General features: G+C 41.1%; 61 protein-coding genes and 8 pseudogenes (2 of these 69 cut by a window edge). 42 read left to right on the top strand and 27 right to left on the bottom strand.

Annotated elements, in window-relative coordinates; all coding sequences use genetic code 11:
- From IPL35_07910 to IPL35_07885, 6 genes are all read left to right on the top strand, one after another.
- Window positions 1-4,979, top strand: partial view of a gliding motility-associated C-terminal domain-containing protein gene (locus IPL35_07910; protein ID MBK8443326.1) — the 3' portion only. It extends 616 nt beyond the left edge of the window; the window shows 4,979 of its 5,595 coding nt (coding positions 617-5,595); the start codon falls outside the window, past its left edge; its stop codon occupies window positions 4,977-4,979.
- A gap of 169 nt (window positions 4,980-5,148) precedes the next feature.
- Window positions 5,149-6,093, top strand: a complete 945-nt coding sequence (locus IPL35_07905) for a type IX secretion system membrane protein PorP/SprF (GenBank protein ID MBK8443325.1) — start codon at window positions 5,149-5,151, stop codon at window positions 6,091-6,093.
- 215 nt (window positions 6,094-6,308) lie between these two features.
- Window positions 6,309-7,652: a vanadium-dependent haloperoxidase gene (locus IPL35_07900; protein MBK8443324.1), complete on the top strand. Its 1,344-nt coding sequence runs from the start codon at window positions 6,309-6,311 to the stop codon at window positions 7,650-7,652.
- Window positions 7,653-7,827: 175 nt separating this feature from the next.
- Window positions 7,828-8,310 (top strand): 30S ribosomal protein S6, encoded by a 483-nt coding sequence (rpsF, locus tag IPL35_07895; protein MBK8443323.1) that lies wholly within the window; start codon window positions 7,828-7,830, stop codon window positions 8,308-8,310.
- Between the two features lie 63 nt (window positions 8,311-8,373).
- Window positions 8,374-8,643, top strand: a complete 270-nt coding sequence (locus tag IPL35_07890) for a 30S ribosomal protein S18 (protein MBK8443322.1) — start codon at window positions 8,374-8,376, stop codon at window positions 8,641-8,643.
- A gap of 66 nt (window positions 8,644-8,709) precedes the next feature.
- Window positions 8,710-9,156, top strand: coding sequence for a 50S ribosomal protein L9 (locus IPL35_07885; GenBank protein MBK8443321.1), 447 nt, complete (start codon window positions 8,710-8,712; stop codon window positions 9,154-9,156).
- A gap of 117 nt (window positions 9,157-9,273) precedes the next feature.
- On the opposite strand, the gene IPL35_07880 is transcribed toward IPL35_07885, so the two are convergent.
- The 4 genes from IPL35_07880 to IPL35_07865 form a co-directional block, all read right to left on the bottom strand.
- Window positions 9,274-10,815 (bottom strand): PD-(D/E)XK nuclease family protein, encoded by a 1,542-nt coding sequence (locus IPL35_07880; GenBank protein ID MBK8443320.1) that lies wholly within the window; start codon window positions 10,813-10,815, stop codon window positions 9,274-9,276.
- An 87-nt stretch (window positions 10,816-10,902) separates the two neighbouring features.
- A complete protein-coding gene (locus IPL35_07875) occupies window positions 10,903-12,297 on the bottom strand; it encodes a hypothetical protein (protein ID MBK8443319.1) in 1,395 nt (464 codons plus the stop codon).
- A 141-nt stretch (window positions 12,298-12,438) separates the two neighbouring features.
- Entirely contained in the window at window positions 12,439-13,128 is a 690-nt protein-coding gene (locus IPL35_07870) for a zinc metallopeptidase (GenBank protein MBK8443318.1), read from the bottom strand.
- Between the two features lie 187 nt (window positions 13,129-13,315).
- A complete protein-coding gene (locus IPL35_07865) occupies window positions 13,316-14,392 on the bottom strand; it encodes an AAA family ATPase (GenBank protein MBK8443317.1) in 1,077 nt (358 codons plus the stop codon).
- 114 nt (window positions 14,393-14,506) lie between these two features.
- Here IPL35_07865 and IPL35_07860 point away from each other — a divergent pair, with 114 nt between their 5' ends.
- Together IPL35_07860 and IPL35_07855 are read left to right on the top strand one after the other, a co-directional pair.
- The gene (locus IPL35_07860; GenBank protein MBK8443316.1) at window positions 14,507-15,412 is read left to right on the top strand and encodes a glycosyltransferase family 2 protein; all 906 of its coding nucleotides are present in this window, start codon (window positions 14,507-14,509) and stop codon (window positions 15,410-15,412) included.
- 307 nt (window positions 15,413-15,719) lie between these two features.
- Entirely contained in the window at window positions 15,720-17,207 is a 1,488-nt protein-coding gene (locus tag IPL35_07855) for a trypsin-like peptidase domain-containing protein (protein ID MBK8443315.1), read from the top strand.
- A gap of 19 nt (window positions 17,208-17,226) precedes the next feature.
- Here IPL35_07855 and dprA read toward each other — a convergent pair whose 3' ends face one another.
- Window positions 17,227-18,357 carry a DNA-protecting protein DprA gene (gene dprA / locus IPL35_07850; GenBank protein MBK8443314.1) on the bottom strand — a complete coding sequence of 377 codons (1,131 nt, stop codon included), beginning with the start codon at window positions 18,355-18,357 and terminating at the stop codon, window positions 17,227-17,229.
- A gap of 123 nt (window positions 18,358-18,480) precedes the next feature.
- Window positions 18,481-18,861 carry a hypothetical protein gene (locus tag IPL35_07845; GenBank protein MBK8443313.1) on the bottom strand — a complete coding sequence of 127 codons (381 nt, stop codon included), beginning with the start codon at window positions 18,859-18,861 and terminating at the stop codon, window positions 18,481-18,483.
- 255 nt (window positions 18,862-19,116) lie between these two features.
- On the opposite strand from IPL35_07845, the gene IPL35_07840 reads away from it, so the two are divergent.
- The 7 genes and pseudogenes from IPL35_07840 (at window position 19,117) to IPL35_07810 (ending at window position 25,798) form a co-directional block, all read left to right on the top strand.
- Window positions 19,117-19,341 (top strand): hypothetical protein, encoded by a 225-nt coding sequence (locus IPL35_07840; GenBank protein MBK8443312.1) that lies wholly within the window; start codon window positions 19,117-19,119, stop codon window positions 19,339-19,341.
- The gene (locus IPL35_07835) at window positions 19,332-20,660 is read left to right on the top strand and encodes a hypothetical protein (GenBank protein ID MBK8443311.1); all 1,329 of its coding nucleotides are present in this window, start codon (window positions 19,332-19,334) and stop codon (window positions 20,658-20,660) included. The genes IPL35_07840 and IPL35_07835 overlap by 10 nt, the downstream gene beginning before the upstream one ends.
- Window positions 20,651-22,912: a PKD domain-containing protein gene (locus IPL35_07830; GenBank protein ID MBK8443310.1), complete on the top strand. Its 2,262-nt coding sequence runs from the start codon at window positions 20,651-20,653 to the stop codon at window positions 22,910-22,912. The genes IPL35_07835 and IPL35_07830 overlap by 10 nt, the downstream gene beginning before the upstream one ends.
- Entirely contained in the window at window positions 22,878-23,549 is a 672-nt protein-coding gene (locus IPL35_07825) for a T9SS type A sorting domain-containing protein (protein ID MBK8443309.1), read from the top strand. The genes IPL35_07830 and IPL35_07825 overlap by 35 nt, the downstream gene beginning before the upstream one ends.
- Before the next feature lie 572 nt (window positions 23,550-24,121).
- Window positions 24,122-24,451, top strand: coding sequence for a winged helix-turn-helix transcriptional regulator (locus tag IPL35_07820; GenBank protein ID MBK8443308.1), 330 nt, complete (start codon window positions 24,122-24,124; stop codon window positions 24,449-24,451).
- A 30-nt stretch (window positions 24,452-24,481) separates the two neighbouring features.
- The gene (locus IPL35_07815; GenBank protein ID MBK8443307.1) at window positions 24,482-25,315 is read left to right on the top strand and encodes an arsenite methyltransferase; all 834 of its coding nucleotides are present in this window, start codon (window positions 24,482-24,484) and stop codon (window positions 25,313-25,315) included.
- Window positions 25,316-25,378: 63 nt separating this feature from the next.
- Window positions 25,379-25,798 (top strand): annotated as a pseudogene (locus tag IPL35_07810) (arsenate reductase ArsC).
- A gap of 353 nt (window positions 25,799-26,151) precedes the next feature.
- Here IPL35_07810 and IPL35_07805 read toward each other — a convergent pair.
- The 4 genes and pseudogenes from IPL35_07805 to IPL35_07790 all read right to left on the bottom strand — a co-directional run bounded on the left by IPL35_07805 (window position 26,152) and on the right by IPL35_07790 (window position 28,406).
- Window positions 26,152-26,908, bottom strand: a pseudogene (locus IPL35_07805) (ABC transporter substrate-binding protein).
- Between the two features lie 37 nt (window positions 26,909-26,945).
- On the bottom strand, window positions 26,946-27,749 hold the full coding sequence (gene radC, locus IPL35_07800) for a DNA repair protein RadC (GenBank protein ID MBK8443306.1): 804 nt from the start codon (window positions 27,747-27,749) through the stop codon (window positions 26,946-26,948).
- 102 nt (window positions 27,750-27,851) lie between these two features.
- Window positions 27,852-28,149, bottom strand: a pseudogene (locus IPL35_07795) (FKBP-type peptidyl-prolyl cis-trans isomerase).
- The gene (locus tag IPL35_07790; GenBank protein MBK8443305.1) at window positions 28,149-28,406 is read right to left on the bottom strand and encodes a hypothetical protein; all 258 of its coding nucleotides are present in this window, start codon (window positions 28,404-28,406) and stop codon (window positions 28,149-28,151) included. Before IPL35_07790 ends, IPL35_07795 begins: the two are co-directional and overlap by 1 nt.
- Window positions 28,407-28,569: 163 nt before the next feature.
- On the opposite strand from IPL35_07790, the gene IPL35_07785 reads away from it, so the two are divergent.
- The 7 genes from IPL35_07785 (at window position 28,570) to IPL35_07755 (ending at window position 32,529) form a co-directional block, all read left to right on the top strand.
- A complete protein-coding gene (locus tag IPL35_07785) occupies window positions 28,570-28,758 on the top strand; it encodes an AAA family ATPase (protein MBK8443304.1) in 189 nt (62 codons plus the stop codon).
- The gene (locus IPL35_07780) at window positions 28,755-28,949 is read left to right on the top strand and encodes a hypothetical protein (protein ID MBK8443303.1); all 195 of its coding nucleotides are present in this window, start codon (window positions 28,755-28,757) and stop codon (window positions 28,947-28,949) included. Before IPL35_07785 ends, IPL35_07780 begins: the two co-directional genes overlap by 4 nt.
- Complete coding sequence (locus tag IPL35_07775) at window positions 28,901-29,347, top strand: hypothetical protein (protein ID MBK8443302.1); 447 nt, start codon at window positions 28,901-28,903, stop codon at window positions 29,345-29,347. Before IPL35_07780 ends, IPL35_07775 begins: the two co-directional genes overlap by 49 nt.
- Before the next feature lie 231 nt (window positions 29,348-29,578).
- A complete protein-coding gene (locus IPL35_07770; GenBank protein ID MBK8443301.1) occupies window positions 29,579-30,994 on the top strand; it encodes a hypothetical protein in 1,416 nt (471 codons plus the stop codon).
- Window positions 30,995-31,208: 214 nt separating this feature from the next.
- Entirely contained in the window at window positions 31,209-31,565 is a 357-nt protein-coding gene (locus tag IPL35_07765) for a hypothetical protein (GenBank protein MBK8443300.1), read from the top strand.
- 4 nt (window positions 31,566-31,569) lie between these two features.
- Entirely contained in the window at window positions 31,570-31,833 is a 264-nt protein-coding gene (locus IPL35_07760) for a hypothetical protein (protein ID MBK8443299.1), read from the top strand.
- 360 nt (window positions 31,834-32,193) lie between these two features.
- On the top strand, window positions 32,194-32,529 hold the full coding sequence (locus tag IPL35_07755) for a thioredoxin family protein (protein MBK8443298.1): 336 nt from the start codon (window positions 32,194-32,196) through the stop codon (window positions 32,527-32,529).
- 25 nt (window positions 32,530-32,554) lie between these two features.
- On the opposite strand, the gene IPL35_07750 is transcribed toward IPL35_07755, so the two are convergent.
- Complete coding sequence (locus tag IPL35_07750) at window positions 32,555-32,731, bottom strand: hypothetical protein (protein ID MBK8443297.1); 177 nt, start codon at window positions 32,729-32,731, stop codon at window positions 32,555-32,557.
- Between the two features lie 185 nt (window positions 32,732-32,916).
- Here IPL35_07750 and IPL35_07745 point away from each other — a divergent pair, with 185 nt between their 5' ends.
- Window positions 32,917-33,141, top strand: coding sequence for a hypothetical protein (locus tag IPL35_07745; GenBank protein MBK8443296.1), 225 nt, complete (start codon window positions 32,917-32,919; stop codon window positions 33,139-33,141).
- Window positions 33,138-33,407 (top strand): Txe/YoeB family addiction module toxin, encoded by a 270-nt coding sequence (locus IPL35_07740; GenBank protein MBK8443295.1) that lies wholly within the window; start codon window positions 33,138-33,140, stop codon window positions 33,405-33,407. The genes IPL35_07745 and IPL35_07740 overlap by 4 nt, the downstream gene beginning before the upstream one ends.
- Before the next feature lie 69 nt (window positions 33,408-33,476).
- Here IPL35_07740 and IPL35_07735 read toward each other — a convergent pair whose 3' ends face one another.
- Window positions 33,477-33,860: a helix-turn-helix transcriptional regulator gene (locus IPL35_07735; GenBank protein MBK8443294.1), complete on the bottom strand. Its 384-nt coding sequence runs from the start codon at window positions 33,858-33,860 to the stop codon at window positions 33,477-33,479.
- A 140-nt stretch (window positions 33,861-34,000) separates the two neighbouring features.
- Between IPL35_07735 and IPL35_07730 the strand changes: the two genes are divergently transcribed.
- Together IPL35_07730 and IPL35_07725 are read left to right on the top strand one after the other, a co-directional pair.
- The gene (locus IPL35_07730; GenBank protein MBK8443293.1) at window positions 34,001-34,324 is read left to right on the top strand and encodes a hypothetical protein; all 324 of its coding nucleotides are present in this window, start codon (window positions 34,001-34,003) and stop codon (window positions 34,322-34,324) included.
- A 53-nt stretch (window positions 34,325-34,377) separates the two neighbouring features.
- Window positions 34,378-34,647, top strand: coding sequence for a hypothetical protein (locus IPL35_07725; protein MBK8443292.1), 270 nt, complete (start codon window positions 34,378-34,380; stop codon window positions 34,645-34,647).
- A gap of 266 nt (window positions 34,648-34,913) precedes the next feature.
- Here the strand turns inward: IPL35_07725 and IPL35_07720 are convergent, their stop codons facing one another.
- The 3 genes and pseudogenes from IPL35_07720 to IPL35_07710 all read right to left on the bottom strand — a co-directional run bounded on the left by IPL35_07720 (window position 34,914) and on the right by IPL35_07710 (window position 37,918).
- A complete protein-coding gene (locus IPL35_07720; protein ID MBK8443291.1) occupies window positions 34,914-36,266 on the bottom strand; it encodes a T9SS type A sorting domain-containing protein in 1,353 nt (450 codons plus the stop codon).
- A gap of 212 nt (window positions 36,267-36,478) precedes the next feature.
- The gene (locus tag IPL35_07715; protein ID MBK8443290.1) at window positions 36,479-36,736 is read right to left on the bottom strand and encodes a hypothetical protein; all 258 of its coding nucleotides are present in this window, start codon (window positions 36,734-36,736) and stop codon (window positions 36,479-36,481) included.
- Between the two features lie 130 nt (window positions 36,737-36,866).
- Window positions 36,867-37,918: pseudogene (locus tag IPL35_07710) on the bottom strand (ABC transporter permease).
- A gap of 326 nt (window positions 37,919-38,244) precedes the next feature.
- Here IPL35_07710 and mnmE point away from each other — a divergent pair.
- The 10 genes and pseudogenes from mnmE (at window position 38,245) to IPL35_07660 (ending at window position 45,145) form a co-directional block, all read left to right on the top strand.
- Window positions 38,245-39,647: pseudogene (gene mnmE / locus IPL35_07705) on the top strand (tRNA uridine-5-carboxymethylaminomethyl(34) synthesis GTPase MnmE).
- 179 nt (window positions 39,648-39,826) lie between these two features.
- Window positions 39,827-40,951: a site-specific integrase gene (locus tag IPL35_07700; GenBank protein MBK8443289.1), complete on the top strand. Its 1,125-nt coding sequence runs from the start codon at window positions 39,827-39,829 to the stop codon at window positions 40,949-40,951.
- 3 nt (window positions 40,952-40,954) lie between these two features.
- Entirely contained in the window at window positions 40,955-41,851 is an 897-nt protein-coding gene (locus tag IPL35_07695) for a hypothetical protein (GenBank protein ID MBK8443288.1), read from the top strand.
- Between the two features lie 163 nt (window positions 41,852-42,014).
- A pseudogene (locus IPL35_07690) lies at window positions 42,015-42,236 on the top strand (helix-turn-helix domain-containing protein).
- A gap of 23 nt (window positions 42,237-42,259) precedes the next feature.
- The gene (locus IPL35_07685) at window positions 42,260-42,787 is read left to right on the top strand and encodes a hypothetical protein (GenBank protein MBK8443287.1); all 528 of its coding nucleotides are present in this window, start codon (window positions 42,260-42,262) and stop codon (window positions 42,785-42,787) included.
- A gap of 22 nt (window positions 42,788-42,809) precedes the next feature.
- Window positions 42,810-43,208, top strand: coding sequence for a hypothetical protein (locus IPL35_07680; protein ID MBK8443286.1), 399 nt, complete (start codon window positions 42,810-42,812; stop codon window positions 43,206-43,208).
- Window positions 43,178-43,450 (top strand): hypothetical protein, encoded by a 273-nt coding sequence (locus IPL35_07675; protein MBK8443285.1) that lies wholly within the window; start codon window positions 43,178-43,180, stop codon window positions 43,448-43,450. The genes IPL35_07680 and IPL35_07675 overlap by 31 nt, the downstream gene beginning before the upstream one ends.
- The gene (locus IPL35_07670) at window positions 43,428-43,751 is read left to right on the top strand and encodes a hypothetical protein (GenBank protein MBK8443284.1); all 324 of its coding nucleotides are present in this window, start codon (window positions 43,428-43,430) and stop codon (window positions 43,749-43,751) included. Before IPL35_07675 ends, IPL35_07670 begins: the two co-directional genes overlap by 23 nt.
- Window positions 43,752-44,069: 318 nt before the next feature.
- Window positions 44,070-44,249: a hypothetical protein gene (locus IPL35_07665; GenBank protein ID MBK8443283.1), complete on the top strand. Its 180-nt coding sequence runs from the start codon at window positions 44,070-44,072 to the stop codon at window positions 44,247-44,249.
- A gap of 344 nt (window positions 44,250-44,593) precedes the next feature.
- Window positions 44,594-45,145, top strand: a complete 552-nt coding sequence (locus IPL35_07660) for a hypothetical protein (GenBank protein ID MBK8443282.1) — start codon at window positions 44,594-44,596, stop codon at window positions 45,143-45,145.
- Between the two features lie 403 nt (window positions 45,146-45,548).
- Here the strand turns inward: IPL35_07660 and IPL35_07655 are convergent, their stop codons facing one another.
- From IPL35_07655 to IPL35_07640, 4 genes are all read right to left on the bottom strand, one after another.
- Window positions 45,549-45,818, bottom strand: coding sequence for a hypothetical protein (locus tag IPL35_07655; GenBank protein MBK8443281.1), 270 nt, complete (start codon window positions 45,816-45,818; stop codon window positions 45,549-45,551).
- A gap of 110 nt (window positions 45,819-45,928) precedes the next feature.
- Window positions 45,929-46,129, bottom strand: coding sequence for a hypothetical protein (locus IPL35_07650; GenBank protein MBK8443280.1), 201 nt, complete (start codon window positions 46,127-46,129; stop codon window positions 45,929-45,931).
- Between the two features lie 193 nt (window positions 46,130-46,322).
- On the bottom strand, window positions 46,323-46,835 hold the full coding sequence (locus IPL35_07645; GenBank protein MBK8443279.1) for a phytanoyl-CoA dioxygenase family protein: 513 nt from the start codon (window positions 46,833-46,835) through the stop codon (window positions 46,323-46,325).
- A complete protein-coding gene (locus IPL35_07640) occupies window positions 46,745-46,996 on the bottom strand; it encodes a hypothetical protein (protein ID MBK8443278.1) in 252 nt (83 codons plus the stop codon). Before IPL35_07640 ends, IPL35_07645 begins: the two co-directional genes overlap by 91 nt.
- A gap of 187 nt (window positions 46,997-47,183) precedes the next feature.
- Between IPL35_07640 and IPL35_07635 the strand changes: the two genes are divergently transcribed.
- The gene (locus IPL35_07635) at window positions 47,184-47,663 is read left to right on the top strand and encodes a 2-C-methyl-D-erythritol 2,4-cyclodiphosphate synthase (GenBank protein ID MBK8443277.1); all 480 of its coding nucleotides are present in this window, start codon (window positions 47,184-47,186) and stop codon (window positions 47,661-47,663) included.
- 235 nt (window positions 47,664-47,898) lie between these two features.
- Here the strand turns inward: IPL35_07635 and IPL35_07630 are convergent, their stop codons facing one another.
- The 5 genes and pseudogenes from IPL35_07630 to msrB form a co-directional block, all read right to left on the bottom strand.
- Window positions 47,899-48,072, bottom strand: a complete 174-nt coding sequence (locus IPL35_07630; GenBank protein ID MBK8443276.1) for a hypothetical protein — start codon at window positions 48,070-48,072, stop codon at window positions 47,899-47,901.
- A gap of 43 nt (window positions 48,073-48,115) precedes the next feature.
- Window positions 48,116-48,544, bottom strand: coding sequence for an outer membrane lipoprotein carrier protein LolA (locus tag IPL35_07625; GenBank protein MBK8443275.1), 429 nt, complete (start codon window positions 48,542-48,544; stop codon window positions 48,116-48,118).
- Window positions 48,545-48,658: 114 nt separating this feature from the next.
- Window positions 48,659-48,949 carry a peptide-methionine (S)-S-oxide reductase gene (locus IPL35_07620; protein MBK8443274.1) on the bottom strand — a complete coding sequence of 97 codons (291 nt, stop codon included), beginning with the start codon at window positions 48,947-48,949 and terminating at the stop codon, window positions 48,659-48,661.
- A gap of 89 nt (window positions 48,950-49,038) precedes the next feature.
- Window positions 49,039-49,173 carry a peptide-methionine (S)-S-oxide reductase gene (locus tag IPL35_07615; protein MBK8443273.1) on the bottom strand — a complete coding sequence of 45 codons (135 nt, stop codon included), beginning with the start codon at window positions 49,171-49,173 and terminating at the stop codon, window positions 49,039-49,041.
- Window positions 49,131-49,768: pseudogene (gene msrB, locus IPL35_07610) on the bottom strand (peptide-methionine (R)-S-oxide reductase MsrB). Before msrB ends, IPL35_07615 begins: the two are co-directional and overlap by 43 nt.
- Window positions 49,769-50,019: 251 nt before the next feature.
- Between msrB and IPL35_07605 the strand changes: the two are divergent.
- Both IPL35_07605 and IPL35_07600 read left to right on the top strand, forming a co-directional pair.
- Window positions 50,020-50,883 (top strand): Omp28-related outer membrane protein, encoded by an 864-nt coding sequence (locus IPL35_07605; GenBank protein ID MBK8443272.1) that lies wholly within the window; start codon window positions 50,020-50,022, stop codon window positions 50,881-50,883.
- Window positions 50,884-51,024: 141 nt separating this feature from the next.
- Window positions 51,025-51,869, top strand: a pseudogene (locus tag IPL35_07600) (transposase).
- Here the strand turns inward: IPL35_07600 and IPL35_07595 are convergent.
- Window positions 51,816-52,538: a thioredoxin family protein gene (locus IPL35_07595; GenBank protein MBK8443271.1), complete on the bottom strand. Its 723-nt coding sequence runs from the start codon at window positions 52,536-52,538 to the stop codon at window positions 51,816-51,818. The pseudogene IPL35_07600 and the gene IPL35_07595 sit on opposite strands and share 54 nt — an antisense overlap.
- 145 nt (window positions 52,539-52,683) lie before the next feature.
- Here IPL35_07595 and IPL35_07590 point away from each other — a divergent pair, with 145 nt between their 5' ends.
- Window positions 52,684-52,914, top strand: coding sequence for a PspC family transcriptional regulator (locus IPL35_07590; GenBank protein ID MBK8443270.1), 231 nt, complete (start codon window positions 52,684-52,686; stop codon window positions 52,912-52,914).
- Window positions 52,915-52,932: 18 nt separating this feature from the next.
- Here the strand turns inward: IPL35_07590 and IPL35_07585 are convergent, their stop codons facing one another.
- Entirely contained in the window at window positions 52,933-55,479 is a 2,547-nt protein-coding gene (locus IPL35_07585) for a T9SS type A sorting domain-containing protein (protein MBK8443269.1), read from the bottom strand.
- A complete protein-coding gene (locus IPL35_07580) occupies window positions 55,436-55,720 on the bottom strand; it encodes a hypothetical protein (GenBank protein ID MBK8443268.1) in 285 nt (94 codons plus the stop codon). Before IPL35_07580 ends, IPL35_07585 begins: the two co-directional genes overlap by 44 nt.
- Window positions 55,721-56,036: 316 nt before the next feature.
- Here IPL35_07580 and IPL35_07575 point away from each other — a divergent pair, with 316 nt between their 5' ends.
- Both IPL35_07575 and IPL35_07570 read left to right on the top strand, forming a co-directional pair.
- Entirely contained in the window at window positions 56,037-56,657 is a 621-nt protein-coding gene (locus IPL35_07575) for a TetR/AcrR family transcriptional regulator (GenBank protein ID MBK8443267.1), read from the top strand.
- Window positions 56,658-56,791: 134 nt separating this feature from the next.
- A protein-coding gene (locus IPL35_07570) for a TolC family protein (GenBank protein MBK8443266.1) crosses the window boundary here: on the top strand, window positions 56,792-57,671 show its 5' portion. 386 nt of this gene lie beyond the right edge of the window; the window shows 880 of its 1,266 coding nt (coding positions 1-880); the start codon lies at window positions 56,792-56,794; the stop codon falls past the right edge of the window.

Here is a 57,671-nt window from a genome sequence, read left to right as displayed (position 1 = left end):
CGGTAACGATTACCAATGCGCAAGGTTGCAGCGATACTGAACAAGTAACCGTGACAGTAAATGATCCGGTATATGGCAGTGCAGGTGTAAACGGTGGCAACAATACAATTTGTGCAGGTGGTTCAGTGCAATTGTGGGCAAGTGGCGGCACAACTTACAGTTGGTCACCGTCGAATGGTTTGAGCAATGCAAATATCGCCAACCCGACTGCTTCACCAAGTGCAACAACAACTTACACGGTAACTATCACTAACGCCAACGGTTGCAGCGATACTGAACAAGTAACAGTAACAGTGAACGAACCAGTATATGGCAGTGCAGGTGTAAACGGTGGCAACAATACAATTTGTGCAGGTGGTTCAGTGCAATTGTGGGCAAGTGGCGGCACAACATACAGTTGGTCACCGTCGAATGGTTTGAGCAATGCGAATATCGCCAACCCGACTGCTTCACCAAGTGCAACAACAACTTACACGGTAACGATTAGTAATGCACAAGGTTGCAGTGATACTGAACAAGTAACTGTAACAGTGAACGAACCAGTATATGGAAATGCAGGTGGTGATGGAACTATTTGTGCAGGTGGTTCAGTACAATTGTGGGCAAGTGGCGGCACAACATACAGTTGGTCACCGTCGAATGGTTTGAGCAATGCAAATATCGCCAACCCGACCGCCTCACCAAGTGCTACCACTACTTACACGGTAACGATTAGTAATGCGCAAGGTTGCAGCGATACTGAACAAGTAACAGTGACTGTGAACGAACCCGTCTATGGAAATGCAGGTGGTGATGGAACTATTTGTGCAGGCGGCTCAGTGCAATTATGGGCAAGTGGAGGCACAACATACAGTTGGTCACCGTCGAATGGTTTGAGCAATGCAAATATCGCCAACCCGACCTCTTCACCAAGTGCAACGACTATTTACACGGTAACTATCACTAATGCCAACGGTTGTAGTGATACCGAAGAAGTAACTGTAATAGTAGCTCCGGCTTCTAATGCTTCAGCAGGTGCTGATGTAACTATTTGCGAAGGCGAAGATACGCAATTGAACGCAAGCGGCGGTACAACTTATAGTTGGTCACCTGCCACAGGATTGAGTAATCCGAATATTGCCAATCCGATTGCCTCACCAAGCACAACAACTACTTATACTGTAACCGTAACCAATGCACAAGGTTGCAGTGATACCGACCAAGTGACAGTTACAGTATTACCTCCGGTTGTATTGAATGCCGGAAATGATATGGCTGTATGCGGTCATACTGCTGTATTACAAGCAAGCGGTAATGGTTATTGGACAGTGGAACCTTCAAATGGCGTTTCTATCTCTAACATTAATGACCCACACGCAACGGTAACTGTTCCTGCTGATGGTTTCTATGCTTTTAATTGGAACACTTCAGGTGCAGTCTGCGGTAATTCGTTTGACCAAGTGATTGTACAATTTGGCAGCAACCCAACTCCTGCAAATGCGGGACCTGATGCAACAACCTGCGGTTTAAGTTATACAATGAATGCTAATGCTCCGTATGTAGGTATGGGTACTTGGATTGGAAATGGTATTTTCTCTAATTCAACTGACCCACACGCAACAGTAACAGTTGCAGTACCGGGTACTTATGCTTTTACATGGATTACCACGAATTGTACTTGTGCTCCGAGCAGTGATTTGGTTTTCATTACTTTCGGACAAGGAAGTGGTGTGAATGCAGGTGCTGACCAAACTATTTGTGCGGGTGAGAGCGTACAGTTAAATGCGAGTGGTGGTGCTAATTACTCTTGGTCGCCGACAGTAGGTTTAAGTAATCCTAATATTGCAAATCCGGTTGCAAATCCGGCAGCTACAACTACTTACGCCGTAACTTCTACGGATGCGGGCGGTTGTGTAAGTGTAGATTATGTAACCGTAACTGTAAATAACGGAAGCCCTGTGAATGCGGGTACAGATGATAGCACTTGCGGCTTGAACTATATGCTCAATGCAACAGGTAGCGGTACTTGGTCAGCAGTAGGAGGCGGTATATCATTTAGCAATAATAATGACCCACACACAATGGTAACTGTATCTTCACCGGGCTACTATGTATTTACATGGACAGCAAACGGCGGCGGTGCTTGTGGTGGTGGCAACGATCAGGTAGCCATTACATTTACACAATATGATGCTACTGCTTATGCAGGTGCTTCTGCCACAGTAGAATCATTAACCTATACATTGAACGCCAATACTCCACAATTTGCTACAGGAACTTGGAGCGGAGTTGATGGTGCAGTATTTGCAAATGTAAACAACCCGAATACTACTGTGACGGTTCCTGCCTACAGTACTTATATATTTACATGGACTATCAATAATAATGGGGACTGTGATGATGCAGTTGCTACTGTAAGTATTACTTTCAATGCACCGACTCCAACTTGCGAAATAAGTGCGGGCGGGCTTATCAGCAGCTCTACCAATACTTGGTGTGCAGGTGCTGATAATGCAACTGTTACTGTTTTGAGCAGTGGCAGCACCGGAGATAATCTTAAATATTTAGTCACAAAATCAAATGGTGAAATTATATTAATATCAAACAGCAGCACATTCACCATCAGCAGTGCTACGGCAACTACTTTAAGAGTATATTCTGTTGTATATACAGGAAGTATAAATGGTTTGAATGTAGGAGATAATCTTTCTGCTGTCAGTGGTGCTTGTTTTGATATATCTGATACTTATGTATCATTTATTGAAGATTGTACTCCTGTTTGTACTGCAAACGGCGGCACATTATCGGCTGCTCCTATAAATATTTGTGCCAATGATGCTATCGCTAATACTATTAATGTGAGTACCACCGGCGCATCGGGAGCTAATCATGCTTATGTTGTTACAAATACCCAAGGTACAATTCTTTCTGTAAGCAATACTGCAACAGTAACATTGAGTAATACAATAGGTACTTATTTAATTTGGAGTATATCTTATGAAAATGGTTTGCAGGGATTGACAACAGGAGCCAGCGCAGCTAATTTAGAAGGTTGCTTTGATTTATCCAATTCAGTATCTGTTAATGTAATTGATTGCGAAACTCCTTGCCAAGATGTATTAGAATATTGCACTACACCGCAAACCTTAATTAATATTTGTCTTGAATTATGCGATATGCCTGATGCCAATATTACTGAACTGACAAGTCTGTATGATTGCAGTGTAAATATTGAATCTGCTCATTGCTTCAGCTATATCCCGCTTCCGGCTTTTGTAAATTTAACCGACCATGTAACCGTCACTTATTGTGATGCTGTGGGTAATTGTAATGAAATAATCATTAATATTTATGTAGGAAATTGTGATGGCACACCTGAACCTTGCACAATCCAAGCCAATGCAGGTGTTGATCAAGGCATTTGTCCGGGTGGCTCTGTAACATTGAGTGGTAGTGGCGGCACTTCTTATGCGTGGTCGCCTGCTACGGGCTTGAGCAATGCCGGCATCGCTAATCCGGTTGCAAGCCCTACAGCTACCACAACTTATACATTAACAGTAACCGATGCCAATGGCTGTAGCGATACCGATGAAGTAACTGTAACAGTTGGTAATACATTTACGGGAGCTAATGCCGGTGCTGACCAAACGCTATGCGCAGGTTTAGGAGTGTTGAGTACACAACTTAATGCCAGTGGCGGCACTTCTTATGCGTGGTCGCCGACTACGGGTTTGAGTAATCCTAATATTGCTAACCCAATCGTAAGCAATATCACACAAAGCATTACTTATACTGTTACTGTTACCAGCGCACAAGGCTGCACTGATACCGACCAAGTAACGATTACTGTAGGCAATGCACCTGAATTTACAGTAGGTACACCTGTTTGCAATAGCAATAATGCTTCATATAGTGTAGCAGTAAATGCTACAGGCGGCACAGGTGCTTATATCGCGGTTGTAGAAGGTGCCAATAACTACACACAACAATATAACTTTACAGGCAATGGGGTAAATATATCCTTACCACTTAACAGTAGCGGTTATATTATTTTGGTAAAAGATGCTCAAACAGATTGTAGTGGATATGGAGTTTCTATAAATGCTCCGCAAGGCTGCGGCACTCCTGAACCTTCGGATTGTGTTACCTTCCAAAGTATATGTGCTGAACCCGTAGAGCCACAAGCTGTTTGCTTGGATTTATGTGGTATGGAAGAAAGCAATGTTGAAATTATTGAAGCTGAAACTACCTACAATTGCAGTATTACCATACTCGGTGGTGCTTGTCTGCAATATACTGCTTTGCCTGCTTTCCAAGGTGTAGATACCATTCGTATTACGATGTGTACGCTTGATGGCACTATGTGCGAGCATTATGATGTAGAAGTAATGGTAGGTATTTGCGAAGGTTTGGCAGCAGCCGATGATGATATTGACTTTGATGGCAACAATGGTAGCCAAAGCACTTTCAATATCTTGGAAAACGACATCAACGCCAACAACGCTGTGGTATCTGCTTTCACGCAGCCGCAAAACGGAACGATAATCGTAGCAGAAGACGGAACAGTTGTATATAGTCCGGTGTCAGGTTTTGACGGCAACGACAGTTTTACTTATACCGTAACTGATGCACAAGGAAATGTTTCAACCGCTATCGTATATCTGAATATTCTACAACCCTACATTGCCGAAGAAGCCCTCAAAGCTAACTGCCGTGTAGAAGTGCCTAATGCTTTCTCTCCTAATAATGATGGTGTAAATGACGTATTCTTTGTAGATAAAACCAATTGTTATCCGCAATACAAATTTACCGTAGTGAATCGTTGGGGAGATATTGTATGCCAAAAACAAGGCACTAACCGAGACGACTTGTTGTGGGACGGTTGTGGCAATGCCGATGGCAAAGCAGTGGTAGAAGGTGTTTATTTCTACTTCTTGGAACTCCAAAGCGAAAGCGGCGAAACAGAAACACTCAATGGCTTTATTGAGGTGAAACGTTAGTAACATATATGAACGTAAAAAGGGCGGAAACTTTCCAGAGGCGGTGGTTTCCGTTCCTTTTTTTACTTTATATATTTTTTATAAAAAAAACACAGATATAATATATAATACAGAGCAGCTTTTCTTTTTTTTTGAGCAATTACTTTTAAAAAAATAATATACAATCAATATGCAGTTACTGAAAAAAATATTCCTCATTTGCCTTTTATGGGCATTTCATATTGCACCTGCTTGGGCGCAACAAGATTCGCGATACAGCTTGTATATGTTCAATGGTTTGGTGCTGAATCCTGCTTATGCGGGCACTAAAGATGTATTGAGCAGTGCCTTTTTCTATCGTCAGCAATGGGCGGGTGTAGAAGGCGCACCGGTTACTTTTTCACTCAGCACCCATAGTCCGGTGGGCAATGCACGCCGTGTGGGTTTGGGACTTTATTTAGAAAACGACAAAATTGGTATTCACAACCGCGTCAGTATATTTGGCAGCTACTCCTACAAATTCAAAGTAGGAGATGGAACGCTGTCGGCGGGTTTGCAAACGGGTTTGGTTTATTTCTCTTCGCGTATGACCGATATTGTTTCGCCCGAGGGCGTACCCGATATTGTGTTCAGCGAAGACCAATATTATCTGAAACCTAATTTTGGGGCGGGGTTATATTATTATAACAAACGCTTTTATGCAGGTGTGTCGATACCTACTTTGCTGGATTACAACAGCAGCGATGAAATTAAAAAAGTAACCAAACAATATCGCCAGTATTTGGCTACGGCGGGTGTGGTATATCCCATAGGAGATATGCTCAAGCTCAAACCCTCTATTTTATTAAAATCTATACCCGTTTTATCTCCCTTGCAAACCGATGCCAACGTGAGCATTTTATTTAAAGACGCATTTTGGGCAGGTGTTACCTATCGTACCAACGAGATAAATTTTAAACCCGAATCAATGGGCTTTCTTTTGGGCTACCGCTTTGAGCAGGGATTTACTTTTGGATACAGCTACGATATGAGTTTAACGGATATTCGTCAATACGGCAGTGGCAGCACACACGAAATTATGCTCTCTTATGATTTAATCAAGAATATTGCCACGGTATCACCTCGCTATTTTTAAAATATCAATGGCAAAAAATAATAATTAATGAAAGACTGTTAATCAATAAAGTAGTAAAAAAATCATATTTACAAGCAAATTATTTAGAGTTTTTTTTGACAAAAAAGTTCAAAATATGTAATAAAATAAGGAAAAAAAATAAAAATAAAACATTTTTATTGAAGGATGTCGTAACTTTGCCCCTGCATTTAGAACAAATTAATTTGTATTGTAAAATGAGAAAAATAAACTATGTATTGTTGAGTATTTTGGCTGTTGTTTTTACTTTTTCGTCTTGTACGCGAGATGAAGATAATAATACAATAGCAGTATCAACGCCTGCCGCTTCCATAGATGGTACTTATGCCAAAGCGTGGATGGACAAAACGGCAGAATTGGTAAAAACATATTCATTGTCGCCGCCCGCCGCATCGCGTTTGTTTGGTTGTATGGGCGTAGCTATGCACGAAGCTGTGGTAGGTGGTATAAAAGACGGTGTTTCATTGGAAGGGCAGCTGAACGATTTGACATCTGTTCCCGATCCTTCTGCAACCCGACAGTACGACTGGGCAGTAGTATTGGCATATACAATGGAAAATATGCTCGTAGAAACACTGCCAAATATCAGCGAAGCATCTGTGAGCGAGTTGGCGACTTTGCGCGAAACACAAATTGCAAAGCGCAAAACAGAAACTGCCCTGAGCAGCGAAATATTGTCGGCTTCGGAATTTTACGGCAAGCAAGTGGCACAGGTGGTAGAAGATTGGGTGGATACCGATAACTACTCCATTACACGCAATTTGACCTACGCATCGCCTTCCCGCGAAGGACACCCTGAATATTGGGACCCCGCTACACTCAATCAAACTGCTTTAGAGCCAATTTGGGGTACGTTGCGCCCTATATTTTTGTATAATGTAAATGCTTGTGAAGTGCCTTTGAGTATTCCTTTCGGCACAGACGAAACCTCTTCAATGTATGCCGAAGCAAAAGTAGTCTATGATGTATCTGTTAATCTTACCCAAGAACAAAAAGATATTGCGTACTATTGGGCAGATAATCCCGGACAATCTGCAACACCTCCCGGACACTGGATTATGATTATGGGACAAATGACCGAAAATTTGCACCTGAACTTGGAGCGCACCTCCGAAATGTATGCTTTGGGTAGCATTGCCTTGGCTGATGCTTTCATCACTTGTTGGTACACCAAATACAAATATAATTTGCTGCGTCCTGTTACCTATATCCGCGAATTTATGGGACACCCCGAATGGTCTTCGTTTATTGGTACGCCGCCGTTTCCCGAATATACCTCAGGACACTCCACCGGTTCGGGAGCAGCCTCCGCCATACTCACGCATTTATTTGGCGAAATGTCGTTTACTGACCGCACCCACCTCAATAATCCCAGTATCGGCACAATGCGCTTTTTCAATAACTTTGAAGAGGCAGCACAAGAAGCCGCCGACTCGCGCTTGTATGGCGGTATTCATTACCCCAACAGCAACGCAAAAGGATTGGAACAAGGCAGATGTATTGGCGAACAAATTTTGTCTTCCATCAAACTCAGAAACTAATACAATACTATTATTACGCACAAAAAAGCCCTCTTGTCATCTGCGACAAGAGGGCTTTTTACTTTAATGTCCTTTTTGTGATAAAAATATATATAAAACATTGTATAATCAAAAATATAGGCTTACCTTTGCGCACTTAATTTTTTAACCCAAAGCGTAAGTGCGATAAATTTTTATGTTTAAAATTAAAAATTTTGAAACGGTTATCATCTTCACACCTGTTTTGTCTGAAGCTGATGCCAAGAAAAAAATCTCTGATTATTTAAAGTATCTTCAAGACAAAGGTTGTACTATGTTGGAAGAGAACTTTTGGGGTATCCGCCAGTTAGCGTACCCTATCAACCGCAAAACCACCGGCATTTATTTTGTGTGCGAGTATCAAGGACCTTCAAATGTGGTGGAAGAGTTGGAAGTATTGTTTAAACGCGATGTAGAAATTCTGCGTTTTCTGACTGTTCGTTTGGATAAATACGCCGTTAAGTACAACGAAGATCGTCGTAACGGCTTGATTGGCAAGAAACGTAAATCTTCTTCTTCCGGCGATGCTGCCGAAACTGCTGTAATCGCTGCCCCTGTTGCTGTTGTAATAGAGGAAGAAGTGAAACCCATTGCTGATGGAGGTGATAACACACCTATTTTGACAGACGATAAAGAATAGTAGCAGATTTTTTATTTTATTTCCTCTCCAACACACAAAAAAAACAGACACACAACAATTACCATGAGTGCAACAAGAAAAGATATAAAATTTTTGGCAGCCCCTAAACTCGGCTTGCGCAAGAAAAAATATTGTCGCTTCAAAAAAAGCGGTATTGAATATGTAGATTATAAAGACGAGGTGTTTTTGACCAAATTCTTGAATGAGCAAGGTAAAATTTTGCCGCGCCGTATTACGGGTAACTCCTTGAAATTTCAACGCCGCGTGGCTCAAGCTATAAAACGCGCCCGCCACATTGCTTTATTGCCGTTTGTAACTGACTTATTAAAATAAGCATCGTTGCATAGGTATTTTTAATTTTTTATTGTTTCATTAATCTTCTTAAAGAACAAATTTCCCATGGAACTTATATTATTGCAAGATGTGGAAAACTTGGGCGAAAAATTTCAAACCATAAAAGTAAAGCCCGGCTATGGTCGCAATTATTTATTGCCTCGCAAAATGGCAGTAGTTGCCAACCAAAGCAACAAAAACGCCATGTCATCATTGATAAAACAATTGGATAAAAAACGATCCAAAGAAATGGAAGAGTGGAAAGCCACCGCCGCACGCTTACAAAACACACCTTTGTCGGTGGGCGCAAAAGTGGGTGCTTCCAACAAAATTTTTGGTAGTGTTACTAATGTGCAGTTGGCTGAAGCCATCAAACGCCTCACCGGTGTAGAAGTGGATAGAAGAAAAATCCACATCAGCGAAGAGGTGAAAACTTTGGGTACTTATTCAGCTCATGTTGAATTGCACAAAGAAGTGAAAATAGATGTAAATTTTGATGTAGTATCAGAATAAACTGGACTACTTTTGTTTGATTTTTTCATTGAATTAGATTTTGAATAAAAACAAAAGCCCTTGCCGTTTGGCAGGGGCTTTTTGTATTGGGGCAATATGTGGGATATTTTTTATTAGTCAGCTGCGTGCTTCTTCGGGAATACGGCAAATTTCGCGGTAATCGCAATAGCGGCAGCGTTTCCAGTCTTCGGTTTGGCGAAATGGCTCGGCGGTATCAAAAAGTTGTTCCAGCACTTTTTTTAAATGCACCTCAAAAACGGGCAGCATCTGTATTTCCAAATCTTTGCCTTCGAGGAGTATCGTCATTCCATTTTCTAACTTTTTTTTCAGAGGATACACCGCCGCTAATACCGGTTCGGCGTAGTTTTTGGAGTATATCCACGCATACAGAAGCACCTGTAAATTGGCTTTAAAATCGGGATTTTCAAAGAGTATATCCACCATTTGTTCGGCGGTGAGCGTGTTTTTTTGTGTATCGCTGAAATCTTTCACCATACCCGTTTTGTAGTCCACAATACGATAGGTGTCCTTGTCGGGTGTTCCTGCCGTTATTTTATCCACCCGATCCATTGTGCCGCTGATCCACACTTTCCGGCTGCTCTCGTTTATCCATACAAAGGCTTTTAAATGTTTATCCTCCAATTTATGCACCCCAAAAGGAATATGAAATTCGCGGTCGCTGTCGAGCACACTATGCACCAACTCCTCTATCACGCGCCGCAGCAATAAGTTTCTGCCTTTCAGTTCTGCTTCGTCCTGCACAAATTTGGCTTCTTTCAAGGCTTCTTTTACTTTTTTTGCAACCAACCCTTTCAGTTTTTCAATATCGGCGGCGGTAAGGATTTTTCCTTCATACATACCGTATAAATTTTCCAAAGCACTATGCACCACCGACCCCAAAGTAGCCGCATTGAGTTCGTTTTCGTATTCTTCCAAAGGATACAGACGTGCTATATATTTAAAATAAAATTGCAAAGTACAATTCAGATAGCTGCTGAGTGCGGTAGGCGAAAGGAAAGATTTTTTGTCTTCGCTGTTGCCGCTGCATAAGGCTTCCAAGCGAGCAATAATATTCGGTTTTTTTTCGATGATGATGGGCGTGGGCGCGAGTGTATTGTTTTTGAAAGGTGAATATGCCGCTTTTTCTGATATCTGCACAGCACTGTTTTTTGTTTGCTGCTCGTTGTATTCTACAATTAATTGTTGTAAAAAACGACTTTTTTCGCTGTTGCTGCCGTCTTTAGAGGCTTCGGTATTGTAGAGTAGTGTGACCTGATGCGGATATTTCAGTAAACGGAAAAAATGATATGCAAAAATCACATCTTGCTCTTCGTAGGTGGGCATTTTGAAAAACTTGCGCAAATAAAAAGGAATGAAACTGTTTTGCTGGCGCGGCATCGGCAAATTACCTTCGTTGGCAGATAGTAGTATCACTTGTTCAAAATCAAGGGTGCGCGTTTCTAAAAAACCCATAATTTGCAGACAATTTGAATCGTTGCCCTCAAAAGGCGTAGCGGCAGCATACAATACTTCGCGCAGCAAACGGCGCAGCAGTTTCAACTCCATCTCTGCTAATTTGTCGTAAAAACTCTCGCGAATGAGGCGCACCGACCGCCACGCCTGATACAGCGAAGCCGCGAGTACATTGTATTCACTCACACGATTGTCGTCATCTGCACCGACACTTGTGTTTTCATCGTCATCATCAGTTTCTACTGCTTCGGCATCTTTGCGTGCTTTGTATTGTTATTTAAATAATAAAATAAACAGATACAATAAATCTTCCACTATATTTTGAGCGTTGGACTCGCCGCTAAAAATAAAATGCAAAGCGGGATTTATTTTCTCTAACAGCGTTTCGCGGTAAAAATAATCGGAGCGCGTTTGTGTGCGCCACGTGTGCAAAGTAGCGATACTATCTTCAAGATGGAGGTCTTGCAATAAAGGATTTTCTAGCAAATTAATGCAGACATCGCTCAAAAAGTAGGTTTTTTCGGTGGTATCGCGGCGCGTAAGGTGGAGGCTGCACACTTGCTCCGCCAACACACCGATAGGAGTGAGCCGCAGTGAATATCCCATAGTGATGTTGAGTTTGCCGATAGTGGCGGGCAAATGCTGCAATAGCGGCATCAGCAGACTTTCATCGCCCAGCACCAACACACTTTTTTGGAGTTGCTCAGTTGACATTTGCTGCAAAAACAGGGCGGCACTTTGAGCTTGTGCTACCTGCTGCGGTGCTCCTATGATTTCTATATTTTTGGGCTGTTTCCAAAAATCGCTCATTATCCACTTGCTGTGGAGGGGCAGGTGTTTCCATTTTTCAAAGTAGCGGCGCAAAAAAGCACCGGCTTCGTGCCGTTTGTTGTGTTCCATATACCACAGGTCAGCGTCCCAATAGGCGGTGGCTTGGCGGCGTTGGAGGAGGAGGTCAAAAATCGTTTCTTCGGCTTTGGAGAGCGCGTTGAAACCACAAAAAGTAAAATGTCGGTAGGGTAGGGGTGCGGTTTCATCTTTGATACACTCTAATACGGTGCTGTACAACATACCTTCATATACACGTCCGCTTTCGGCAAGACGTTGGCGAAAGGTGGTATATAAATCGCCCAAAATCTGCCACATTTCCAAAAAGCGGTGCATCAGTTCGGTTTTTTCTTCGGCGGTGAGCGTAGTACGAAAACGCTTCATTGCTTCAATCGCTTCTTCATTTGCCCCAAATTCGCTTTCAATGCCTTTTTCGTCATAAATACGCCCATACAAAGCGGCAGCATTCACCAAATATTTATCAATTTCATCAAAATCTTTCAAAAGCGTTTGCCCCCACGAAAAAAACAACTCCATTGTCAAAGGTTGCTTTTTGGGATAACGTTGTTGATAAATTTGTGTATAAGTATCGTACAGCGTGATGATGAGGTACAAATCGGGGGCTGTTTTTTGTCGGCTGATTTGCTGCATCAATTCCTCTATACTCAACAAGGCAGGACTGAAAAAAGTATGTTCTTTAAAATGCTGCAACAATAAATCTTTAAAATAGCGTGCGCCGCGCTTGGTCGGAAATACAAAAACTTCGTCTTTGAGCAGTGGCAAACGCGCTGCATCAATATCCTGCAAAATGGATTGTAAAAAAGTAGTCGTTGTGTTCAAGGTAATTCGGGTTGGGCGGAAGATGATATGATCAATTTTTGCAAGCATAAAAATAGCGAATAAAAATGCTTTATAAAAATAAAAACGGGGCTGTATGAATACAGCCCCGTTTTGAGATATTAAATCAGGAAGAAATATTAGTTATTCTCTGTTGTTGCCTCTCAACAAGAAAGAAGCATAATACAGCAACTGAGCCAATGAAGCCAAAGCCGCCACTACATAAGTAGATGCCGCCCATTTCAAAGCAGTAAAGGCTTGTTGTTGTTCTTCGCCATCGGCAATACCTGCACTCTTAATCCATACTAAGGCGCGACGGCTGGCATCAAATTCTACAGGCAAAGTGATAAAAGCAAACAAAGTGGTAACGGCAAATAAAGCCACACCCAACATCAATACCCAAGGAATTTTTGCACCTGCATATAATGCAATACCTGCCATTATCGCAAATTGTGATAATCTGGAACTGACATTTACCATCGGTACAATTTTGGAGCGCAAGCCCAACATAGAATAGGCTGTGGCGTGTTGTACGGCGTGTCCGCATTCGTGTGCTGCTACCGCCGCCGCCGCAATGGTGCGTTGTGCATATACCCAGTCGCTCAGATTTACGGTTTTGTCCATCGGATTGTAGTGGTCGGTCAGTTGTCCGGGTACTGAAATTACGCGTACATCATTTACACCATAATCGCGCAGCATTTTCTCTGCTACTTCAGCACCGGTCATTCCCGAACTCAGAGGCATTTGCGAATATTCCTGAAATCTTTTTTTCAGCATATAACTCACAAAAGCACTCGCCGCCATAGATACGCCGATAATCAGCCAATACATCATACTCATATTATTAATAAAAGATTGTTTTTTTAGAAAGTTTAATAAACGTAAAAAATTAGACGATAACCTGATAAAAAAGTTGCGGTGAAAGTAGTATTTTTTCGCAAGGGTATCATTTTTTAATAAACTTTTTATGTAACAACAAGGTATTATAATTAGTTCCAAAAAAACGGAATGTGATTTCTTTTTATACCATCAATAAAAAACGGTGCAATTCGGGTTTTGCCAGTAATTGTTGCAAGCCGCTATGCGGAATACCCGCTAATTGCCGCATCAGCACATAGCGCAAATCGGCGGGCAAAGCGGAGTGTGTGAGCAGTGCATACAAATTATTCAGGGCTTGTGGCGTTAAAATATGCTGCGGCTGTTCGTGTATATACAAATAAAGGTGTTGTATTAGGGCTGCCCATTTATCAATGCGTTGCCCTTGCTCCGACAAAAGCGGTGCTATTTCCTGCTCAAAATTGATACAACTCAATAATTGCTGAGGCGATACGAGGCGTTGGAGGTCTTCTTCCAGAAATCCCATAAAAGCTGCTGCCGTATTGTCGTCTAAGCAGGCTTGCGCTATTAGGGCTACCAAAAATTTTTGTTGTTCCCAATCAGGGATATGGCTCAAATGTGAAAAAAATTGTGTGAGTGTGCGTGGTGTAGTGCGCTCGCCCGCCTGCATCAAATTGGGCTGCAACTGTACAAAAGCAATGCAACGAGTATCGATGCCGTTTCGTAGTGCCCAGCGCACCCACGAGGCGGTGTCCCAGCGCAAGGAAATATGGAGCAGCCGTGTGAGGAGGGCATCATCTAAGCGGCTCACGGCGTAGTCGCCGTTGTCGGGGTTGGCGGTGCAGATGACAGTCCACCGCGGCGGTAGTTTCCAACTCATCAGTTGCTGTTGCAGGAGCAGTTGCATCAATCCGCGAATGATGCGCTCTTCGGCGCGGTTAAAATCGTCGAGGAGCAGAATGCCACCTGCTGTTTGCGGCACCCACTGCGGCGGCGCAAAGTGCGTGCGTTTTCTGTCGTCAATAAAGGGCATACCGAGCCAGTCGCCCATTTCTTCCAATTGCGCCGCCGCCACATAGCAACATTGCAAACCGTTTTTTTGAGCGATATACTGCACTAATTCCGTTTTTCCGGTTCCATGCTTGCCCCAAATGCACACACACGATTTCAATAGACCATTTTGTTCGGCTTGTTCGTTGTAGCGCAGCACCTGCTCTACCAAAAGCAGCACTTCATCGGCATTAGCGAGGCTTCCGTACATATTTGCAGTGTTCATAAATTTTAATGACACAAAATCTACAATTATTTAATTATTTTAATAACAAAAAAACGGCTTAAAAAATCGCTATTTTTGTGCAATAATACAACTTTAAACGTGAAAGTAAGCGGTTTTACCTTTGTGCGCAATGCGCTTCTATATGATTATCCGGTGGTAGAATCTATCCGGTCTATGCTGCCGCTCTGCGATGAGGTCATTGTAAATGTAGGTAAGTCGGAAGATGATACTTTGCGCTTGATAGAAAATATTGCTTCGCCAAAAATAAAAATTATACATTCGGTGTGGGACGACAGTTTGCGGCAGGGCGGACAAGTATTGGCACAGGAAACCGACAAAGCATTGGCGGCAATAGTTCCCGACAGTCGGTGGGCAATTTATTTGCAAGCAGATGAAGTATTGCACGAGTCCGATTATCCCGTTATACGTCAGGCAATGCAGCATTATTCGGAACACACCGATATAGAAGCTCTGTTGTTGAATTATCACCATTTTTACGGCAGCTATGATTATGTGGGCACGGCACGGCGTTGGTATCGCCGCGAAATTCGAGTGCTGCGTTATAATGGAGAAGTGCGCTCTTTCGGTGATGCGCAGGGGTTTCGTAAAAATGGACAAAAAGTAAAAGCTGCATTAATTCCGGCGGCGGTGTATCATTATGGGTGGGTAAAAAATCCTCAGAAACAACAAGCCAAAATCAAAAATTTCAATCGCCTTTGGCACAGCGATACTTGGATACAGCGCAATGTCGCCGCCCAATTTACCTACTCCGAAGTAGATGATTTATTGAAATTCACAGGTACAGCTCCCGCCGTGATGCAAGCGCGTATAGCCGCACAGGACTGGCATTTTGATTATCAACCTGCACAGTATAAGCACGGAAACTCATGGAAAGACCGCCTGCTGTATCGATTGGAGCAACTGACGGGCTACCGCTTTTTTGAATATAAAAATTATATATTGGCAGAAAAATTTTATCCTTCGGATACTTCAACAAAATTTTAAATAAATTTGCATTAAATATTTAAAAATGAATGTATTGTGTTGTTTTATTGTTAGGTGTACTTTATGTATGAGATGATATATTTGGTAGTTTGTAAACAGATGTAGCAGATGTTGTCTTTAAAATTCAACATATCTTGCTACTATGACGGATATGCACGGTGACAATATTTTTTGATAAAAATATAGTTTATAATTTTTTTTCAATAAAAAGCAGCTTTTTTTAAAAATACAAATAAAAAAAAACAACATATATGAAAATTAGCCCGATTTTTGATAGATATAAAAAAGCCAATGCTTGATGTGAGATATGACTACCGCCGAATTGAGAAAAACCATATTCTTATTGCTGTTGTGCTTTGTAAGCGCAATAGGTGGGGTATTGGTGTATCGCTTTTTGGAGTATAAAGCACAAGTAGTCGTACTACGCAACGAGGTGCCGCTGGATTACAGCTTTGCCGCTTTGGTTCCCGATGCACAATTACCCTATACCTTAGCTGATTTTACCAAAGCCGCCGAGCGTGCCACGGCATTTGTGGTACACATCAGCGTAGGCAGACGCAATCCTTACAATTTCGGCAATACCGACTTTGAGCCACTGCCCGCTACCGCACCTTACAACAACAATAATACAAATACCGACAAAATCGCCACCGGCTCCGGTGTCATCATCAAGTCCAACGGCTTAATTTTGACCAATAACCACGTTATAGAGCAGGGTGATGTAATTCAGGTGACATTACAAAACAAACAAACCTATACGGCATCTTTGATTGGCACTGACCCCGATACCGATTTGGCACTTATACAAATAAATGCCGCCAACCTGCCGTATGCCAATTTTGGCAATTCCGACCTTTTGCGGGTGGGCGAGTGGGTATTGGCGGTGGGCAATCCGTTTAATCTCAACTCTACCGTCACTGCCGGTATTGTTTGTGCCAAGGGACGAAGTTTGGGATTGATTGAAGGCGAAACCGCAATAGAATCCTTTATCCAAACCGATGCCGCTGTCAATCAGGGCAGCAGTGGCGGTGCATTGGTAAATTTGCGCGGCGAATTGGTGGGCGTAAATACCGCAATTGCCACTTCGCACGGGCAATATTCGGGTTTCTCTTTTGCTATTCCTGCCAACCTTACCCAAAAAATCATCAACGACCTGCGCTACTACGGCAATGTGCAAAGGGCGGTATTAGGCGCAAGCGTACAAAATATAGACGAAAATATGCGCCAGCAATTACTGTTGAAAAATACACGCGGCGTATATGTAGCGGGTGTATCGCGGGGGAGTGCTGCCGAAAGTGCAAAATTACAACAAGGCGATGTTATTATAGAAATCAACGGTTTTGTAGTCAATTCTACGGCAGATTATCAGGAAAAAATAGCCAATTTCCGACCGGGAGAAATTGTATCTTTGACGGTATGGCGGAAAGGAAAAGAATATTTTACCGATATTATGCTGCGCAATACCAATCAGGGCGAAGGCTTGCTTACTGATAATCGTATTGAAATGGAGAATTTATTGGGTGCAAAATTGGAGGAAATGCCGACCAATGAACTCAATCGTTTGGGATTGCGACATGGTATTCGTTTAATTCGTCTGAATGCAGGGCTTTTGCAAAATAATACCACGATGCGCTCCAATTTTATCATTAACCGCATCAATAATGAATCGGTGAAATCAGTAGAAGACTTTTTCAATCAGTTGGCACAGTTGCATTCGGGCGATGCGGTTATTTTGGAAGGTGTGTATCCGGGTACGCCCAAATTAGTGCGCTACGGCTTCACTTGGAAACGTTAAAAATGAAACCAAAGCAATATCATCGTACCCAACGAACCAAATTTCCGGGCATTCTTTTTATTAATCCCAACAATTCCATTCCCAATAATTTTGCTGCCAATGTGCTACTGCTCCATTGAAGTCGGGCAGCGAGTACATCGATATGCAGGGAGGTGTCGTTTTCTTGTTGGAGAGCCTCGGCAATGGCTTTTTCTTCATCTCCTAAATCCACAAAAAGCGGTCGCTGAATAGTATGCTTTGATGCGGAAGAAAGGTCATCTTTTTCCCACATCATCAGGTTAGCAATATCTTCGGCATTTTCTACCAATGCTGCTATGTTCTTTTTTATCAGCAAATTGCAGCCTTGCGAAGCAATATCCGTGCTTCTGCCGCAGAGTGCCGCCACATCACGGTTGTATTCTTGTGCGTAATATGCCGTAATCATAGAGCCGCCTTTGAGAGCGGTTTCTACCACGATAGTGAGGTCGCACATACCGGCAATAATACGATTGCGCTGCGGAAAATTTTCGCGATCGGGTTGGGTTTGGCTGGGAAAATCGCTCAATAAACCGCCATTTTCGAGCATTTTTTGAGCGAGATTTTTATGCGCCGCCGGATAGAGGCGGTCTAAGCCGTGTGCCAGTACACCGATAGTGGGAATTTGGTTTTTTACGGCGGCACTATGCGCTGTCTGGTCAATGCCATACGCCAAACCACTTACAATGCAGGTATGATAAGGCACTAAATCTTGTAGCAACTGCACACACCACTCGCGCCCGTAATCGCTGGGACGGCGCGTACCCACAATAGCTACCATACGCTGCGCTTGCAGGTCGGCAGTGCCTTTATAATAGAGCAACAAAGGGCTGTCGGGGCAATTTTTGAGGCGGTAGGGATAGCTCTTATCGTTGAAAGGCAATACTTGAATGGCGTTTTTTTCGGCAAAGGTCAGTTCTTGTTCGGCGCGGTGCAGGGCATTGTTTTTGTGGAGGAGCAAACTGTCGGCGGTGCTTTCGCCAATGCCATTGATGCGGAGCAGGTCGCGTTTGGAGGCACGGAATACTTCGGCAGCACCGCCGCAATAGCTGATGAGGAGTTTGGCGGTGGTATCGCCGATGCCGGGTATGAAAGTAAGAGCCGCAGTAGCCTGCAACAAGTCGGAAAAAGCCATAATTTGAGATGTGGTGATATAAGGCTTTGAAAAATAAGTAATAAAAAAAGAACCGCAAATAAAGCAATACTTTTGCTGAGTATTGCCATATTTGCGGTAGAAAAAAACAAAAAAAGCACTTGCTTATTTTTTATCCCAAGTGGCAGCAAAACGATAAAAATCCTCTTTCAATTCGCCGTATATTTTTTTGAAGATACTCACTTTTTCTTTCAAACTATGGTGATGCTGGCTTTCGGCATCGCCGCTGTTCAATTCACTCAGCGCTTCCAGATGGTTTTCGTGGGCTTTGAGTTCGTGGCGCAATTCGTCATTTACTTCTTTTTGACGAATGAACTGATTTTGAAAATGCTCCAATTGGGCAAACATTTCGTTGGAAGTATTTTTATTAGCTAATCCGCCCAAATAATTTTCATACAAGCCAATTTCTTGTTTGAAAAACAGTAATTCGTTAATCCAAAGTTTAAGCTCAAAATGAGCGTCTTGAAGTTGATTGTGTGTACTCATAATTAATAATGAATGTTTAAAATTGGACGTGAAAATACGAAGATATCACGACAATACTTTTAAAAATCAAAAATTATTCACCTAAAAATTATTCATTCGCAGCTGAGGTCGGATAATAACGATAAAATTGACTTTAATACAGACACTTTTAACAAAAGTTTATAAAAAAAATAGCTTTACTGTAAAAAAATTTGTTCCTTTACGCTATTAATAATTATTTGTATTAGATTATAATATATGTTAAAATAAATTAATATGAAAAATCAATTATTTTACATTTTTCTGTTGTTACATTTGCCTTTTGTATATTTAAGTGCCGAAGAAGGTGGCTCGCCTGATGGCTCTCAATTACAACTTACTGCCAATAAGGGGCAATGGGACAGCCGTATTTGGTATCGCGCAGAGTTGAATCACGGCAAAATGCTCGTAGAAAAGAACAAGCTCCATTTTATGCTCATTGCGCCGAGCACTTGGAATTGATAGAAGAAGTAAAACACGGGCACGTTGCCAAAGAGGATGTGAGTGCTTTGGATTATCATTTTTTTAATATAGAATTTGTAGGTGCTGCCGCCGCCGAAAGCGAAGGGGCAGCAGCTTACGATTCTTATCGCAATTATTATTTAGGCAATAAACCGAGCCGTTGGGCTACTCATGTACCAGTGTATCGCCAAACACGACTTTTGAACTTATACGAGGGTGTAGATATGGATGTGTACAGCAAAAATGGTCATATTAAATATGATTTTATCGTAGCTCCCAACGCCGATGCCAACCAGATTTTGCTGCGTTTTAATGGTTTGGACGGCTTGATGCTCAAAAACGGTGAGCTTCATTTGCAAACTTCCATTGAAACACTGATACAAAAATCGCCTTACAGCTATCAAATTGTGAATGGTGTGCAACAAAAAGTTGCCTGTGAATATATATTCAGCAACGGAGCTATCGGTTTTTCGTTTCCCGATGGTTACAATAGCAGCCTCCCTTTGATTATTGACCCCGAAATCGTATTTGCTACGCTCACCGGAGCTGCTGCCGACAACTGGGGTAGCACCGCTACCTATGATGTAGATGGTAATTTTTACGGCGGCGGTATCGGCTTTGACCCTTTTTCGTATGGCGTAAATGACGGTTATCCTACGACTATCGGTGCGTTTTCGCAGGAATACGGCGGCGGCGACCCGTTTTTTAATATTTCAGGAACAGATATTACCATTACCAAATACACACCGGACGGCACTGATTTGGTGTATTCAACCTACTTGGGCGGGGCGGGCAGCGAGTTTCCGCACAGCCTCATTGTTAATAGCAACAATGAATTGATTGTATTGGGCACTACGGCTTCTGAAAATTTTCCTCTTCCTTCCAATGCTTATGATGCCACGTTCAACGGCGGTATTTCGAGCGATTTGAATAATGTAGGCTACGATCTGGGCAGCGATATTGTCGTTGCGAAATTTTCGGCAGATGGCGGCGCGCTCACCGGTGGTACTTATTTGGGTGGCAGCCACAATGACGGCTTCAACGAAGCCTTGCAACTGAACTATAACTATGGCGATATTGCGCGTGGCGAAGTGGTATTAGATGCGAATGATAATATTGTCATCGTTTCCAGCACTTTATCCGATGATTTTCCGGCGAGCAATAATGCTTATCAAAGTACGCTTCAGGGTGGTCAGGACGGAATTGTTGCCAAATTTTCGGCGGATTTGAGCACGCTGCAATGGGCTACCTATTTGGGTGGCAGCGATGCAGATGGAGCATATTCCGCTAAAATAGACGAAGCCGAAATGTGTATGTAGGCGGCGGTACAAGCAGTAGCGATTTTCCCGTAATTGATGGTTTTGATGAAGTACAAAACGGTAATGTAGATGGTTTTGTAGCGCACATATCCAATGATGGCGGTGCGGTATTAAACAGCACTTTTTTGGGTACTACTCAATTTGACCAAGTTTATTTTGTAGAATTGGATAATGCGGGATTTGTATATGTATATGGCATTTCTCGCGGCAACTATCCGGTATCGGAAGGCGTATATTCCAATGCCAATGGCAGACAGTTTATTCAAAAACTCGGTTCGCAATTAAATAATTCAGTGTTCTCTACGGTATTCGGAGCCGGTACTAACACCAACTCCAATATTTCGCCTTCGGCGTTTTTAGTGGATAAATGCGGAAAAATTTATATATCCGGCTGGGGCGGTGCCGTAAACTCTACGGGCGGCAATACGCAAGGCTTGCCTATTACGCCTGATGCTTATCAAAGTAATACCGATGGCAGCGATTTTTGTTTTATGGTCTTAGAACCCAACGCCGCCTCTTTGAATTATGCTACTTTCTTTGGTTCGCCTATGGCAGCAGAACACGTAGATGGCGGAACGAGCCGTTTTGACAAAGAAGGTGTAATATATCAGGCGGTGTGCGCTGCTTGCGGTGGCAATAATTTCCCGACAACTCCGGGCGTGTGGTCTCCCGAAAACGGCAGCCCTAACTGTAATATGGGTGCTATCAAATTTGCCTTTGAACCTAATTTGGTAACAGCAGATTTTATTGTTCCCGAAACAGGCTGCGCCCCCGAAACGCTGACCTTTGAAAATACCAGCACCGAAGCGGTGGGCTATTTTTGGGATTTTGGCAACGGCATCACTTCTACTGATACCAACCCTACTGTTACTTACGAAGCCGAAGGCACTTATTTAGTAACGCTTATCGCCTCTAACCCTGATGCCTGCAACCTCAACGATACCATCACCAAAACCGTTACGCTGATAGGCGGCAATGCCGATGCTTATTTTTCTGACGGTAATTTCTGCTACGGCGATGATGTATATACTGCATTTACACCCAATACGCCCGGTGGTACTTGGTCTTCTGAGGGTATTAATATTGACCCTGTGACGGGTTATTTTACCATAGATGGTTTAGAACCCGGTAATTATTATGTTACTTATACGGTGGGGCAAGGTGATTGTGCGACTTCTTTTACCCAAAAAGTAAAAATTTTCCCTCTCCCCGACCCTGCTTTTACTACTTCTATGAATGTATATTGCTCCAATGATACTGAAATCGGTATTTCGGCAGTGAGCTTGGGTGGGCAATACAATGTAGCCGTAAACGGACAACCTTATTATAATACGCAGGAAAACAGTGTGGTTATTAGCGGTATGCCTTTGAACCAATATGCAAATACCATTACGATTGAACATATTGTATTTGGCGATTTTGCCTGTGTGCAATATGCCACGCAAAATGTGACGGTATATAATGCCCCCGAAATATATGTGGGTATAGGTGATTGTATAGATGACGGCAGTGGCAATATTCCGGTGACGTTTAATTTGAGCGGATTTACTACTCAAAGCACCGGCACAATTACGGTGATGAACAATAGCGGTGTTTTTGTACAATTATCGGCGGCTAATCCGAGTGCTACTATCAATATGTTGGGTGATGGTATGGTGCATACGGTGACTGTAAGCGACAGCGAAAGCGGTTGTTTATCACAATTTACCTTTGGTTTGCCATATTGCGACCCCTGCGATGCCGAAGCAGGTACAATGCCGGCATCTATTCAGTATATTTGTGATGGCGGCACGGCGCAGTCTGCCGTTATTGTCGGAACACCCGTATTAGAAGAAGATGATGCTTTGATGTACATTATACATTCTACGGCTGATGCTTCGGCGGGTACTATTTTTGCCTCCAATAGCACAGGTGTTTTTACGGCTTCCGATGTGCCTTCGCGCAATACCATTTATTATATTTCGGCGGTGGCGGGTAATGCTATCGGCAATGGAATGGTGGATTTGAATGATAATTGTACTCAAATTGCAGCAGGAACACCGGTGGTATTTTTAGAGCCTATCGTTATTTATCATAGTATAGAGTGTTTGAATGATTTGGGAGAATTTCAGGTGTTTGCAGGTATTACGGGCGGCTTGCCTGAATACCTATGGTGGCAAGCGCAGGACGGCTACTATATTATAGAAGGCGACTATAATGATGATGCTTCTATTTCGTATGCCGAACAATTTTTTGGTAAATACTTTCCCTGACGGCTCTACTTATACTATTGCAGTATCTGACCAAGCGGGTTGTGCGGCTGATAATGTAGCACAGGAGATAGTGGCTTGTTATAAATTAGCAGTGGATTTGTTGTATTTTGAAGGAACTGTGCGCAGCGATGCTAATGTACTTTCGTGGGCAAGTGCCACCGAAAGCGGCAAAAACGAATATATCCTCACGCGCTCTTTTGATGGCGTAGCGTTTAAAGAGATTGCCCGTATCAATGGCACTGAAAACAGCAATGCCACCCAACACTATACCTTTGAAGATAAAGACCTTAAAAAAGGAACTATTTACTATCAATTATTGATACGCGATGAAAGCGGACAAGAAACGGCTTCGCGCATAGTGACGCTCTATCGCCAACCCGAAACATTCCAATTGTTGAGCGTATCTCCTGTTCCGGTAAATGATGTATTGACAGTGGTGTTGGAAAGCGTTGCTGACGAAACTGTACGCATACAGGTTAGCAATATAGAAGGAAAAATATTGAGCATACAACAGGCAGAAGCCCATAGCGGCGAAAATACTTTCACTTTGGATATGAGTCAGTTGTCGGCAGGGGTATATTGGTTAGAGGTTGGTGATGCACAACAAACTTTGCATCAACGTTTTATTAAACGCTAATACAGCCATTTTTATAAACCATAACACAATTTCATTACAAAGCAAAGCGGCAGATTTCATAAGATCTGCCGCTTTTGCTTTTTTTTTTTTCTGTTGCTCTCCGATTTTTATTCGAGAAAACCCGCATCAGGAACACGCAATTAATAGATTGTTTTATTGTAATGGCGTTATATGCTAAATTTTTTATAGAAAAAATAAAGAATCTAAGTGTACTTATCTCCAGCAAAGCATCACCTACCAAAAAAGGTAGGTGAACCTACAAAACGCAAAGAGCACCTACCCAAAAGTAAGGTAGTACCTACCAAAAAGGTAGGTGAACCTACGAAAAGGCAAAGAGCACCTACCCAAAAGCAAGGTAGTACCTACCAAAAAGGTAGGTGAACCTACGAAAAGGCAAAGAGCACCTACCCAAAAGCAAGGTAGTACCTACCAAAAAGGTAGGTGAACCTACGAAAACGATAGGTATGGCTATAAAAAGGAAGTTCAGAATTTGAATGATGAATAAAAAGGGTAAAAAAAATTGGAGATGTGTAAACTTTATCGCAATATTGCAATATTAAACTAATAATACAATGGGCGCAAGCAAAACTGAACATTTTACCGAAAGCCAAAACCGTGTAGCCAATATTGCCAAAGCACTCGGACACCCTGCCCGCATTGCCATTATTGAGTATTTGCTCAGTGTGGATACTTGCATTTGCGGCGATATTGTAAACGAATTGCCTTTGGCGCAGCCTACCGTGTCGCAGCATTTGCGGGAGCTTAAAAATGCGAACATCATTAAAGGAAATATTGAAGGCAATGCTATTTGTTATTGTGTAGATGAAAATACCTTGCAACAATTGCAGGAGTATATAACACAATTATATGAGCAAATTTTAAACAGAAAAAAATGTTGTTAATTCATTCAAAATAAAAAAAACATATTTTCCATGCAAAATAACGAAGAAATCAAAGAGATGGTAAAGCAAAAATACAGCGAAATTGCTTTACAAGACCAAGCCGTCAATGCTGCTTCCTGCTGTGGCAGCGGAGCTTGCAGCACCGAAGTATATAATATTATGAACGATGAATATGAGCATTTGGACGGCTACCATGCAGCTGCCGATTTAAAATTGGGTTGCGGTTTGCCCACCGAATTTGCAAAAATCAGAAAGGGCGATACAGTGGTGGATTTGGGCAGCGGTGCAGGAAACGACTGCTTTGTGGCACGCCACGAAACCGGCGAAAACGGCAAAGTAATAGGCATCGATTTTACGGAGGCGATGATAGAAAAGGCACGAGCCAACGCCGAAAAATTGGGCTACAACAATGTGGAATTTAGGTATGGCGATATTGAAAAAATTCCGGTTAGTGCCAATGTAGCCGATGTGGTGGTAAGTAATTGTGTGATGAACTTAGTGCCCGACAAGCCCAAAGCCTTTGGCGAAGTGTATCGTATTCTGAAAAACGGCGGACATTTCAGTATTTCGGATATTGTGCTTACCGGCGAGTTGCCTGCAAATATCAAAAATGCCGCCGAAATGTATGCAGGTTGCGTAGCCAGTGCCATCGCCAAAGACGATTACCTGCAAATTATACAAAATACCGGATTTAAAAACATCACCCTTCAAAAAGAAAAATTGATTGTAGTACCCGATGATATTCTGAAAAATTATCTCAATGATGAAGAAATCGCCATTTATCATTCCAACAAAAATATCATTTACAGCATCACTGTTTATGCCGAAAAACAATCAAGTTGCTGCCAACCCGATTGCTGTTAAAATTTTGCAATGGCGGCGGGAATTTTTGCTTGTGTTTGATGAAAAATAACGAAGAATCCCAAAATGGATAATAAAAAGAAAATATTGGTACTTTGTACGGGCAACAGTTGCAGAAGCCAGATAGCAGAGGCGTATTTGCGACTTTTGCAGGCGATAGGGCGGAGGTGTATAGTGCCGGAGTAGAAACGCACGGCGTGAATCCCAGAGCTATTGCTCATAGAAGAAGATGGGATTGATATTTCGCATCATACCTCCAACAACGTGGAAGAATATATTGGTGTAGATTTTGATTTTGTTATTACCGTTTGTGATAATGCAAAAGAAAGATGTCCTTTTTTTTCAACAAAAGCAAAAAAAATCCATTACAATTTTCCCGATCCGGCTAAGGCAATAGGCACAGAAGTAGCAATTTATGAGCAATTCAGGCAGGTAAGAGCACAAATAAAAGCCGAGTGCCAACGTTTTGTAGATACCTATTTGTAGAGAATATATATCCGAAAAGAAACAAAGGTTTTTGTCAAAATCAGCCTAAAAAAAAACGGCAGTGTATTATATTACTATACGCTGCCGTTTCTTTTTTTTACTGCCGGTGTATTTTTATTATTTATACTAAAAAAATTCCACTTCATAAGAATAGATACTTCATTGTCTTCTTTTTTTTACAATGAGCACGGGTAAATATGATAAAACAACAAAGTGATATTGTGAAAGAAGGTGTAATAATGGTTAAATATTAAAAATCCGTAGTATAGTTTTAGAATACCATACTACGGATAAAATAAAATTGATGTGCTCTAATGATTTGGGAATTTTTCGGCTTTATTGTATGGTATCATTTATGATAAATGCTGCACTGCCAAACGGTGTATATTGTTGAAATAAGCAGCGGCTTTGAGCAGGCGGCTGCCATACCACGAAAAATAAGTGCCATCTACCAAAAGTGTTGCGCTGTTGGGCAGCATCAGGCGGAAAGGATAAGTATGGTGCTCTTTAAACGGAAAAGGCTCTGACGAAAACAACAATACCGCCGGTTGTTGTGCTACTACTTCGTTTATTTCTACTTCGGGGTAGCGCAAACGAGGAGCAAATATATTTTCAAAGCCCGCACGCTCCATCATTGCACTGATAAAAGTATCGCCGCCCACGGTCATCAGGGGGTCGTTCCATATAAAATAAGCGGCTCGCAAGCGCGGCTGGCGTGTGGGATATTCCGAAAAACTCGGCTGATTTGTTGTAGAAGTGCCGCCGCATTTTCCGATTTTCCGCACAATTCGCCGAGGTACTGTATCATATCCAGCGCATCTTGAAGCGTTTTTATATCGCTCACCCACACCGGAAACTCCTCCGCCAAAGTCCTTATAGCTTCGGCTTCATTTTCTTCTTTGTTGGCGATGATTAAATCGGGGTGTAAAGTTTTTACTTGGGCAACGGATACATTTTTTGTGCCGCCCACTTTGGTTTACGCTGTTTCCAGTGGTAGGGTGCTCGCAAAATTTGGTAATACCCACCACTTCGTGCTCCAAATCCAGCTGCCAACAATTCTGTAATAGAGGGCACTAATGAAATAATGCGCTGTGGCGGATAGTGGGGCAACTGAGCAGAGCCTTGTAAAGCATCAAATGAAGTAAAATCATAAAGGTGCTAATTTTTTATAAAGATAGCCATTTTTGCACATTTTAAAGAATAAAACTACCGATATATTTTTCATTTGTATGCCTTGGTGTCCGCATCTTTTATCAAAGCAAGCATTATCCGCAAAACTGAAAAATCCGTTTTCGGTGACAATAACGTGGTCTAATAGCTGAATATCCAATAGTTTCCCGCTTTCGTGCAGACGCTTGGTGATGTTGCGGTCTTCGTTGCTGGGCTGCACATTGCCCGAAGGGTGGTTATGCACTACAATCAAAGAAGAAGCGTTGGATTCAAGGGCGCGCTTGAAAATGAGCCTAATGTCGGCAACCGTACCCGAAATGCCGCCGATGCTCAAACGCTCTTTGATGATGATTTTGTTGGCGCGGTTGAGGAGTAATATCCAAAATTCTTCGTGTGGCAGGTCGCGCAGCAGCGGCTGAAATAGCTCATAAATATCGTTGCTGCCTTTAATTTGCTGTCGCTGATACACCAAAGCCGTTTGGCGGCGTTTGCCGATTTCCAAAGCAGCCACAATACTGATAGCTTTTGCTTCGCCGATGCCTTTGAATTTGCACAAGTCGCTGATGCGCAATTTTGATAATTGGTTAAAGTCGTTATCTACGCTGTGCAAAATGCGCTGCGATAAATCTACCGCCGATTCGCGGCTGTTGCCCGAACCTATCAAAATGGCGATAAGCTCGGCGTTGCTCAGTGATTCGCTGCCTTTGGCAAGGAGTTTTTCGCGGGGGCGGTCGTCTGCTGCCCACTGCTTGATGCCTAATTTGGGGGTTTCGTCCGTCATAGCGTATTCATTTTTTTACCAAAAGCAAAAAAAAACCGTTTGAAAATAACGAAATATTTTTCAAACGGTTTTTTATTTAACAAATAAAATGGTGTTGTGCTTTTATTTAAAATCCAACAACTCTACTTTAAATACCAATACCGAATTGGGCGGAATGGGCGGCGGCGATTGTTTGCCATACGCCAAGCCCGAAGGAATAATCAACAAACCTTTGCCGCCTTTTTTGAATAAAAGGAATACCTTGCTGCCAACCGGGAATTACTTGCTGTAAAGGAAACTCTATCGGCTGATTGCGGTCGTAAGAAGAATCAAATTTGGAGCCGTTGAGCAAAGTGCCTTCATAATGTACTTTTACGACGCTTTGGGCGGTGGGATTGCCTCCGCTGCCTTCTTGTTCCATTACATAATAAATGCCGTTGGGCGTGCTTTGGCTTTCAAGCCTTTTTCGGCAATGTACTTTTCAATGAGGGCTTTATCGGCGGCGGCTTGGTCGGCGGCACTCAACTCGGCAGCAGGTGGCGGTGTGTTGGCAGGGGCTGCATTGTGGGTGGCTTCGGTAGCGGCACCTTCTTCGCTGTGTTGTGCAGAGGGTTGCTTGCACGCAACCGCCGACAGCAGCAGCAATGCCGCCAAAAATGATGTTTTAGTGCTGTTCATTTAAAAATTAATTGAATTAAAAATAAAATGCAATTTCGTTTGAAACAACAAAGTTGATAAAAAATGAGTTGCTACACCAATTATCGTTTAAAAAAGACCAAAGTCTTTATAATTTTGTTGCAGCTTTGCTGCAAATACTTGTTTTTGATTTTTTTCACCTTACATCACCATCTTTTACAAGAATTATCGCTCAAAAAATTATAAGCAATACACTGATTTACAACTCAATTTCAAAGAAGGATTGGTGGGCATTATCGGCAAAAATGGAACCGGAAAATCTACTATTTTTGATGCCGTAGTGCACTGCCTTTTTGGAAAAGATGAAGATGAAAAAGTTATATACGCTCTGTGATGGCACCCGAAACTGCTCCCGTAGAGTTGCTGCTTATTTTTGAAGTAGGAAATACCCCGTATAAAGTGCTAAGAAAATACAGAGGAAAAGACCTCAGTAAAGGCACGATAGAAGCAGAATTGTATGATGAAAACAAAAAACCTTGTTGGCGAGCAGTGCCAAAGAAGTCAATGCACAAATCAGTAAAATAATCGGTATGGAGTACGATGCTTTTAAGCGTTCGGTGTTTTCGGGGCAAAAAGAACTCGCCGAGCTATCGACTGCCAAACCCGCACAACGCAAAGAATTGGTGCGTAAAATACTGGGCGTGGAGCGTTTGGAGGTTATTCAAAAAAATATCAACAGCGACAAAACCGCCATCGCCAACGAAATTAAAGGAAAACAAGAGACCCTGTTGAGCAATGAAGCCCTGCAACAAAAAAATACCGAAATCGCCGAAATAAACGCCAATATTGAACGCTTGCAACAACAACAGCAACAAACCCAACAATTGCTCCGTCAGCAGGAAGAACAACAAAGCCTACATCAAACGCAGTGGGCAGCCGAAGAACAAAAAATGCGCCACCATAATGAACAAATCAACAATTGAACCGTTTGGAGGCAAATTTGGAAAGCCTGCAACAACAACTGAAAAAAGAAAAAAGAACAAGCGCAGCAACTTCAACAACTTCAACAACAATGCGCCGACCAACAAAACGACATCAACACATTTTTACAACAAAAACAAGAAATAGAACAACTCCGCCAACAAGCACAACAACAAGCCGAATACGAAAAAAAACAGGCGACCCTCCTCGCTCATAAAACACAACTTGATGAATTGCGCGAAATTGTTACCAAACGAAAAGAGGAGCTTAAACCACTACCCGATTTGAAGCAGCAAACGGAACAACTGCGCCAACAGGAACATCAATGGCAGCAAACCATACAACAACAACGCCTTCACGACAGCAGCATTGACCAACAAATACAACAACTGAAAGGCAAAATAAAGGATTACGAACAAAAAATCGACAAATTGCAGTCGCTCAACCGCAATGCCCCTTGCCCTACTTGCGCACAGCCCCTGCTCGATATGTACGAAAGCACCCTGAACACCCTCCGCAGCGAAGTGGAAGCCGCCGCCGCCGAAATGCAACCCTTGACAATACAAAAACAAAATGCTCAGGAACAACTCCTTCAAAGCGAACAAAACCTCGCAGCTTGCAGAAATAATATTCACATAAAAGATAAAGAATACAATACACTCGTACAAATGCAACGCCAACAGCAAGAGGAGATAATGCGAGGTATGGAAATAAAAAAAATAATGGAACATATTGAAGATGACCTTAAAACAATGCCCGCTTTTACCTTAGACAAGCTGTATTTTGAACAACTCCAACAAAACTATAAGCGTTTTGAACCCACTTATCAACAATATATCATCAACAAAAATCGCTGCGAAAAAGATACGCCCCTTGTCCTCCAAAATATCGGCGAATTAGAACAACGATTGGAAAAAGGAAAAGAAATGATACAAACGGCGCACAACGATATACAAAAAATAGATTTTGTGGCAAAACATTATGAGGCACTGAAAATAAAACAACAAGAAATCGCCAACCAACTCACCGATACGCGCCAACAAATTTCTGGCTTTCAGGTGAGGCAAGAACGCCTGAATGGAGACAAAAAACTACTCCAAGCCGCCATAGAACAGCAGCAGCATATTCAGGAGCAAATACAAAGCCGCCAACAAGAAGCCGATGTATTGGGAAAATTATACGAGTTGGTACGCGAATTTAAAAACAATATCCTGCTGCGCATCAGCCCGCTTATTTCCAACGAAGCCAGCCTTTTGTTTAGCCAAATTACCAAAGGCAAATACGAACATATCAGCGTGGACGACAACTTTGAATTTCATATCATAGACGGCGGCAAGGCATATCCTATCAGCAGGTTTTCGGGCGGCGAACAGGATTTGGCAAATTTGTGTTTGCGGATTGCCCTGAGCAAAGCCATTACCGAACTCAGCGGACAGCAGGCAATGAATTTTTTGGCTTTTGATGAAATATTCGGCAGTCAGGACGAAGACCGCCGCCAAGAGATTTTATTTGCTTTGCGCCTCTTGCAGGAGCAATTTCAACAGATATATATCATTTCTCACGCCGAAAGCATTATCAATGAGTTTCCTAATATTCTGCAAGTGAGCCACCAATCCGGCAGCGGCAGTTGCGCACAATGGTTAGATTAAATGATATGGCATACGGTTTTTATTTGCCTAAATAAACCTGAACCTTGTAATATTTTATATCGTATTTTGAAAAGCTACACAAATTCAATAAAATTTATTAAAATTAATGATGTATCTAAAAAAAGATGCTTAACTTTGCGGTTGTATTTTGAATAAGTATATATTTTTAATATTATACCATTATTTTATTAATTCAGCTAAAACCAATTTATTTATGAAACATCTGAACAAAATTGCTTTGTCAATGATGGCTTTGGCAGTAAGTTTTTGTGTAAATGCACAAGATGATATGCCACCTAACGCGAAGCCTGGAAAGTGCTACGCTAAATGTTTGATGCCCGATGAATACGAAACAGTAACCGAGCAAATCTTGGTGAAAGAGGCATCTAAAAAAATTGATGTGGTGCCTGCCACTTACAAAACCGTAGATGAGCAAATCTTGGTGAAAGAAGGCTACAAAGTATTGGAAGTAGTACCTCCTACTTATACTACTGTAACCGAACAAGTGATGGTAAAAGAAAGCCCGGAAAAGATTAGAGTATGTTCCTGCTGTTTACGAAACCGTAACTGAGCAAGTGTTGGTAGCTCCTGCCACTACTAAATGGGTGCGTGGTGAAGCAAATGCTAACCATGTTTCTGCTAATCCCGATGATTGCCGCGTGTGGTGTTTGAAAGAAGTACCTGCTGAGTATCGCACTGTAACTAAACAAGTTTTGAAACAAGCTGCTACTACTACCAGCTTAGATGTACCTGCCGAATACAAAACTGTAACTAAAACAGTAGTACAATCTCCGGCTAAAACTGTAGAAAAGAAATTCCCGCTGAATATCGTAGTGTAACTAAACAAATCGTGGACAGAGCGGCTACTACTAGCAGCGTAGATATTCCCTGCTGAATATAAAACTGTAACCAGCCGCAAATTGAAAAAGTAGGTGGTTTCACCGAATGGCGTAGTATGCGAAGCTAATATGAGTGCCGCTACTATCCGTCAAATTCAAGGAGCGTTGAAAGGAAAAGGCTACGATCCAAGGTCCGATTGACAACGTATTGGTAGCAAAACCCGTGAAGCTATCATGAAATTCCAAAAAGACAACGGCTTGGCTGTAGGTATCAATGGTACTTCAGTTCCTGTTGAAACAATGAGAGCTTTAGGTTTATAATCCTATTTTATACTAAATATTAAAAAAAGCCCGAATTATTTGGATATAATTCGGGCTTTTTCTATTTTCGCGCTGAAGATAATTTTAATACAAAAAATTAATCGCCTCACCCCTCATCTTGTTTTGCGCATGAAGTTGATAAAAATTGCTTTGCTCGTATTTTTTACCGTTCTTTCTTATACCAATTCTGCTCAATCACAAACTTATTATCAAGGCTCTTTTGAAGAAATCAAAGGCGAAGCTCATCTCAAAGGAAGACCCTTTGTGATGGCATTCGGTGCGCCTTGGTGCGAACCCTGCAAACGTATGGAATACGAAGTGTTCGAATCACCTACCATTCAATCTATGCTCGACAAATATTTTCTTTTATTATAAAGTAAATGCCAAGCAGAATTTAACCTCACCGCTGTAATGAACGAAGTAAAGTATATCCTACTCTTATCTTCTTTGATGCCGAAGGCAAAGAAAAAAACGCCTCACCCGGATACAGCGATGTAAATGTGGTGCTGCGCGAACTCTTGAAACACAAACCCAAAGTTCCCAACAGTACATTTACACAATTTAGATAGTAAATCATTCTAAAAGTCACATATTTTTTTACCAAAGGCTGCCCGCATTTTTTTTGATGTAGGCAGCCTTTGGAGTTTTTTAGGAATAAAAAACTTCTGAATACAAAACCGACAAACAAAAACAAACTGAATTTTGTTATAAAAGTGACTTCATTATTGTCTGTCTCGGTAATCAATAAAAATTTTAGTCATTATGTCTGAAAAAAAAATGTTTATAGCCCACCCAAATTCTCCAGAACAGGAAACTGCCCTGCACGACTTTATGAAACTTCATAAAATTAACTATGAAATTTCTTCTGAGGAGTTGTATAACCCCGAATTTGTAAAAATGATTGAGAAAAGCAAAAAACAACACAAAGAGGGAAATTTTATCACATTGGAGCAAGAAGATATTAAAAGTTTTTTGGGAATAAAATGAGGTATAAAATAGAAATTACCCAAGAAGCCCAAAAACATTTTGAATTTCATAAGTCGGCAGGGAACAGCATAATTACCAAAAAGATATATGTACTTCTTACCGCACTCACTGAACATCCTTTTAGAGGAGTTGGAAAACCTGAACCACTAAAATATAATTTAAGCGGATTATGGAGCAGAAGAATTAATAAAGAACACCGACTTGTATATCAGGTAAAACAAGAAACAGTGATCATTTATTCAGCTTTTGGTCATTATTTATTGTAAAAACAGGGCGATTGTTTTTATGATTACAAAAATCATATACCCGCTTCAAAAGCTGTCGACTGATTTTTTTCAAAATTTTAGTTTTTTTCTTGCAACAATACCGCTAACTGTTGTCGTAAAAACTGTATTTCTTCGTTTTTTTTTCAGCGAATTTTCCAGATGTTCTATTAATTGCTGAGTAGCCTCGTTGTAGTTCTGGGTAAAAGTACCTTTATAGCCACCATTATATTGGGAGTTAATAAAAATCTGCCTTTCGTCAAAGTTACTGATAAATTCGGTACTTACCTCTAAAATTTTAGCTATTTGCTGCAAACGTTCCACATCAAGACGAGTTTCATTGCGTTCAATTTTGCCATAAGCCTGCGGCGATACATTTAGTTTTTCGGCAATGTATTCTTGTGTAAGCCCTTTCAATTCGCGTATTTTTTTGATTTTTTCGCCTACGGGTTTCATATAAATTGGATTTTAAGGTATTAAAAGTTGTATTGCGTATGTAAAAAGTAATATAATGTGTTGTAAATGTATGAAAATACAACCAAAATTATATAGTTTTTTGTAAAAAATTTTTTTTAATCTAAACTATATCAAATTTTATGCGGAAGCTATTCTATTTAGTGATGTTTTATTTTTTACATCAAATCAATATTTTATCTCAAAATTATATTGATGTCATTGGTCAAAATTCGGGTTTTGGAACAAGTGCTCCAACCGGAAAACTACACGTTATCGTTAATAGTACGCAAGAAGAAGGAGTCCGTATATCCGACGGTCAAAATGGAAATATCAATATTCAACCGATAGAAGGAGGATTCTACAGCGGACCCAGTGGTTTTCAAGCTATTAATTTTAATGGCTTCTATAACAATTATGGAGGTAATACAGGTATTGGCGGAGAAAGCATATATAACACTCACTAAATCTCGGTGGCGCTTAGTGGTAGACCAGAGAAATTATTGCGATTATTTCAGAATTGACATCATCACCTCAACCCACCAAGCAACCTTTCTCTCGGATCACCTTTTTAATAGGTCCCGATGGTAATGCAGGTTTTGGTATTATGCCTGCTTTATTTTTTTCTCAACAAAACTATCCAAAATCACGTTTACAAGTGTCAAACGGAGATATTTATATTGAAAGTGCTACTAATGGAGTTATTATGAAATCGCCTAATGGGCAGTGCTGGCGACTGACGGTGAGTGATACAGGTACTCCTGTGTTTTCTAGTATTACTTGTCCGTAAAGTTTTAATGGGTAGTGTAAATCAAAGTTTCTAATACCAAAGGCTGCCCGCATTTTTTTTGATGTAGGCAGCCTTTGGAGTTTTGGGAATTTAAAGTATTAATCCGATGTTTTTAATGCTCACGATTTTTACCAGTAAATAAAAAAGGTACTCGTTTCCATAACAGAAACAAGTACCTTTTACATATCCACTATTTATATACTCACGTTTTTTCGTTTTTGTTGCCCATTTAAGATCCAGGCAAAGCCAATGGTATAAAATCATTTTCATATCACGCCAAAAAAGTTTTTTATTTTGCTATTACCATTTGTTTGCTGTCTGCCGCTACGCCGTCTGTTATGAGCGTGTATAAAATAAATGCCCTGCGGCAAATCTTTTAAATTGATGTTTTGCGAGCCTGTGCCGCGTGCTTTGATTTCATATACTGCCACTTCTTTGCCTTCTATGGTGACGATGCGCAAAGCGGCACTGCCCACCTGCTGCGGAATATAGAAATCTATGCGTGTTTTTTTGCTGAAAGGGTTGGGTACGTTTTGTGCCAAAGAAACCGCCGCTTCGTTGTTGTTGTCGGGCTGCTCCAAACCGTCCACCCAGGGAGTTTCGTAGCCCAGCTCGCCTTTGATGGAATCTATTTCGGCTTTTAAACTTTCAATCATTGCCTGCTGCTCCTGAATGGCGTTGATGAGCGGCAGTACCAACTCGGCATAGCGCACCGCATATTGGTCTTGGCTGTGCTGTGCCGGAACGACCACACTCGCCGTTGTTTCCAATTTGCTGAGGGTTTGTGCTACTTCTTGCCCTACCAATCCCTGATAAGTGAGCGAGTCGTTGCTGTTTTGCCACGAAAACGACACCGGACGCAGTTCTTTGATAAAATTCAATCCTAAATGAAAATCTTGTATGTTGTTCATCATATTCTGGTCGGCGATGGTGGCAAAGTTGTTTTGTGCTTCTATGCTGTGGATATTCATATCGCCCAAGCGGATTTTGTTGGGTGTGGTCACTTTTGCGTCCCAACCGATGGCGGTGGCATTGACCAGAGTGTCGGTGTAGCGACCTTCGGCTTTTGAACCCAAAAAGGTATTACAATATCCCAATTGATTGGTATAGCCCGCACCCTCACCGATGAAGGTATTGAACCAACCACCTGTATTATTAAAGCCAGCATTGTTGCCCAAAAAAGCATTATAAGCTCCCCATGTGTTTTGTGCACCGGCACTCAAACCCATAAAAGTATTGTCGTGCCCTTCGGTATTATTGCGCCCCGCTTCGTGTCCTACAAACGTGTTGAAATTCCCAAAAGTATTATTCATTCCGCTATCGTTGCCTACAAATGTATTGCGATAACCTACGGTGCTGCTCTTGCCGGAACGATGCCCGACAAAGGTATTGGAATAGCCATTGGTATTGGCGTTGCCCGCTTCGCCGCCTACAAAAGTATTGTAGTTGCCGGTGTTGTTGTTGTAGCCCGACAAACTGCCCAAAAATGTATTATACACGCCTGATACATTGCCAAAACCCGCCGTTTTGCCTACAAATGTATTGTCGCTGCCGTAGTCGTTGAAAGTTCCGGGCACTTTTCCGATAAATGTATTGGACGAGCCGGTACTGTTGTACAAGCCCGATTCTGCACCTAAAAAGGTGTTTGATGAGCCGGAAGTTGTAGCGTTGCCCGAACTTTGACCGATAAATGTATTGTTGAAACCCGATTCGTTTTAAAACCCGCACTCCTGCCGATAAACGTGTTGTTTTCGCCGATATGTTGGCACTGCCCGCCGTAAAACCGATAAAAGTATTGGACAAAGCATCGTTGCCGTTGTTTCTTCCGGCATCAATGCCAATAAATAAATTGGTGGGGTGATTGCTGTGCCAGGCACTTATGGGGGTATTGGCGGCACTGCAATTGCAGCAGCGGATTTTTGTTGCTTTGATTAAACGAAGCGTATATAATTAATTTAGAGGTGTCCTCCATATTATTTACAATAACAGGGGCATCTAAAAGTGTTTGTGCCTGAATAATGCCATTGCTCAACAATAAGCCTGCACTGATACAAAAAGCTGCAAGGGAGATAGTCTTTTTATTGCTCATGGGTGAATTTAATTTCACCAAAAAGCATAAAAAAATATGCCATCTTTTCTGTTTTGTGCCATATTTCTTATTTTCTGACATCAAAGGTCAGCAATAAAAAGTGCAGATATTGGTGAATTTACAAAAAATATTACTCCACTCTTACGCGCGGGTCTATCCACGCATAGAGCAGGTCGGTGAGCATATTGACTATAATAAATAAAGTGGCTGTAAAAAGTACTGCTCCCATCACCAATGGAAAATCTAAATTGTTTAGTGCCACCACGCTCACATAGCCCAAACCTTTACAATCAAATATTAATTCAATAAAAAAAGCACCCGTAAGTACCGAAGCAAACCAGCCCGAAATGGCGGTGGCTGCCCGGATTGAGCGCATTGCGCAGGGCGTGTTGAAAACACCGTTTTTCGGCTCAATCCTTTGGCGTGGGCAGTGCGGATAAAATCTTGCGACAGCGTATCTATCATAGAACTTCGGGTGAGTTGCACAATAATTGCCAAAGGGCGCAACCCCAAAGCGATGAGGGGTAGTATCATATTTTTTGCCTGAAAAATGGCATTGCCGCCATCGTCTAATGTGTAAAGCGAGCCGCTATGATTCAATCCCGTATAATCTTTGAGCCAATAGCCCAGCAACAAGGCTATCAGAATACCCGCAAAATAGGAGGGTTGCGAAATGCCCAACGCCGATGCCGCTACAATGAAATGGTCAAGGGGTGTGTTTTTTTTGAGAGCTGCCACTACTCCCAAAACAATGCCCAATACCGATGCCAGCAGCATCGCCAAAGAGCCGATGAGCAAAGTGGTGGGGAGTGCTTCGAGGATAATGTCGCTTACACGGCGGCGACTTTGATAGGAACGCCGCAAAAATGGTTTTTTGAAGCACAGCGTTTTTTCTCCGATTTTGAACAACGGCGTATAACGATACTCGGCGCGGTGGGCGGGTGTATCTTCGTACAACGACAAAGGCGAAATATCGTTGAGATAAAAAATAAATTGTTTCCACAAAGGCTCGTCTAAATGCTCGGCACGGCGCACCGCTTCAATTGATTCGGCATCGCTGCGCTGCCCCATTGTGAGGCGGGCAGGGTCGGGCAACCAACGAAATAGTGCAAATACCAACAACAACACGCCCAACAATACACTCAGTGAATATAAAATACGCCGTATTAAGTAGTTGAACATAGCTTGCTGTGTTGATGATTTTTTTATATCAATGAAAAGAATTAGCTGCTGCGAATTTATCAAAAAATTAAACTTTGTAAAGAGAATTATTTTTTATTAAAAAACTTATTGATTATCAATTCGTTGTGAGTCTTAATTTTTTGTATTAATTATACTGTACGGGGCAACGGTTTTGTTTTTTGTATGGCGGCTGTTGCCAAAATTATTCGTTTTATGATGATTTTTATTGATTTTATACACATTTGCCGCATCTTTACACACGCATCATTTGTATGAATTTTGATATTTTTTTTAACTTTCAACAACTGCTTTTTTAAAAAAAAATTATGTCTTCTTTGCAAGATACCATTGTCGCTTTATCTACACCAAACGGAGCAGGGGCTATTGCCGTCATACGTTTGTCGGGCAGCGAAGCCATTGCCATCATTCAAAGTGTTTTTTCAAAAAAAGATTTTCATCAGGCGGCTTCGCATACTTTGCATTTGGCACTGTGAAATATCAAAATGAAATGATAGATGAGGTGGTGCTGGGCTTGTTTCGTGCGCCGCACTCCCATACCAGCGAAAATGTGGTAGAAATTTCGTGTCACGCTTCGTCTTATATCATCAACCGTATGTTGCAAATACTGCTCCAACAGGGCGCACGACTCGCCAAAGCAGGTGCATTTACGTTGCGTGCTTTTGTAAAAGGAAAAATGAAGCTCTCGCAAGCCGAAGCAGTTGCCGACCTCATTGCTTCCGAAACACAGGCGGCGCATCAGGTGGCTATGCGGCAGTTGCGTGGCGGTGTGTCGCAGGAGATAGCCGCGCTGCGTCAGCGTCTTATTGATTTTGCGGCTTTGGTGGAGTTGGAGTTGGATTTTTCGGAGGAAGATGTCGCTTTTGCCGACCGCCGACAGCTAACGGCACTGCTGCACGAAATTTTACAGACCATTGAGCGCATCAAATCTACTTTTGCGCTGGGCAATGCACTGAAAAACGGTATTGTGACGGTGCTGGCGGGTCGTCCGAATGCCGGAAAATCTACGCTTTTGAACGCGCTGCTGCAAGAAGAACGCGCCATTGTGAGTCCGGTGGCAGGCACTACGCGCGACACTATTGAAGAAACCCTCAATATTGAAGGGGTGGCGTTTCGGCTCATTGATACGGCGGGTATCCGCGAGGCGGGCGACCAAATAGAGGCTCTCGGTATTCAAAAAACCTTTGATAAAGTGAAAAACGCCGCTATTTTGCTGTATGTGTTCGATGGCGGCGAACAAAGTGCGGCAGATTTGGCGGCAGATTTGGAGAAATTGCACCACGGCAATTTGCAGGTGGTGGTGGTGGTGAATAAGATGGATTTGCTGGCGGCACGCTCCGACCTGAGCGCGGCGACTTTGCAGTTGCAGGCGGGCGGCGAGGGTGTGACGTGGGTATATACTTGCGCACAAAGTGGCGAAGGTTTGGAGGCGTTGAAAACCGCCATTTACGATACTGCTTTTACGCCGGCGGCACGTCAGGCGGTAGCGGGCAGCGACACGCTTTGGTGCAATACGCGCCACATAGAAGCCCTTTCGCAAGCCGCCGCCGCCCTGCAAGCCGCCCTGCACTGCATCGGTAGCGGCAATAGCGGCGAGTTGTTGGCGTTGGATTTGCGGCAAGCCCTCCATTATTTGGGAACGGTAAGCGGCGAAGTAAGTACCGAGGATCTTTTGGAAAGCGTTTTTAGCCGTTTTTGTATCGGAAAGTAAAGTGAAAATTAATAACAATAAATAAGAGAAAATAAAACATAAAAAGCCTTATAAATAAAGACTTTATAAAAAAATACTTTACTTTCCAATATTTCATTTAATTGTTGTTTTATGTTGTTATTTGTTGTATTTTTGTTGTTAAATTACATTTTTATATAAAGTAGCAACAATTAGCAACAATGAAAATTTTTTTAAGACAAAGAAAGCAAAGTAAAAAAGGTACTATTTCTCTTTATTTAGAAATATACAAAGGCACTACTCAAACACCCGATGGCAAAACAAAGCCGATTAGAGAGTATGAGTATTTAAACTTGTATTTGCTTGATAAGCCTACCAACCCGATTGATAAACAACAAAACAAAGAAAATTTAAAACTTGCTGAAAGCATAAAAGCCAAAAGAGAACTTGAAATAAAAAATGGTACTTATGGCTTTACAAATGAATTTAAGAGGCAAACCAATTTTATACAATACTTTACAAACCTTGTACGCAAAAAAGAAACCAAAGGGAATTATGGAAACTGGTACAGTACTCTTTTGCATTTAGAGGCATTTGCTGGAAAAAATGTAACGTTTAGTGATATTAATTTACAATTTGTTGAAAGGTTTAAGGAGTACCTAAATAAAGCAAAAAGGAAAGATGGTAAACCACTTGCAAACAATAGTAAAGCCTCCTATTTTGCCAAATTTAGAGCAAGTTTAAATGAGGCTATGAGAGAAAAAATTATTTATGGAAACCCTGCAATTGAAATTGTAAATTTTAAGTATCAAGATAATGCAAGGGAGTATTTAACCTTAGATGAGGTTAGAAAATTAGTACAAGTTCCTTGTAGGTATGATGTATTGAAAAGGGCTTTTTTGTTTAGTTGTTTAACTGGTTTAAGATGGAGCGACATTAATAATCTTATTTGGAATGATGTACAAAAAATAAACAATAATTGGAGGGTACATTTTAAGCAACAAAAAACCAAAGGGCTGCAATATTTGGATATTAACCAACAAGCAAGGGAGTTAATGCTGGATAGAGGCAAACCCGATGAGAGGGTATTTATAGGGCTAAAATATAGTAGTTACTCCAATGTAGAACTTAGCCGATGGATGTTGAAAGCTGGAATTACAAAGCAAATTACTTTCCATTGTGCAAGACACACCTTTGCAGTATTACAACTTACTTTAGGAACTGAAATATATACCCTTTCCAAGATGTTAGGGCATAGCGAACTGAAAACCACCCAAATTTATGCAAAAATTGTAGATGAGAAAATAAAAGAGGGAATGAATAAAATACCAAATATAAACCTTTAGAATATGGAAGATAAAATTAAAGAATTTGAAAAAGAATGGAAGTTTGAAAACCTACTAAAAGAAAGTACATATTTTAGAAATCTTTATGGTTACTTGTTACAATTTTCAGATAATGAATTTACCAATAATAGTTTAAAGAACTTTATTATTAATTGCAGCAATGCATGTACTTCTGTTTTTTGGGAATTGGCAAAAGGAGCAACCACAATAGATAACATTATTGAGCAAAGAAGTTATTATGAAATAGATACCAAATTAAATGATTTTGAACTTTATTGTACCAAGTTAATAGTAGGTTATCTTAGCTTTATAAGAGTAGCCCCAGACGATTTTTGCAATGTAGTTGAAAAAGATTTTACAAATAAAGTAGTGAGTTTTTTTCATAGGATATTGAATATAACAAAAAGACAAAACCAAGTTTGTGATTTTAAATATATTATTGATGTAGAGGAATACTACGATAATAACAATGATAATATTATTAAATTTAAAAGTAACTTTAAACTTAAACCAAACACCGACCAATATGTAATTGTTGATAAAAGGGAGTTTGCAGAAATTAAAAATAGATTAAACCAGCCCACACCTCCACAAAAAGAAATAAAGCCTATTAAATGGCTTAAAAATAGCAATTTACTTGCTTACCTTATCAATGAATTAAAAACTTTTGGCTTTATTGATGAGGATAGTATTTGGGCTATTTGTGAGCAATTATTTGTTGATAAAAAGGGCTTACCAATAAAAGCCCAAACCTTTACAAGTATGGTAAAAAATTATGAAGCTATTACAATGTATGATGAGAAAGGAAACCCTACTACACAAAAAGGAAAGCCAAAAACACATACAGAAATAACCGAGTTAATAAAAACACTAAAAGCCTTATCCAAAGAAATTGAGTAACTAAAAAACCTTTACAGCCCTTTACTGTAAAGCCCTATCAATTTTAATATTTTCTATTTCTATTCATTTTTGCACTTGTAATTACATACAAGACTTTTGCAAAAGTCAATTTTTTTAATTTTTAAAATATTGACAAAATGAATTTAGAACAAAAAAGAGGTACTTAACCCTCAATGAAGTAAGTCAATTTACAGGGCTATCCAAAAGCCACATTTACAAGTTATGCAGTACTGGAGGCATACCATTTTATAAACCTTTTGGCAAAGTAAATTATTTTGATAGGCTGGAGATTATAGACTGGTTAAAACAAAACCGAGTAGCCACCACCAAAGAAATAGAGGGCAAAGCCATCAATTTTGTAACCCTTAAAAATGTTACAAAATGATAGTACAATATACAAAGCTGGTAATGTTACCCGATGAGGTAAAAGCACAAAACGGTATTAAAGTAGGTGCAATAGTACCAAGATATGATTGTATTGCAAGGGCTGGTAATTACAAAGGGCTGGAGACATTTACCAACCATAAAGGGCAAATTTATTTTAATCTTACACCAAGTAGGGAGTTTATAGAAACCAATGGCAAACGATATGCTGAATATTGTTTAACTGGAGGCAAAAGCCTAAATTTTGGTAGTTTATACAAATTTATAGATTACCCAAACTTTGCCTATTCATACCCAAATAAAAAGCCATTTATAGGGCAAAAAAGAGAGCCAAACCCTCTTTATCCTTTTGGTAATGATTTGTATTTAATAGTTACCGATAAAGAATATACCTTTTTTGAAATACTGGTAATTGAGGGAGGTAGGAATTTACCCGAACACTATTTACAGCTTTTAATTGAGGGCTATTTTGATACTGAAATACAAAAATTGAGAGATGAGGCAAAACCGATTTTTGAGTACATAGGGCTTAATGCTTATAGTAAGTTGTAGTCAATGACAAATTTTGTCAATTATGTATGATACAATTAAGTTTTGGCTACCAAGTGAAAGGATAAAAGAAAGTGGGTATTTGCAAAGAGTACCCACACTTTTAACCAATGGAGAAAAAAGAGAAAAAAAAGACACTGGAGAGGTTTATTTTACTGGTAGCATTTTAGGTATGAGTGCATATATCGGAAACGCTGGTATAAGTTTAAAAGGTAGTATTTGCAAAAGCTATCTAAAAGATAATTTTAAGACCCTTACAAGACAAGATACACAAAGAGCCATTGAGCAAATACAAGATTTTACCAATTTACCAATATTACAAGCCGATGTAAAGCAAATAGATTTTGCCCAAAATATGATAGTAAGCCAAAACCAAATACTTTTTATAACCTTTTGGGAGAGTGCCACCACTATACAAGATTAGAACAACCAAAAAGCGTTTATTATAACAATTCAATGAGGCAAAAAGTATTTTATAGTAAAGTAGATGAGGGCAAAGCTAAAGGGCAAATTTTACCTACTATTTGGGCAAATAAGCATATTTTAAGGTATGAATTAAGATATACAAGCCGATTGCCTCAACAATTTAATACAAGCCAAATACAAGCCTTTAATTTATTTGATGAGGCTTTTTTATATTGGTATGGTAGAACGCTGGATAAATGAATATAAAAACATTAATAAAAACAATTCAATTTTAAACCAAATGAATAGTAAAGCAATAAAAAAGCCAAATGATTATATTATGCAACTGGCATTAATGAAAATAAATGAAATAGGTATAAATGGAGTGCTGGAGGGTATAGAAGATTTGAAAGCCCAAAACCATTTTAAACACAAAGAATATTACAGCAGATTAAAAGCCGATGTAAAAAAACTTTGTACAACCTACCAACCCGATGAGGGCAAAAGTTTAATTAATGAACTGGATAAAAAGGTAATGCGAGTAAAAGAGTATTATAGGTAAATGCGTATAGGAAGGTGTAATGATTGACAAATTTTATCAATAAATAATTAAAAATGAAAGCGGAATAGAATAGTAAGTTAGATAAAAACATTGAGGCATTTATTTAAGAATAGAGGGCAAAAGTTTTGATGAGATAGCCGCGATTTAAAAACCTCCAAACAAACTTTAATAGAGTGGAATAAAAAAGAACTTGTAAGAAATGCAATAGATGAGGGCAAAGCATTTAAAATAAATACCCTTGTAAAAACATACAAATTTAATTTATCCAATAGGGTAAAAACTTATTTAGAACTTTCACAGAAAATAAATGATGAGTTATTGAGTATAGATTTAGCCGATATAAATACTGATACTCTTTTAAAAATGAGTATTGCAAATGATACAAGGATAAATGAATTAATAAAAGATAAAAAGCAATTATTTGGTACTCCCACTATTGAAGTAATAAGATATTCTGATAATGAAGATTGCTACTTTGTTTTAAATGCCGATGAGTAAGAAAAACCCAAAAACAGACTAAATACATACCGATTTTGAGCCTCCCGATATGGAGGCTTTTTTTGTTAATTTACTTAAAATTGTTGCTAATTTAATTTTAATTCAACTAAAAAAACATATAAAGTATTGATTTACAATGCTTTTGTATTAGTGCTTTGCTTTTTGTATCGGAAAGTAAAGCGGGAAACTGTTTGCCTTTATACGGATTAGGTATTTAAAAAAAACGTCAAGTGCTGACCTCCTTGTAAAAAAACTGCCTTCTACAGCCTATTTAGTGGCGAAATAAGTAAGAACATTAATATTGCAATTCTGATGTTAGTGGCAATTTTAGGACAAACACAGAATTGACAGACTTTAATCAAAAGATAATAAAAACAAAAAATGTTTTACAGATGGACTTTAAAATTCATACTACAGCAATTTATAACTGTACCCTTGAAAGGGCATTCAAAGTTCCTATCTTATGTGACGTAACCAAAGTTCACACTGGATATGGACTAATGCCAAAGGTTACAAAAACAACCAATGACGAGGATTGGGGTAAGGTAGGTTCAATAAAAAATGTTTATGCTGGACAATCATTAACATTTAAAGGAGGAGAAGTTGGAACTGATAAGATTATTGAGCGTATAGAAAATAAATATTGGAGGGTTGAAGTTGGGAATTTCAAATCTTGGTTGTTTAATATTTGGAAATTTACTTTTGAATGGACAACAACAGAGATTGAACCGAACAAAATAAAAATCAATTACGACTACACCATTCACGGAAAGGGTTTTGTATTTATTCCATTTCAATGGCTTTTTGCAAATGTTTTTTATACAAGATATATGAAACAAGTACTCGAAAATGTGAGAAATATGGCAGAAGGTGATGAGCCATTTCTATATGAATAGAATGAAAAATAGTCATTAACAGCGGTTTTGCTCAACGCGGGCATTTGGTCAAAAGAAAGATCTCATTCCTTTGGAAATTTACGTTTCATTTGAAATATTCGTTCCCTGAAACCCGCGTTGGGCAAACCCGCGGACCGTTTTTCGGATATTATTTTCCATTATAAGGATTTCACACACCTACGGCGTTAGTGGGCTTTGTCTCCTCGTTATAGTTTTAAACAGGCTCAACCCCCCCCTACACCTTTATCAGTCGTTTGCCGATGGCGTGTAGCACTTCTTTGATAAACGGTACTTTCTGCGCCGATTCGGGTCGCTGAAAACGCCCCGCCAAAGCCTCCGGACTGCCGCCACGCATCACTATCGGTGTGCCGCGCGGTGTAAATATCTGCTCAGGTAATGGTTTTTAATTAACTGTTGGTGATTTGGCAATATTGTATCTGATGATAAAAAGCCTGATAACAATGTCATTGAAAAAATCGCTTTTAGAAAAAGACAATGTTTTTCGCGTGAGCCTACCCAAAGCCTGCCGAATGGTGTTGTTCCAACGCTCCATATGATTGGTTTGTCCAGTATCTTTACCTACGAGTTGATGTTGTCCTGTTTGTTCAAAAATAAAGTTGTAAGCAGCCCAAAAATCACTAAAACTTTGCTGGAAACGAAAACGCTCAGGTATGTTTTCCCAAAGTTTTTACAACTTTCTAAACTATGGTCTCCAATGAAGTATGCAATGATTTTGCGAGTTTTACGGCTAATTACTGTCCATAACCACCTTTTTGTGTTTTTTTACAAAATGTTGTAATTCATCGTATTCCAAAATATCTCCTGTGGTGGTACATCGTGCAGCGTTTCCTCTATGGTGCTCTGCTCCTGTCCCGCTGCCATCAGCCAAGCTCTCAGTGTATTACGAGATATATGAAAACACGAGCAATGCCTCGCACTCTCGGACGCTCTAAATAGGCTGACATAATCTCTTGTTTTCGCCATTCGCTACATTTTCCTCTAATTCTAACGTACCGTATTTATTACAAGCTTTGCAATGAAATTTCTGCTTTTTTGTTGTTTTGCAGTGTCCGTTTTTTGTTATATTTGGGCTGCCGCAATGACGGCAAGTTTTTATCTCTATTATCATATAATGTTTTTATTGCGCTAAGATAATTAATCAGTTGTTATAAAACCATTACCTCTGCTCAAAACTCTGATACGAGGCCCGAAAAGCGCGGCGCGGCTTGGTGCTGTTTACCAAATCGCTGCTATGCACCACCAACTGATTAAACAACAAAGCATCGCCCGCTTGCATCGTCACATACTGCGCTTTGTCTTCTTCTATGTATTCGGGCTTAATGCGGTCGTGGTGGGTTTCGCCTTTACGCGATACATCGGTAAAAATCCCTTGCGGTGCGAAACCCGGAATGAGCTTCATCGCGCCGTTGTCTATCGTCACATCGTCCATCGCCACCCACGAAATGTATTTCACCGGCTCATTGGGACGATTGATGAAATCCTGATGCCAAGGCACGGCGTTGTTTTTTCCTTTGGGCTTATATACCAAACAATTTTCGTACATAAATATATCTTTGCCTATCACACCTTCCAGCACGTCTAAAGCTCCTTTTTGCGTGCTACACTCCTGAAATTCGGGGTGTCGCTGAAACAAATCGTACAGTACGCCCTGATCGGAGCGATGCCGCAAATAATAATCGGCAAAGGATCTTCCAAATGTTGTTCGGCATAAGCCACAATGCGGTCGGTGAGTTGGCGCAGTGGCTGTAGTTCGGCTTCGGAAAATATGCCTTTGAGCAATACAAAACCGGTATCGCGCAGTTCGGCAGCAGCTTGTTCGGTGTTGAGCATAATATGAAAGTGTAAAAAATGTATAAAAATATACCAACGAAAAAAGCAAGGCAAAAATACAAAGAATTGAATTGCATAGGCATAAATTCATCATATCTTCTACAAAAATAAATGAAGCAAGCGGCGACAGTGTTTTATTTTTGCACCATAAAAAAAACGATTAAAACATTCTTATATTATGTCTTTGATGAACTTTAGAATAGGATACGGCTTTGATGTGCACCAACTCGCCGAAGGTTATACGCTCACACTCGGCGGTATTGTAGTGCCGCACCATCAGGGAGCAGTGGGGCACTCCGATGCCGATGTGTTGTTGCACGCTATTTGCGATGCTTTGCTCGGTGCGGCGGCTCTGGGCGACATCGGTACGCATTTTCCCGACACTGACCCTGCCTATCGCGGTATCGACAGCAAAATATTATTGAGCCGCGTGGCGCAACTCCTTCGCGAAAAGGGCTACACCATCGGCAATATTGATACTTCGTTGTGCTTGGAAAAACCCAAAATAAAACCCTACATTCCGGCAATGCGACAAAGCATAGCTCAGGTGCTTAATATCACCGAAGACCAAATTTCTATCAAAGCCACTACCAACGAAAAAATGGGTTATGTGGGGCGTGAGGAAGGACTTAATGCTTCGGCGGTTGCCTTGATTGTGCGGTTGTAAAAAAAATATCCCGTTTTTTGTTCCTTTTAAAAAATCTATTGCCAGCCGACACTATGTTTTTTTTAATGCGGAAACAATTTATAAAAATACAATGCCTTTTATTTTAAAAAGACAGAAAAACAAAGCAATGACAACATCAGGCTTTGTTTTTCTTATTATTTACTATTAAAGACTATATGAATGTATTATGTGTGTTGCGCAATACAAAGTGCTTACTTTTCTTGCAATCATCACACTATCTCAAATCTACAATTTCAATGCCTTTGTAGTTGTTTTTATTGAAAAAAAACAGGCTTTTATCCAAAGGTACATTGGTCTTAAAATCCTGCATTTCGTAGGTGATGCGTGTGCCGTTTTTGTTGAGCAATACTGCTTTCATCAATTGGCGGTTGTTGGTGGCGATGCTCAAAATTACTTTAAAAAAGGCATTTCGCGGTTTTGCGGGCTGAGTTCTATTTCATCACAGACAATTCCCCGCACTTTGATAGCAGGGCGCATTTGGTATTTGTAGCCGTCTTCGTAAATCGTAAATAACTGTGCGGCGACAATTCGGCATTATCTCCTGTATTTTCGGTAATCTGAATTTCTTTGTTTTCCTTCAAATACGTCCACGTAGTGCTACCGTCCGAAAATTGCTCCAATTCGGGTGTTTCCAAACGAAAACTGCACGACTGCATATACAATTTGCCTTTGTATTGTTCCTGAATATCTGCATCTTTATTCTCTACAGCCACTGTAAAATCTGCTTTGACGCTGTTGTGGGTTCTGAATTTTTTGGCAGTAGCATCTAAAATTTTTTTGGCAGCAGGGTCGTATTGCGCCCATATATTCGTACTGCACAAAATCATCAGTAGTGCGGCATTGATGAAATAACGTATCATAGATGTTTTTTTTCTGTTGTTTTTATTGTGTGTGAGATAGTCGGGGCGTGATAAAGTTTAAGCGGAGCATTTTAAAAAAAAATATACTCCGCTTAAAAAAAACAAGAGCCGCAATTATTTTTCACTGTTTTTTTTCTTGTCGGGTTTCACCAATTCCGGAAAATGGGCGAGTGCATTTTGGCAGCGCGGCAAAGACACCGCCTGCACATAGTGGTCGGCGGGATTGAGGCGTGCATAATTTTGATGATAGGCTTCGGCGGGATAAAAATTGCGGTAAGGCAATACTTCCACCGCTATTTTTTTTGTAAATAATTTTTGTGCCTCCAACTCCTCAATGTAGCGAAGTGCGGCTTTTTGTTCGGCTTCGCTTTTATAAAAAATGGCAGAACGATACTGCTTGCCAATATCAGGACCTGTCCGTTTTCCTGTGTTACATCACCCGCAAAAAAATATAATTTGAGCAATTGTTCGTAAGTAATTTGTCGGGGGTCGTATTAAATTTCTATGGCTTCTGCGTGTCCGGTGCTGCCACTGCCCACCGCTTTGTAGGTGGGATTTGCCTCTGCGCCGCCCGTATATCCCGAAATCACTTCATCAACGCCGATAATCTGCTCAAAAATTTCTTCCATACACCAAAAACAGCCCTGCGCAAATACGGCGGTTTCCATACGGCTTTGGGCGCATAGCTGCGGTTTTGTTGTTGTTGCGGCGGTAGTTGCTCGTCAAATTGCAGGGATGTGCCGTTGATGCAGTAGCGCAAGCCGGTGGGTTCGGGACCATCGCCAAACACATGTCCCAAATGACCGCCGCAACGGGCACATACTACTTCGTCGCGCTCCATACCGTGCGAGTGGTCGGTGGCGGTGACAATGCTTTGCGGCGAGTAAGGCTGCCAAAAGCTAGGCCAGCCCGTACCGGAGTCAAATTTTTGCTCCGAACCAAAAAGTACCTGCTTACAAGCGGCACAGGTATAAAATCCTTTTTTCTTATTGTTGTTCAATGGGCTGCTGAAAGCGCGCTCCGTTCCTTTTCGCGCAGCACTTCATATTGTTGCTCATTCAATAAAGTTTTCCATTCGGCATCGCTTTTTTTTATTTTTTGCACAGCAGCATCGCTTTTATCGTTTTGTGCTATTGCTCCTGTTTTGTTTTGTTGGGATTCTTGGGCACAGCTCATCAAGGCAATACTCCATACGGCCGCCCATAAAAAAATTATTTTTTTCATGATATTAAGTAAAATGTGATGCAGATACATACGCCGCCAAGTGGCGTAAAATTGTATTTTTTTAATATAAAAAATGTTAAAGAAACTTCTTTTATTGGAAAACAAAGATGTATCATCAATGTTTGGCTTGATATGATACGATTTTTTGTCAAAAAAACAGCTTATTTACATTTGGCAAAATATCTTATATTTGTAACTCTATTTTATACCTCCAATCATTTCTGTATATGCACTTCAAAAAAAACTTTTTATTGCTTGCTCTTTGTTTGGGTATGGTTGCTTGTGAAGAAAAAGCACCTTTTATAGACCTGAGCGTACCTACCAACAATTTACCCGCAGAAGTGGTGAGCCTTGAAAGCGAAATTGCCACGCCACAAGAAAAAAAAGTGCTGATGGAGGAGTTTTCGGGCGTAAAATGTGTGAATTGCCCCGATGGTGCTGCCGAAATAGCAAGCATCAAAGCGGCTTTGGGCGAAGAAAAAGTGGTGTCGGTGACCTTGCACACCACCAATCTGGCAGAACCCATAGCAGGGAGCAGTACGCAAGATTTTCGCACACCCGAAGCATCAACTTTGTTGTCGTATTTTAATGTGTTCGGTTTGCCGGCAGTGGTGATAGACCGCTTTAAATTTGACGATATTTTTGATATAGCATTGTATCAAAATGCTCCTTGGCAGCCTTATGTAGAAAGCCGTTTGGCGGTAGCCACACCCATCAATGTGAGCATCAACGAAAGCGGCTACGAAGCCGACTCTGCCGCAATATGGGCGCAGGTGCAGATAGATTTTACGCAAGCCGTGAGCGAAGATGTAAAATTGAGTGTATATCTTACGGAAGATAATATCACCGATGCGCAGGAATTTCCGGGTGAAGTGATAGATGTCAATTATGTGCATCGTCATGTAGTGCGGGCGATGCTCACACCGGCGCAGGGTGTGTTGTTGGTGGGCAGCAATGCAGAAAAACCCGCCGGACAGCGTGTTATTCGCAATTTACGCATCAAAAATGTGTCTTCTGCCTGGAATTTGGATAATTGCGAAATCGTAGCCGTAGTGCATGGCAGCAGCGACAACAAAACTGCATTTCAGGTGGCAAAAGCGCATTTGGAGCATTGATATAATTTCTCCTAATAATTAAGAAGTTGTTTAGAGTTTCATAAAACAGGGAATAAGAGCAGAAAAAAAGGCATAATTTAAAAAAAATACACTCATTCTGTTAGATCTTTGTGGTTACTAAATCATAAAAAATCAACAAAGATGAGTGTACTAAGCAAAGATATTGTAAAAAAATGGATAGTTCCGCATTTAATATTGGGTAGTCGGGGTCCAAAAATCAAGATTCCTATAGAAGACATCGTTATGGCTATTCTATATCGCTTAAAAACAGGCTGCCAGCGGCGGAAATTACCGATGGGATCCTTTTTTCTGTTGCTGATTTTAGTTGGAACAGTGTGTTTCAACATTTCAATAATTGGTCAAAATTGGGTTGTTGGCGCAAGGCTTGGGTAAATTTGCTCCGATCTAAGTGCCAATTTTTGGATATGTCTAGTGTTGAATTTGATGGCAGCCATACGCCCGTAAAGCGAGGCGGACAAGCGGTGGGGTATCAGGGGCGAAAAGCCTGGGAAAAAAAAAGGAAAAAACAAGGGAAAAAACCTGGGGATTTGAATTTGTTGGCAATGGCGAGTCCGCAAGAAGGACAACATCACGACTTGTACCAAATAGAAGCCCTTTTTAAGAAGTATGTGCTATGTTAAAAGAGGCGGGTATCTCTTTAGAAGGGCTGTTTTTAAATGCAGACCCCGGATTTGACAGTCTGTCTTTTTTCTAAAGCCTGCGAACAAGAAGGCATCTTTGCCAATGTCAAACCCAACCCGCGCAACGGTGCTAACAAAAACGAAGAACCCTATCAAGACGGAACGCACATCTTTGATGAACAACTTTATAAAAATAGGTCGGTTATTGAACACGCAAACGCTTGGATGGACAGTTTTAAAGCCCTTTTAATCCGTTTTGAAACCTCCTCCCGAAATTGGACTTCACTTTCACTAATTGCTTTTATTGCTATTTTTATTCGCAAATTGGTCAAAAAAAAAACCTAAACAACTTCTAAATTTCCGATTTAAAACCGGCGGAAAAAGCGTCAAAAGATTGTTTTTGATAATGATTTTCGCCGATGTATTTGAGCAGGGCATCGAATTGCGCTGGCATACGAAAACCCGCAAAAGCATTGATGCGTTGTAGTTTTCGTCTAAAAAAGCTACGGTAGGGGGGCCCCTGCCCCCCCCCCCCCAGACCACGCCCCCGTGGCCCCCGCCCCCTCCGGCAGGACGAAAGTGATACGTTTGTCCTTTGAAAGTAATATCATTCGGGTTTTCGGCATTCATTTTTACGGCATAAAATTTTTGATTGACATAATTGCCGATATGCGGGTGCGAAAAAGTTTGTTTGTCTAATTTTTTACACCAACCGCACCAATCTGTGTATAAATCTACCAATACTTTACGCGGCTCTTTTTGAGCGGCGGCTTCCAATTGTTCGGGGCTTATCCATTGTATTTGGGTGGCATCGGCGGTGGTCGGCGTTGTGGCGGCGGCGGTTGTTGTTGTCGGTGCAGCAGCAGGAGCGGGGACTGCTTCGTTGGAATTGGTGGTAGTGGCAGCAGCGGCAGGTGGTGTGGCAGTTTCGGCAGGTGTGTTTTTGCAGGCAACCACACTTATCAGGGCTATCATTATCCAGCTCGCAATATGGTGTTTTTTTCTTAATATCATTACAAATAATTTAAATTTTTTTCAAGTATGATTAAATCGTGAATGTTTTTTTTTTTATTAAAATATTTTTTATGGTGTATAAAAGAGAAAATATTTAATTTTGTAGCAAGTCCGTATTGTTATATATAATGTAGAGAATCTGAATATGGAATCTGTTGAAAAAATACGCGAATACATTGAACCGAAAGCTTTCGGAGTTTGTTCGTATTTGGGTGAAAAAATAGGAATTGCTTCTGCTCAGGTGCGCCTTTTTTTCATTTATACCACTTTTATCAGCAATTGGTCGCCTTTGATTATATACCTTATTTTAGCTTTTTGGTTAAATTTACGCAATTATATCGGCTCTTTTCGCTCCAATAATATCCGCGATTTATAGTGTTTTTTTGTTGTACATTTATTGTTTTACTATCGGTACGGCACTGTAATATTGCTCGCCGTTGATAACGACAAAATATATGCCTATTGGCAGAGGCGTATTGCCGTATCCCAAAGGCTGCCAACGGTGTGTATGTGTGCCGCTTGCTGCCGTAAAATCGGCAATATGCGCCACTTTACGCCCTTCGCTGTTGTAGAGTTCGAGACTGATATTTTCGGGGCGTTCTGTGCTGAACGTTATATGGAGTGGCTCCTTGTCTGTCGCCGGATTAGGGCTGATGTGTAAATTCCAGTGTGTGGGTTCTATGGTGGGGTTATACACTGCCAAATCTACCAAATCGGCGGGCGGCGGCGGCAATTTTTGTGTGGTATAAATGCGAAACTCCCCTTCATTGAAAGCCAAAAACATATCCACATTGCTTACTTCTATACTATCGCCGCTCAACCACTCGTACCACCAGCCGCCGTGCGGAAACTCGGCTTCTTCGTTTTTGTCTATAATTGCCACATTTGCCAGTACATGCACGTCAAAATCGGGGTGCAGGAGGCTGATTTTTTTCAAACTGCCGCTTAAGTCAATAGTGGCATCGCCTTCGCGGAAAGGTGCATAATTATTGCGCAAATTCATCATTTCGCCAAACATCTGATTTACGGAAGCGCGGCGTTCATTTTCAAAATAGTAATCCCAACGAATGGGTTTCGGACCTGTGCGCCCGTTGTAATTAATGGAATAATCGTAGCCTAATTCGCCGAATTGCCAAATCATTTTAGGTCCCGGCACGCTGAAAAACAAAGCGGCGGCGAGTTTGATGCGCTCTAATGCTACTGCGGTTTCTTTTACATTATAATTGCCCGAAGCCAAGCCCTCCTGCGCACAACGATACATGACGCGCTCTTCGTCGTGGCTTTCCATATAGCCCACTGATGCGGGATTATTGAAGTTGCGGTTTTTGTAATACAACCACGAAAAATCAACGCCATTCACATAGCCTTTTGATGTTTCCGAAAAAGCGTGATTAAAATTGCCCCATACCATCATGCCGTAGTTGGTAAGTTCTTTTTCTTCGCTGTTGTCGGCAAAATGCTCCAAAATTACATAGCAATCCGGCTCTACGCTCCACATAAAGTCGGCGTATTCTTTCCAGATAGCTATGCGCGAGGCATCGTATTGCCCCCACAATCCTACATTGCCGAGGGTGGGTTTTTGCGTAAATCCTTTGGATAAGTCAAAACGATAGCCATCAATGTGATATTCCTCCAACCAATACTCCATAATGCGCTTGCTGTATGTTCTGGTGGCGGGGCTTTCGTGGTTGAAATCATAACCTACATTGAAATCGTGAGTAGCTACTTCATTAAACCAAGGGTTATCTGCCAAAGGATACATTTGCACCAAAGAATTTTGACCAAAATGATGATTGAGTACCATATCCATAATAACAGCCATGCCGTTGGCGTGGCAACTGTCTATCAATTCTTTAAATTTGTTTTTAGTGCCGTAATATTTATCCAAAGCCATTGCATACGAAATATTATAGCCCCAACTGATATTGCCTTCAAATTCGGTAACAGGCATCAGCTCTACGGCGTTGATGCCTAAATTTTTGAGATAATGTAGTGAATCTATCAAAGACTGATAATCGTGGTCGGTGACAAAATCGCGGATTAAGAGTTCGTAAACGTTGAGTTGTGCGGGGGCGGGGCGTTGAAAATCGGTACTGCTCCATTGGTAGGGCGTTTGTGCGGTTTGCAGCACACTCGCTATGCCGTTGGTTTTTCCGACCGGATAAGCGGGCATATCGGGAAAAGTGCTTTCGGAGATGTAGCCGTCATTGAAAGGGTCGAGTACCAACTCGGAATAAGGGTCGGCGACTTTGATGCTGCCGTCTATAAAATATTGGTAGGCGTAGGCTTTTCCGGCTTCTAAGTTGTCGATTTGCAGCCAATAGCGGTCGCCTTCGGGGGTGCGGTTCATAAAGCCCGAAGGGTGCAACTCCCAATTATTAAAATCGCCCACTACATACACAAAATTTTTGTCGGGAGCGTATAAAGATAAAATGACGCTGTTGTCGCTGATATAATTTACACCGTCGCGCACGTTGAGCGGCAACTCGGCAATCGGCACTTCGCCCTGCACCACCACATGCGCCGAATCTTCAGCAATGGCATCGGCGGTGGAGGCTTTCATTTTAAAATAATAATGTCCGGCTTCGGTGGGCGTGAAGAAATACTCCATGTTTTGGGCATTGGCGGCACTTTGCAGGAGGCTGTTGTTGAGATACAATTCCAAAGTGGCGGGTTGCGAACTTTCGGCGGCAATGGTGACGGTTTGGTTAAGGGACGAAAAAGATTCGTAAGCCCCCGGAATGGTGAAAGAGGCATACAGCCCCTGCTCATATATCTGCAAATAGATGTCGGCGTTTCCTACGTCTTTCCCTTCCTGACTGCCGTTTGCGTTGCGAAACACCAAAGCCAGTTTTTGAATCGTTTCGGTTTCGGGAACGCCATAAAATTCCATTGCATTATATATGGTATAGCTGTACACATTGTCGCTTACTTTGGTCATTTTGTAAGTGGGGTCGTTGCTGCCCCAAGTTGTAACTATGTTTCCAATCGCTTTGGCTTGTACTCAAATTCGTGATAACACCGGTGTGCAAATACACCTCACAGTTGCAATCGGCAAGTCCGCCGTTGCCTTGCGTGGCATCAAAATAAAATGTGAACGGCTGTGTGGGCGAAGGAAAAGCCGGCGTAGCCGTGAGCACTTGTGCTGCTGCATAGCCGGAGCTGATGAGGAGGCACAGCAAACAAAAGAAAAAATGTTTTATCATCATCTAAAAAAAGTAAAAAATATAGATATAATACATCAACCAACAAACGAATATCGTTAGCGTTCAGCCCAAAGATAAAAAAGAAATGAAAAAATGAAACAGTGATTTTAATAAATTCAAAATAATGATAAAATATATTACACAAAAACTATTCTGATTTCTCTCATCGGCGGCAATCTGTTTTTCTTTCTTAAAGAAATAAAAGATTAAATGATATTTTTAAACAAATGATTAAAACATAAAAACAAATAATATCTTTGCACCTGATTTTTGAATAAACCAATGAGTCGTTATGACTATTTCTGAATTAGATACCGAGCAAAAAATAAAAGAAGCGGCGCGAAAAATTTTTCACGAAAAAGGATTTGATGCCACCAAAACCCGCGATATTGCACAAGCGGCAGGCATTAATTTGGCTTTACTGAATTATTATTTTCGCAGCAAAAAGAAACTATACGATATTATTATGCTCGAAACCCTCAACAGTTTCTTTGGTTCTTTACTGCTGATTTTAAATGACGGAAATACTGACTTCCATCAAAAACTCTCCCGCATCGTAGAGCATTATATTGATTCTTTTTCTGCCAACCCCGACATTCCTTTATTTATCATCTCCGAAGCCAAAAATAACTCGAAGGAGTTCCTTGCTAAACTGAATATAGCCGGTAAAATCGCCGAAACCTTATTTGTACGACAATTTGCTGCCGCCGTGCAGGTGGGTATAATGCATCAAAATATACAGCCTTTACATTTTTTGTTGAATTTGGCGGGAATGGTGGTATTTCCGTTTGTGGCACGCCCTGTGTTCATCGGTGCTAATATCTGCAATACTGCTGATTTTAAAAAGTTGATGCAGGAGCGCAAGCAACTTATCCCGCAGTGGATAGCCACTTTGCTGGCAGCAACAAACTGATTTTTTTGTTGCCATTTTAAACAGATGATTAAAACAATAGAATAAAAAATATGATGCACAATTCATTTATTTATCAATATGGTATAGTATGGTGGCGAACATTCACCGCTTGGTCGGGACATTATCGCAGTATAATGCTGCTGCTGCTGCCGTTATTAATATTGCAAAAGGCAACGGGGCAGGAGATGGGGAGTACACAACTTACCTTGGAGCAATGCTACACGTTAGCCGAAAATAATTATCCGCTTATCCGTCAGATTGAACTATTGGAAAACACCAAAAATTATAGTTTGGAAAATGCCGCCAAAGGAAATTTTCCGCAATTCAATATAGCCGGACAAGCCACTTATCAGTCAGAAGTAACGAGTATTCCTATTAGCTTGCCCGGAATGCAAATAGAGGGGTTGAGCAAAGACCAATATAAATTATATGCCGAAATATATCAGCCGCTTACCGAAAAGAACAATGTGCACCAACAAAAAGAGAGCATCAAAGCCAATACCGCCGCCGAACAACAAAAGGTGCGCGTAGAACTGCACAAACTCAAAGACCGTATCAGTCAGTTGTTTTTTGGAGTGTTGCTGGCAGATGCACAAATGGAGCAAGCCCGTCTTTCGGCGAGCGACCTGCAAGCCAATCTCAAAAAAATAAACGCCGCCGTGAGCAATGGAACAGCTACACAAATGAATGCCGACCTGCTGCGTGCCGAATTGCTGAAAATAGACCAGCGCATTATTGAATTGCAAGCCAACCGCAAGAGTGCCGCCGATGTGCTGGAAATTTTCATACAGCAAAGCATCAACGACAGCACCGTTTTTGTAAAGACTTCGCCCGAAGAAATAAATACTACTGCTTTTTTTATGAAACGACCCGAAATGTCGCTTTATGCCTTACAAAAAAGCATCATTGACGTGCAATTGCAGCAAATCAAAAACCGCTACATACCCAAAGTAGGCTTATTTCTGCAAGGAGGTTTGGGCAGACCCGCCCTCAATATGCTCAACAATGATATGA

The sequence above is a fragment of the Sphingobacteriales bacterium genome, assembly GCA_016711285.1.
GTDB lineage: Bacteria > Bacteroidota > Bacteroidia > Chitinophagales > UBA2359 > JADJTG01.
Note: the sequence above shows the minus strand (reverse complement) of the source record. Positions and strands in the feature narration are given on the sequence as shown.

Bases quoted from the DNA above. Each gene is read 5' to 3' on its own strand.
- IPL35_07825 (MBK8443309.1), top strand. From the start codon at position 22,878: ATGCCGAACAATTTTTTGGTAAATACTTTCCCTGACGGCTCTACTTAT.
- IPL35_07845 (MBK8443313.1), bottom strand. From the start codon at position 18,861: ATGAGTACACACAATCAACTTCAAGACGCTCATTTTGAGCTTAAACTT.
- IPL35_07715 (MBK8443290.1), bottom strand. From the start codon at position 36,736: ATGAGCAATAAAAAGACTATCTCCCTTGCAGCTTTTTGTATCAGTGCA.
- IPL35_07865 (MBK8443317.1), bottom strand. From the start codon at position 14,392: ATGTACGGAAGCCTCGCTAATGCCGATGAAGTGCTGCTTTTGGTAGAG.
- rpsF (MBK8443323.1), top strand. From the start codon at position 7,828: ATGTTTAAAATTAAAAATTTTGAAACGGTTATCATCTTCACACCTGTT.
- IPL35_07730 (MBK8443293.1), top strand. From the start codon at position 34,001: ATGCGGAAGCTATTCTATTTAGTGATGTTTTATTTTTTACATCAAATC.
- IPL35_07890 (MBK8443322.1), top strand. From the start codon at position 8,374: ATGAGTGCAACAAGAAAAGATATAAAATTTTTGGCAGCCCCTAAACTC.
- IPL35_07680 (MBK8443286.1), top strand. From the start codon at position 42,810: ATGTATGATACAATTAAGTTTTGGCTACCAAGTGAAAGGATAAAAGAA.
- IPL35_07740 (MBK8443295.1), top strand. From the start codon at position 33,138: ATGAGGTATAAAATAGAAATTACCCAAGAAGCCCAAAAACATTTTGAA.
- IPL35_07750 (MBK8443297.1), bottom strand. From the start codon at position 32,731: ATGATTTACTATCTAAATTGTGTAAATGTACTGTTGGGAACTTTGGGT.
- IPL35_07685 (MBK8443287.1), top strand. From the start codon at position 42,260: ATGTTACCCGATGAGGTAAAAGCACAAAACGGTATTAAAGTAGGTGCA.
- IPL35_07650 (MBK8443280.1), bottom strand. From the start codon at position 46,129: ATGGCGAAAACAAGAGATTATGTCAGCCTATTTAGAGCGTCCGAGAGT.
- IPL35_07820 (MBK8443308.1), top strand. From the start codon at position 24,122: ATGGGCGCAAGCAAAACTGAACATTTTACCGAAAGCCAAAACCGTGTA.
- IPL35_07905 (MBK8443325.1), top strand. From the start codon at position 5,149: ATGCAGTTACTGAAAAAAATATTCCTCATTTGCCTTTTATGGGCATTT.
- IPL35_07640 (MBK8443278.1), bottom strand. From the start codon at position 46,996: ATGCTCAACACCGAACAAGCTGCTGCCGAACTGCGCGATACCGGTTTT.
- IPL35_07870 (MBK8443318.1), bottom strand. From the start codon at position 13,128: ATGATGTATTGGCTGATTATCGGCGTATCTATGGCGGCGAGTGCTTTT.
- IPL35_07595 (MBK8443271.1), bottom strand. From the start codon at position 52,538: ATGATATTAAGAAAAAAACACCATATTGCGAGCTGGATAATGATAGCC.
- IPL35_07625 (MBK8443275.1), bottom strand. From the start codon at position 48,544: ATGATACGTTATTTCATCAATGCCGCACTACTGATGATTTTGTGCAGT.
- IPL35_07840 (MBK8443312.1), top strand. From the start codon at position 19,117: ATGAAAAATCAATTATTTTACATTTTTCTGTTGTTACATTTGCCTTTT.
- IPL35_07735 (MBK8443294.1), bottom strand. From the start codon at position 33,860: ATGAAACCCGTAGGCGAAAAAATCAAAAAAATACGCGAATTGAAAGGG.
- IPL35_07585 (MBK8443269.1), bottom strand. From the start codon at position 55,479: ATGACCAAAGTAAGCGACAATGTGTACAGCTATACCATATATAATGCA.
- IPL35_07900 (MBK8443324.1), top strand. From the start codon at position 6,309: ATGAGAAAAATAAACTATGTATTGTTGAGTATTTTGGCTGTTGTTTTT.
- IPL35_07765 (MBK8443300.1), top strand. From the start codon at position 31,209: ATGAAACATCTGAACAAAATTGCTTTGTCAATGATGGCTTTGGCAGTA.
- IPL35_07745 (MBK8443296.1), top strand. From the start codon at position 32,917: ATGTCTGAAAAAAAAATGTTTATAGCCCACCCAAATTCTCCAGAACAG.
- IPL35_07635 (MBK8443277.1), top strand. From the start codon at position 47,184: ATGAACTTTAGAATAGGATACGGCTTTGATGTGCACCAACTCGCCGAA.
- IPL35_07815 (MBK8443307.1), top strand. From the start codon at position 24,482: ATGCAAAATAACGAAGAAATCAAAGAGATGGTAAAGCAAAAATACAGC.
- dprA (MBK8443314.1), bottom strand. From the start codon at position 18,357: ATGGCTTTTTCCGACTTGTTGCAGGCTACTGCGGCTCTTACTTTCATA.
- IPL35_07670 (MBK8443284.1), top strand. From the start codon at position 43,428: ATGGTAGAACGCTGGATAAATGAATATAAAAACATTAATAAAAACAAT.
- IPL35_07590 (MBK8443270.1), top strand. From the start codon at position 52,684: ATGGAATCTGTTGAAAAAATACGCGAATACATTGAACCGAAAGCTTTC.
- IPL35_07885 (MBK8443321.1), top strand. From the start codon at position 8,710: ATGGAACTTATATTATTGCAAGATGTGGAAAACTTGGGCGAAAAATTT.
- IPL35_07575 (MBK8443267.1), top strand. From the start codon at position 56,037: ATGACTATTTCTGAATTAGATACCGAGCAAAAAATAAAAGAAGCGGCG.
- IPL35_07790 (MBK8443305.1), bottom strand. From the start codon at position 28,406: ATGAACAGCACTAAAACATCATTTTTGGCGGCATTGCTGCTGCTGTCG.
- IPL35_07700 (MBK8443289.1), top strand. From the start codon at position 39,827: ATGAAAATTTTTTTAAGACAAAGAAAGCAAAGTAAAAAAGGTACTATT.
- radC (MBK8443306.1), bottom strand. From the start codon at position 27,749: ATGACGGACGAAACCCCCAAATTAGGCATCAAGCAGTGGGCAGCAGAC.
- IPL35_07695 (MBK8443288.1), top strand. From the start codon at position 40,955: ATGGAAGATAAAATTAAAGAATTTGAAAAAGAATGGAAGTTTGAAAAC.
- IPL35_07615 (MBK8443273.1), bottom strand. From the start codon at position 49,173: ATGGAAGAAATTTTTGAGCAGATTATCGGCGTTGATGAAGTGATTTCG.
- IPL35_07855 (MBK8443315.1), top strand. From the start codon at position 15,720: ATGACTACCGCCGAATTGAGAAAAACCATATTCTTATTGCTGTTGTGC.